The sequence below is a fragment of the Streptomyces sp. NPDC043176 genome (assembly GCF_056436715.1).
Map to the genome: position 1 here is coordinate 29,468 of NZ_JBWKCA010000013.1, position 56,508 is coordinate 85,975.

Genomic DNA, 56,508 nt, shown 5'->3' on the forward strand with positions numbered 1-56,508 from the left:
CCGACGACTCCCACCGGACCGACGACTCCCACCGGACCGACGACTCCCACCGGACCGACGACTCCCACCGGACCGACGACTCCCACCGGACCGACGACTCCCACCGGACCGACGGCTCCCGCGGACGTGACCGCCGGTGCCCGCGACGGGGCCGGCGAGGCGAGCGACCGCGGCACCCTGGAGCCGTCCGCCTCCGGGGCCGTGGCGGCGCCACCCGTGCCTTCGGCGGCCGCGGCGGCACGGATGCCGCGCTGGCTGCCGCGCGCCCTCGTCCTGGCCCTCGCGCTCTACTCCTGCTTCCTGCTCGGCAGCTGGGCCTTCCACCAGCTCGTCGGCCTCCTCGTCAACATCCTGCTCGCGTTCTTCCTCGCCCTGGCCATCGAGCCGGCGGTCGGGCGCATGGCGGCACGAGGGATGCGCCGGGGCCTCGCGACCTTCCTGGTCTTCTTCGCGGTCCTGGTCTTCGGCGTCGGCTTCGTCGTGCTCCTCGGTTCGATGCTCGCCGGCCAGATCGTCGACATGGTCGAGAACTTCCCCAAGTACCTCGACTCGCTGATCAACTGGATCAACCAGAACTTCCACACGGAACTCTCGCGGGTCGAGGTCCAGGACAGCTTGCTGCGTTCCGACTGGCTGCAGAAGTACGTGCAGAACAGCGCGTCCGGAGTCCTCGACGTCTCCGCCACCGTCCTCGGCGGCCTGTTCAGACTCCTGACGATCTTCCTGTTCTCGTTCTACTTCGCCGCCGACGGGCCCCGGCTGCGGCGCGCCCTGTGCTCCGTCCTGCCGCCCGCCCGCCAGACCGAGGTGCTGCGGGCCTGGGAGATCGCGGTCGACAAGACCGGCGGCTACCTCTACTCGCGCGGCCTGATGGCCCTCATCTCCGGCGTCGCGCACTTCGTGCTCTTCGAGATCCTCGGCGTGCCGTACGCCCCCGCCCTCGCCGTGTGGGTCGGTCTGGTCTCGCAGTTCATCCCGACCATCGGCACCTACCTGGCCGGCGCGCTGCCCATGCTGATCGCCTTCACCGTCAACCCCTGGTACGCGCTGTGGGTGCTCGGCTTCGTCGTGGTCTACCAGCAGTTCGAGAACTACGTGCTCCAGCCGAAGCTGACCTCGAAGACCGTCGACATCCACCCGGCGGTGGCCTTCGGCTCGGTCATCGCGGGTACGGCGCTGCTCGGCGCCGTCGGCGCGCTGATCGCCATCCCGGCCGTCGCCACCCTCCAGGCCTTCCTGGGCGCGTACGTGAAGCGGTACGACGTCACCGACGACCCCCGCGTCCACGGCCACCGGAGGTACGGCGAGGCGGTGGTGGCCCGGCTCCAGAAGGCCCTGCACCACAAGAAGGAGTCCTCGCCCGACGAGTCCTGACCGCGCCATGCGCGCGCGTGGACGAGTCCTGACCACGCGCGCGCGTGAGGGGTCAGAGGTAGGAGGGCCGGGTCACCCGGTGCCGGAAGGCGTGCCAGGTCCAGGCCTGGACGGCCACCAGGAGCGGGGTGACGACGAGCAGGGCGGGCACCAGCAGGGCGAGCGTGGCCGGGGCCGCCGTCCGCCCGGCCAGCGGGAGCGCGGTCCCCGCGCCGAGCGGCAGCCCCGCGAGCAGGACGCCGGTGAACGCGAAGGACCGCCACGGGCGCCCGGTGCGTCCGACGAGCCGGCGGGCCCGCTCGTACGGCGGTCCCGTGAGCCGGAGGGTGGCGAAGCCGAGACCGTGCGCGGCGAACAGCGCGGCCACGGCGAGGGCGACGAGGACGGCCGTCGGGCCGGTCGCGGGCGCGTACGGCCGTCCGGTGAGCAGGGCCGCGAGCAGCCACCCCCAGGAGAGCGCCACGGCCCAGCTGCCGCACGTCACGGCGGTGTCGCAGCCCGCGCGCCAGCGGGGGCCCGGGCCCCGGCCGCGCGACCAGAGCCCCGCGTCCCGGACGATCCAGCCGGTCAGGAGTGCCACCAGGACGGTGAACTGGCCGCTGAGGAGCTCCCCTTCGAGGGCGGGGAAGCAGCCGACGAGGACACCGGCCGTGGCGACCAGCCAGACCTCGTTGCCCAGGAAGAACGGGGCGAAGGAGGCGAGGACGAGCCGCCGCTCGCGGTCGTCCTCGCCGAGCCAGGGGGTGAGCATGCCGGTGCCGATGTCCGCGCCGGCGAGCACGAACCAGCCCGAGGCGAAGAAGGCGAGCAGGGCGATGGCCAGGGTCTCCACGGGGACTCCTCGGGTGTTCCTCGACGGGGCGGCGTCAGTAGCGCGGCGCGGGCAGGGCGTCGGCGGGGTCGGGTCCCGTTGTGTTGGAGGGCCGCTCGTCGTGGCCGAGGCCGGACTCGACGGGGCCGCGGCGGGCGTGCCGGGCCAGGAGCCAGGCGTTGAGCAGGGCGAGCAGGACGAAGACCGTGGTGAAGACGGTGAGGGACAGGCGCATGGTGCCGGGGGAGAGGTCGGAGACCGCGTCCTCCGTCCTGAGCAGCCCGTAGACCACCCAGGGCTGCCGCCCGGCCTCCCGGAACACCCAGCCGCCGATCATCGCCAGATACGGCAGCGGTACGGCCGCCATCAGGACGAGGTGCCACAACCGGAACCGGAAGACGACCTTCTTGAAGCAGGCCAGGATCACCCCGGCGAAGCACAGGTACATCATCAGCGCGAAGGCGATCAGCATCACCAGACCGCCTCCCCGGGTCCAGGCCTCCGACGGTACGTAGTCACCCGGCCCGAAGCGGGCCGTCATCTCCGTCTGGATCCGCGCGATCTCGGCCGCCTTCCCGCTGAAGACGGCCGACTTCATGGGCTGGAACGTGGCCAGGACGCCGAACTGGAGCCCGCCGAAGACCGCCGCCGCCATCAGCGCCGGCGCCGAAAGGAACACCCCGATCCGCAGGCTGCGGCCGAACAACTCCCACTCGGGGGTGCGCCGGAACAGGTGGTACGCGCTCACGCCGGCCATGAAGAACCCGGCGGTCAGCAGCGCCCCCGCCAGGACGTGCCCGAAGGCGAGGAGCGCCGACGGGTTGGTCAGGACCGCGACCGGGTCGTCGAGGACCAGCTCGCCGTTCTCGGAGCCGTACCCCACCGGGTGGTTGAGGAAGCCGTTGGAGACCAGGATCCAGTACGCGGAGAGGTAGGCGGTCAGGCAGACGATCCAGATCGCGGCCAGGTGGGCCCAGCGGCCGAGCCGGTTCCAGCCGAAGATCCACAGCCCGAGGAAGGTCGACTCGACGAAGAACGCCACGATCGTCTCCACGGCGAGCGAGGCGCCCAGGACGTTGCCCGCCTCGTGGGTGAGCCCGCTCCAGGCCATGCCGAACTGGAACTCCATCACGAGGCCCGTGACGATGCCGACCGCGTAGTTGATCACGTACAGCTGGCCCCAGAAACGCACCATGCGCGCGTGCAGCGGCTTCCGGCTCAGGGTGGCCCTGGTCTGGAGCACGGCCACGACCGTCACCAGCCCCAGCGTGAGGGCGACGAAGAGGAAGTGGCCGCCCGCCGTGAGGGCGAACTGCAGCCGCGCGAGATCGAGTACGTCCTGATTCACCCGGTCAGCGTGGGCGCACGGTCAGGCGCCCGGCGTCACCCCACGGAGGACACCCTCCGTACCCCGTGGGTTGCGCCGTCCCCGCGCGCGTACCCCCGGAGTCGTCCCCGCCGGGCCCCGTCCCCTAGGGGTCCCGCCGGGTCCCGTCGCGTCCGGCCCGCGTCGGGCGTCAGGCCAGCCAGCCGGGGGTGATCATGCCGGACTCGTAGGCCAGGATCACCAGCTGCGCCCGGTCGCGTACGGCCAGCTTGGTCATGATGCGGCTGACGTGGGTCTTGGCGGTGGCGGGGGAGAGGACGAGCCGGCCGGCGATCTCGTCGTTGGAGAGACCCGCACCGACGAGGCCGAGCACCTCGCGCTCCCGCTCGGTGAGGGCGTTCAGGCGGGGGCTGGGGTCCGGCTGCCGCCCGACGAGCCCCGCGAACTCGGCGATCAGACGGCGCGTCACGGCCGGTGAGATCAGGGCGTCGCCGCGCGCCACCACCCGCACGGCGTGCAGCAGTTCCATCGGCTCGGTGTCCTTGACGAGGAACCCCGACGCGCCGGCGCGCAGCGCCCCGTACACGTGGTCGTCGGCGTCGAAGGTGGTCAGGATGACCACCCGGACCCCCTCCAGGCGTTCGTCGGCGGTGATGCGGCGCGTGGCTTCGAGGCCGTCGAGGACCGGCATGCGGATGTCCATCAGGACCACGTCCGGGCGCAGTTCACGGGCGAGCCCGATCGCCCGCTCCCCGTCCCCCGCCTCACCCACGACCTCGATGTCCTCCTCGTCCGACAGGATCGACCGGAAGCCGGCCCGGACCAGGGTCTGGTCGTCGGCGAGCACGACGCGGATCATCGGGGGTCCCCTTCGGAGGAGGCGGGTGGAGTGCGGGGCGGCTCGGCGGAGCCGGGCCGGGGTCCGGGCGCGCCCGGCGGGGCCAGCGGCAGCCGGGCGTCCACGACGAAGCCGCCGCCGTCGCCGTTCCCGGCGGTGAGCTCTCCGCCGAACGCGCGGGCCCGCTCGGCCATGCCCCGGATGCCGCTGCCCAGCGGCCGGCCCTCCGGCGCGCCCCCGCCGTCGTCGGCGATCCGCAGACGCACCGCGTCCGTGCCCCAGTCGAGGGTGACGCGCACGGTCCCCGCGCCCGCGTGGCGGGTGACGTTCGTCAGCGACTCCTGCACGATCCGGTACGCGGCCAGGTCGACCGGCGGCGGCAGCGGTACGGGGGTGCCCGTGGTGCTCGTACGGACGTCGAGCCCGGCTCCGCGGGCGCGTTCGACCAGGTCGCCGAGGAGCGCGAGACCGGAGGAGGCCGGGGCGGTCGGGGTGGCCTCGTCGGCCCGGCGCAGCATTCCGAGGGTCGCCCGGAGCTCGCGCAGCGCGTCCTTGCTGGTGGCCTTCACGGCCTCCAGGGCCTCGGTGGCGGTGACGAGACCGGCCTCGGGGTCCGGCCCCTTGCCGAGCCGGTGCAGCGCCGCACCGGACTGGACGTTGATCAGCGAGATGCTGTGGCCCAGCACGTCGTGCACCTCCCGGGCGATCCGCAGCCGCTCCTCGGTGGCACTCTGCCGGGCCCGTGCCTCCTGCTCCCGCTCGGCGGCGAGCGCCCGCTGCTCCACCTCGTGCAGATAGGCGATCCGGGTCCGCTGGGCCCGGCCCACGGCGACCAGGCTGATCAGCCAGCCCGCCAGCATGGCGAGCGAGGTGTCGTCGATCTGCCGGTGCCCGGGCTGCTGCCGGATCTCGCCCACCCCCACCGCGAGCAGCGTGACGGCGGCGAGTGCGACGGCGGCGGCGAACCGGCCCTCGGCGGCGGTCGTGTACAGCGCGAGCGCGAAGGCGATCATGAGCGGGCCGTCCTGGGCGGACAGCGGGTAGTAGACGACGCAGGCCAGGAGCGTGACCACGGCCACGGCGACGGGCTGCCGCCGCCGGAAGTGCAGGGCCCCGCACCCGACCAGGATCAGCGCCCAGCCGAACACCGTGCGGAGCGCCGGCTCGCTCGCGTACCGCGCCGAGACCAGTGTCCAGACCGAGACGACGAGCAGCACGACACCCGCCACGAGAGCGTCGGCCGTCCGCGGCGACGTACGGCCGCCGCCGGGGGCGCGGAGGGGGAGGGGCATGCGTCGAAGGATAGGCGGCCGGTGACGGCTCGGCGCCGCGCCGGGACGGACGGGGGGCGGGCCCGGGGGAGGCCGGCGGGGCGTATCGGTTCGAGGGACGGCGGTTCGACGTCGGGGTGGCGGTGGCGGTGGCGGGCGTGGCCCGTGTGGTGGGGGCCAGTGGCGTCGTGGCGCCGAAGCGGGCGACGCCCGGGGACGGCCGGGCGGTCAGGGGACGGGACAGGGATGCCCGGGTGTGACGTGGTCGAGAGCGACGTGGAACTGGCCGACGGAAGCGGCTGTACGTCTACGACGCCGGGGACGGCGGCTCGGGCGACGGGCTCGTCGTCCTCCGGCACCACGGGACGCCGAACATCGGCGCGCCTCCCGAGCCCCTGACGCCCCGCTCCGACCCGGGCTGCGGGAACTGCCGCTGATCGTTCTCTCGCCCGGCTTCACACGGCCGCGCGCCACGCTCACCTCGATCGGCGAGGACCCGGCCGGCCACGGTCACGTCGCGGTCGCCATCGACCACACCTACGAGACCGCAGCCACCGCCTTTCCGGACGGCAGGGTGGCCGCCTTCGCCCTCGGCCGCGGGTTTGCGCGCACCGCCGAGTTCCGGCACAAGGTGAGGACCGGCCGTGCCCGCGACGCCTCTTCCGTGCCGGACCGGCTGCTCGGCGGCAACCCGCCGTGGGCAGGCGCGACCGTGCCGGCTCCGGACACCTGGGCCCGGGGGCGGCCACTGCTGACCGGCTGGAAGCGCCGGCTGGTGGTGGCCGGCGCCGAGCACCCGTCCTTCACCGACGTGGGCCTGCCGGCCGACCGGCTCGGCATGCCGCTCGGTGCGACCACCTCGGGGCTGCGCGCCATGACGATCACCCGCACCTACCTGCGCGCCTTCTTCGACCGGCACCTGCGCGACGGCCGGCGGACGCCGTTCGACCAGCTGAACGCGGACCGTCCCGAGGTGCGATCCTGCCTGCCGCCAGGCCGTCCGACGGGCGGCGGACCGAGGTAGGGCCCGATCCCGGTCCGCGCGATCGCGACCGGGTGACACCCATGCCCCCGGGGGCGCCGACAGGGGGCGAGGGGTGGGCGCGGCGCGCTTGACACTGAAATCGAACATCCATTCTCATGGGAGTCCGGCCCTTGGGAACACTGGGTTGTCGACGAGTTGTCCACAGGTCGGAGGGGACGCCGGGGCCCATTGTCAGTGGCAGGGGTTAGCGTCTTTCACATGAAGCGATCGACTCAAGCAAACCGGGTGGAACCCATGGCAGGAACCGACCGCGAGAAGGCGCTCGAAGCCGCGCTCGCACAGATTGAACGCCAATTCGGCAAGGGCGCCGTGATGCGCATGGGTGACCGTACCCAGGAGCCGATCGAGGTGATCTCCACCGGATCGACCGCGCTCGACATCGCGCTCGGCGTCGGCGGCCTGCCGCGCGGCCGTGTCGTCGAGATCTACGGCCCGGAGTCCTCCGGTAAGACGACCCTGACGCTGCACGCGGTGGCCAACGCGCAGAAGGCCGGCGGCCAGGTCGCCTTCGTGGACGCCGAGCACGCCCTCGACCCCGAGTACGCCAAGAAGCTCGGCGTCGACATCGACAACCTCATCCTGTCCCAGCCGGACAACGGTGAGCAGGCCCTCGAGATCGTCGACATGCTGGTCCGCTCCGGCGCCCTCGACCTGATCGTCATCGACTCCGTCGCCGCGCTCGTCCCGCGTGCGGAGATCGAGGGCGAGATGGGTGACTCGCACGTCGGTCTGCAGGCCCGACTGATGAGCCAGGCCCTCCGGAAGATCACCAGCGCGCTCAACCAGTCCAAGACCACCGCGATCTTCATCAACCAGCTCCGCGAGAAGATCGGCGTCATGTTCGGCTCGCCGGAGACCACGACCGGTGGCCGCGCGCTGAAGTTCTACGCCTCGGTGCGTCTCGACATCCGCCGCATCGAGACCCTCAAGGACGGCACGGACGCGGTCGGCAACCGCACCCGCGTCAAGGTCGTCAAGAACAAGGTCGCGCCGCCCTTCAAGCAGGCCGAGTTCGACATCCTCTACGGCCAGGGCATCAGCCGCGAGGGCGGCCTGATCGACATGGGCGTGGAGCACGGCTTCGTGCGCAAGGCCGGCGCCTGGTACACGTACGAGGGCGACCAGCTGGGCCAGGGCAAGGAGAACGCCCGCAACTTCCTGAAGGACAACCCCGACCTCGCCGACGAGATCGAGAAGAAGATCAAGGAGAAGCTGGGCGTCGGCGTCCGGCCCGACGCCGCGAAGGCCGAGGCGGCGACGGACGCGGCGGGCTCCGCGGACGCGGCCGGCGCGGACGACGCCAAGACCGTCCCGGCACCCGCGGCCAAGACCGCGAAGGCGACCAAGGCCACCGCGGTCAAGAGCTGAACCAGTGACCGGTCGCACCGAATGGCCGGGTGACAGCCCCGACTCGTCGAGGGCCGAGAAGGAGCTGTCACCCCAGGATCCGGCTGAGCGGGCGCGGGCGATCTGCCTGCGCCTGCTCACCGGGACCCCGCGCACGCGAAAGCAGCTCGCCGACGCGCTGCGCAAGCGGGAGATCCCCGACGACGTGGCGGAGGAGATCCTCTCCCGCTTCGAGGACGTCGGGCTCATCGACGACGCCGCCTTCGCGGGAGCCTGGGTGGAGTCCCGCCACCACGGCCGGGGCCTCGCGCGCAGGGCCCTCGCACGGGAACTGCGGACCAAAGGCGTCGAGCCGACCCTCATCCAGGAGGCGGTGAGCCAACTCGACTCCGAGCAGGAGGAGGCCACCGCGCGCGACCTTGTCGCCCGCAAGCTGCGCGCCACCCAAGGCCTCGACCGCGACCGCCGGCTCCGCCGGCTCGCCGGGATGCTCGCTCGCAAGGGGTATCCCGAGGGCATGGCCCTCCGCGTCGTCCGCCAGGCCCTGGAGGCCGAGGGCGAGGACACGGACGGCCTGGACGGGTCCTTCTGACGCGGGGGGACAGAAGGACCCGTCCGGATCGATTCACGGGGAGCCCGACATTCATCCACGGGGAGCCCGACGCGGCGCCAGGCGCCGGGGCCGGGAGGGCCGGGGCAAGCCCCGTCGACCCGGGATCCGGCGGGTCGACGCCAGGCCCGGTCAACCCGGGGTCGGGGGCCGGGGCAGGCCCCGTCGACCCGGCACCCGGCGGGGTCGGCCCCAAGCCCGGTCAGCCGGGGCCGGGGCAGGACGGCCAGGGTCGTTCGGCCGGGAGCCGGACGTGGTCCGGCCGGGTCTCGCCGGTCCGATGGCAGACACGACCGGGGCGGGGCGGGCTGTGGTCACGTCTGACCGGGGTGGGTCGGGCTGTGGTCACGTCCGGGCGGGGCGGTCTGCCGGGCGGGTCTGCTGTGGTCAGGTGCGGGTTGCCGGGAGGAGGACGGGGAGGCCGGCGGCTTTCCAGGCTTGGAAGCCGCCGATGAGGTCGGTCGCCCGGTGGAGGCCGAGGCGGCGTAGGGATTCGGCCGCGAGGGAAGAGGCGTAGCCCTCGTTGCAGAAGACGACCACCCGGAGGTCGTGGCTGTCCGCCTCCGCGGCACGGTGGCTGCCCAGGGGGTCCAGCCGCCATTCCAGTTCGTTGCGCTCGACGATCAGCGCGCCCGGGATCAGGCCGTCGCGTTCCCTCAGGGCCGCGTAGCGGGTGTCGACCAGGAGCGCGTCACCCGCCTCGTACGCCTGGTAGGCGGCCCGGGGCTCGATCCGGTCGAGGCCCGACCTGACCTGCTCCAGGAGTTCGTCGATGCCCACGCGGCCGTCGGCCGCTCGTTCCTCGGCCGCTCGTCCGCCGCCCGCGTGTCCCGTTCCCGCAGGTCGCCCGTCGGCTGCTCGTCTCTCGACCGCCTGCCCCGTCCCCGCTCGTTCCTTGCTCACGTCTTCCGTCCTCGCTCGTCCCTCGACCGCCTGCCCCGTCCCCGCTCGTTCCTTGCTCACGTCTTCCGTCCCCGCTCGTTCCTCGCCCACCTGTCCCGTCTCCGCTCGTCGCTCGTTCACGGCTCGGCGGCCGATCGCTGTCCGGTCGCTCACTGCCAGTCCTCCGGACGTTCGACCTGCTCGAGGCGGAGCACCGGGCCCGTCCTGCTGAAGCGACGGATCAGCGGGAGAGGCGGGTAGTACGCGTGCACCGACACGGCGTGGGTGTCGGGAGACTCGTTGAGGACCTCGTGCACGTGGTGGCGGCCGAAGGCCCGGCCGCTGCCCTCCGTGAGCCGGCGGGAGCGGTCGAGGCCGTCGGCCAGTTCCAGGGTCTTCCAGCCACGCGCGGGCAGGCGGACCGCGAGCGCGTTCTCGGTCAGCGTGCCCCGCGCGGTGGCGAAGGCGCCGATCGACTCCGCGTGGTCGTGCCAGCCGGTGCCCGTGCCGGGCGGCCAGCCGATGAGCCAGGCCTCACTGCCTCCGGGACCGTCGAGGCGTACCCAGGTGCGGCCCTCGGGGTCGAGCGGCAGCGAGTCGACGAGTTCCCGGTCGTCGGCCGTACGGCGGACGAAGTCGAGCAGATCGGCCGCCGTCGGCCCGGCGGACGCACTGGAAGTCGTGCCGAGGGGAGGTGCGGAGGCCGTGCCGGCGGGAGGTGCAGAAGGCGTACCGACAGGAGGTGCGGAGGCCGTGCCGATGGAAGGTGCGGAGGGCGTACCGACGGAAGGTGCCGGGGGAGTGCCGAGGGGAGGTGCGGAGGCGGGGCCGGGAGGGGTGAGCGGCGCGGCGGGAGGGGGCGTGGAGGTGTCTGGGGACACGGGTGACCGTCCTGGGGTTCGCGAGGGGCGCGCGACGGCTCACGGCGGCGCGGACGTCCGGACGGGCGTCAGCGGCGGGGCGCGCGCGGGGAAGGGGGCGAGATCAGCAGGAAGGGCGACACACGCAGCCCGCGTAGCGGACGAGGTCCATGTGGACCCGTCGCCACAGGCGCGCATAGGTGTCGGTCACGATCGGAGTACACCATGCGCGCCCGCGGGAATCAACGGACGTCCGCCGTGCGGTCACCGGTGGCGGACACCTCGGCGGCGGGGGCCTCGGTGGGCACCTGGGCGGTGGGGGAGCCGCCGCGGGTCGCGTCGGCCGCCGCGTACAGCTCCTCCGGGAGGACCCCGGAGAAGGACGCGGCGAGGTGGCCGTCGGGCCGTACGAGCAGGACGGCGTGGGCGGGGGCGCCCGGGTAGGCCTCCGTCACCAGGACCTCGGCCTTCGCCGGCAGGGCGGCGACGGCCTCTTCGAGCCGGGGCATGACGCCCGCGCTGCGCCAGTGGCGGCGGTCCCACACCCCGGTGCCGGGCGCGACGAGGACGACCAGGAGCCGGCCCTGACCGAGCCGGTCGCGGAGCCGTACGGTCGTGCCGTCCGGGGCGGTCACGCGGACGTCCTCGACGGGGGCGCCCGGCGGCGTGCCGACCGGCGTCAGGCCGTCGGAGTGCGGAGGCGCGAGGGGGGAGTGCGGGTACGCGGGGGGCGCGCCGAGCGGGCCGCGCCCCACGTGACCCTCGGTCAGCAGGGCGTCGTGGCCCCGGGTCGAGCCGGGGAGGTACGTCCGCATGCCTCCGCCGCCGCGCAGCGCGGGCAGCGACTGGTCCGCCGCGCGCAGCCGGGAGGCGACGGCCGTCCGCCGTTCGCTCTGGTAGCTGTCGAGCAGCCGGTCCGAGGCGCCGTGGTGCCAGGTGAGGGCGAGCTTCCAGGCGAGGTTGTCGACGTCGCGGAACCCCTCGTCGAGGCCCTGCGTGCCGACCGCTCCGAGCAGGTGCGCCGCGTCCCCGGCGAGCAGCACCCGGTCGACCCGCCAGCGGCGGGCGAGGCGGTGGTGCAGGGTGTGGACGCCGGTGTCGATGAGCTCGTACGGCGGCGTCACCCCGTCGCACCAGCCGGCGAGGGTCTCGCGGATCCGGGCGATCAGCGCGTCCGGGGTGACCAGGTCGCCGCGGGGCGGGAGCAGCCAGTCGATCCGCCACACGCCGTCGGGCAGCGGGCGGGCGGTGATCTCGTCGGGGGCGCCCCGCCACGGCGGCCGGCGGTGCATCAGGCCTTCGCCCGGCCAGGGGAGTTCGGTGCGCAGGGCGGCCACCGCGTGGCGCTCCACCGCCGTACGGCCCGGGAAGCGGATGCCGAGCAGCTTGCGCACGGTCGACCGGGCACCGTCGCAGCCGACGAGGTGGCTGCCGCGCCACCAGGTGCCGTCGGGGCCCCGGGTGTGGGCGGTGACGCCGTCGCGGTCCTGCTCGACGGTGTCGAGCCGGGCCTCGGTGACGAGGCGGATCAGCTTCTCGCGGCCGATGGCGTCGCGCAGCCCGCGCGCGAGGGCGTGCTGGGGGATGTGCAGCGGGGCGGCCGGGGCGGCGGGCGCCGCCGGGTCCTCGGCCCACTCCTCCGTGCCGCTGAGCCCCAGGTCGAGAGGGAGGTGGCGCAACAGCCGGCCGCGGCGCATGCTGCGCCAGCCGACCCAGCGGACGCCCTCGTCACGGAGGGTGGTGCAGCCGAGGCGCTCGACCATCGCGGCCATGTCGGCGCGCAGCAGGACGCTGCGGGCGGGGCGCGGCTCGTCCTTGCCGGGGCCCTCGTCGAGGACGATGCTCGGCACGCCCTGGGCGGCGAGCGCGAGGGAGAGCGCGAGGCCGACCGGCCCCGCGCCCACGATGATCACCGGGTCCACGGCGCGGCTCCTGTAGGCCGGACGGTCATGGGGGCAGCACAGCTGAGTGTGGCACGAGCCCGGTGGTTGATCACAGACCGTATGCAACCCACTGAGGGTGCTTGCGTCAAGCGACGGGGTGGGCGCGGTGCGGTCGACATCGAGTCGGTACCGCTCCGGCCCACCCCTGTGGTCCCGCAGGCCTCTTCGGCGTCAGGCGTCGATGACGGCCTTCGACTTCTCCTCGGGGGCTCCGGCCTGGGCCGGAAGGGGCACCGCCGAGGTCTTCCGCCCCTGCCGCAGGCGCTGCTCCAGGCGGCTCGCGAAGCTGGTGAGGGCGAAGTTGATGACGATGTAGATCAGGGCGATGACCGTGAGGGTGGCGATCGTGTTGGCGCCGTAGTTGGCCGTGATCTGCCGGTTCTGGCTGAGGAGCTCGGCGAAGCCGAGCAGGGCGCCGCCGAGTGCGGTGTCCTTGACGATGACGACGAGCTGGCTGACCAGGGCGGGCAGCATGACGGTCACGGCCTGCGGGAGCAGGACGTACAGCATGGTCTGGCCCTTGCGCATGCCGAGCGCGACGGCCGCGTCGCCCTGGCCCCGGGGCAGCGAGAGCACGCCGGCCCGGACGACCTCGGCGATCACCGAGGCGTTGTAGAGCACCAGGCCGGTGACCACCGCGTACAGCGGCCGGAAGTCGGAGCTGACGGTCGTGAACTCCCGGTAGGCCTGGTTGGCGAACATCATCAGGAGCAGCACGGGAATGGCACGGAAGAACTCCACGAGCGCCCCGACGGGCACCCGCACCCAGCGGTGGTCGGAGAGCCGGCCGATGCCGAGGGCGGCGCCGAGGGGCAGCGCGATCAGGATGGAGAGGCCGGCGGCCTTGAGGGTCTCGGTGAGACCGGGCAGCAGGTACGTCGTCCAGATCTCGGAGTCGGTGACGAACGGACTCCACTTCGCGGCGGCCAGCTGGTTCTTGTCGGCGAGGGCGGCGAGCACCCACCAGGAGACCAGGCCGAGGACCGCCAGGAAGACGATCGTGTAGAGGAGGTTGCGCCGTTTCGCGCGCGGGCCGGGGGTGTCGTACAGGACGGAGCTCATCGCTTCACCGCCAGTCGCTTGGCCGCCCAGCCCAGGATCAGGCCGGTGGGGAGGGTGAGGACGATGAAGCCGAAGGCGAAGATCGCGAAGACCGCGAACAGCGCGTCGGCCTCGTTCTCGATCATCTCCTTCATCAGGAACGCCGCGTCGGCGGCGCCGATCGCGGCCGCCACGGTGGTGTTCTTGGTGAGGGCGATCAGGACGTTGGCGAGCGGGGTCACCGCCGCGCGGAAGGCCTGCGGGAGGACCACCAGGGTGAGCACCTGGGTGAAGCTGAGGCCGAGCGCGCGGGCGGCCTCGGCCTGGCCGGCCGGGACGGTGTTGATGCCCGAGCGGAGCGCCTCGCAGACGAACGTGCCGGTGTACGCGACGAGTCCGAGGACGGCGAGCCGGAAGCCGATGCCCTCGGAGCGCTCTCCGCCGAGTGTGATGAGCAGTGTCTGGTTGAGGCCGAGAAGGCAGGCGACGAGGACGACCGTCAGCGGAGTGTTCCGGACGATGTTCACGTACGCGGTGCCGAAGGCGCGCATCAGCGGCACCGGGCTGACCCGCATGGAGACCAGGGCCGTGCCCCAGATCAGCGAGCCGATCGCCGAGTAGAGGGCGAGCTGCGCCGTCACCCAGAAGGCGCCGAGCAGGTCGTACTGCCCGGAATCAAGAAAGTCGAACACGATGCCCGCGCTCTCCCCTGGTGGTCGGTCGGTGTGACGGCCGGTGCGTGGGCAGCGGCCGGTGTCGGTGTGACGGCCGCCGAGCGGCGGCCGTCACGACCGGAGCGGGTCAGGTCAGTTCTCGACCTTCGGCGCGGCCTCGTACTTGTAGCCGGAGGGGCCGAAGTGCTGCTTGACGAGCTTCTCCCAGGTGCCGTCGGAGACCATCTTCTCCAGCGCCTTGTTGATCTTGCCGCGCAGCTCGTCGTCGCCCTTCTTGACGCCGATGCCGTACTTCTCGTCGCTCATCCGGAGGCCGGCGAGCTTGAACTTGCCCGCGTGCTCCTTCTGCGAGGCGTAGCCCGCGAGGATGGAGTCGTCGGTGGTCAGGGCGTCGACGGCCTTGTTCTCCAGGCCGGTGAGGCACTCGGAGTAGCCGCCGAGCTGCTGAAGGTCGGCCTTCGGGGCGAGCTTGTCCTTGACGTTCTGCGCGGAGGTCGAGCCGGTGACCGAGCAGAGCTTCTTGTTGTTGAGGTCCTCGACCTTGGTGATCGAGCTGTCGTCGGCGCGCACGAGCAGGTCCTGGTGGGCCAGGAAGTACGGACCGGCGAAGTCGACCTCCTTCTTGCGCTTGTCGTTGATCGAGTAGCTGGCGACGACGAACTTGACGTCACCGTTCTTGATCAGGTTCTCGCGCTCGGCGCTCGGCGCCTGCTTGAAGTTGATCTTGTCCTCGGCGTAGCCGAGCTCCTTGGCGACGTAACGGGCGACGTCGACGTCGAAGCCGGCGTACGTGCCGTCCGGGGTCTTCAGGCCCAGGCCGGGCTGGTCGAACTTGATGCCGACGGTGATCTTGTCACCGTTGCTGCCGGAGTCGGAGCCGCCTCCACAGGCGGTGGCGGTCAGCGCGAGGACGACGGCGGCCGCGGCGGCGGCGGAGGTGCTGCGAAGCTTCATGGAGGAAAGTCCCTTGAGTAGGCGTGAGTTGGGAAGCGTAGATCCGAACTCGCTCAGTGGTGAAGGATCTTGGAGAGGAAGTCCTTGGCGCGGTCGCTGCGCGGGTTGCTGAAGAACTCCTCGGGCGCCGCCTGCTCGACGATGCGGCCGTCGGCCATGAAGACGACCCGGTTGGCGGCGGACCGGGCGAAGCCCATCTCGTGGGTGACGACCACCATCGTCATGCCGTCCCGGGCCAGCTGCTGCATGACCTCCAGGACCTCGTTGATCATCTCGGGGTCGAGGGCCGAGGTCGGCTCATCGAAGAGCATGACCTTCGGGTCCATGGCGAGCGCGCGGGCGATCGCCACCCGCTGCTGCTGGCCGCCCGACAGCTGCGCGGGGTACTTGTCCGCCTGGGTGCCGACCCCGACCCGGTCGAGCAGGGCGCGGGCCTTGGCCTCCGCGGCCTTCTTCTCCGTCCTGCGGACCTTGATCTGGCCCAGCATCACGTTCTCGAGCACCGTCTTGTGCGCGAAGAGGTTGAACGACTGGAAGACCATGCCGACGTCGGAACGCAGCCGGGCGAGCTCCTTGCCCTCCTCCGGAAGGGCCTTGCCGTCGATGGTGATGGTGCCGGAGTCGATGCTCTCCAGCCGGTTGATCGTGCGGCACAGCGTCGACTTGCCGGACCCGGAGGGCCCGATGACGACCACGACCTCGCCGCGCGTGATCGTCAGATCGATGTCCTGGAGGACATGCAGTGCGCCGAAGTGCTTGTTCACGTCGGACAGTACGACCAGGTCGTCCGCCGCACGCGGGGTGTCCTGGGGACCCTTGGACACTGACTCTCCGCTCATCGGCCTCTTGCTCCGTCCTCCTCGGTTGGGGAGGACACTAGAGACCTGATGTGACGACCGTCATCACATCTGAGCGGAAATTGAGGATAACGATCCGGCCGCGACCGGGCACGGTGTGTGAACGCCCCGCCCCCGGCCGTACCGGCTGCATAACGGAAACGGCGGCGTCACCGGGGGACACTTGACTGTGACACCCCTGTTCGGTGTTCATGCCCTGGTACCACCTGGTACACAGAGAGCCGCCATCAACAGATCACCACGGAGGAGGTACGCATGCGACTGCTGCTCGTCGAGGACGACGACCACGTCGCCGCCGCCCTCTCCGCGATCCTCGCGAAGCACGGCTTCGCGGTCACGCACGCCCGCAACGGCGAGGAGGCCCTGCAGGCCGTCCTGCCCACCGCGCAGGGCGAGCGCCCGTCGTACGGGGTGATCCTGCTCGACCTCGGCCTGCCCGACCAGGACGGCTACCAGGTCTGCGGCCGCATCCGGAAGCTCACCACCACCCCCGTGATCATGGTCACGGCGCGCGGCGACGTGCGCTCCCGGATCCACGGGCTCAACCTGGGCGCCGACGACTACGTCGTCAAGCCCTACGACCCCGGTGAGCTCCTCGCCCGGATCCACGCCGTCAGCCGGCGCAACGCCGGTCCCGACGAGAGCACCGGCCCGTCCGCCGCCGCCGACGGAACGCAGCTGCGCCTCGGCTCCGTCACGATCGAACTGCCCACCCGCCGGGTCAGCGTCGACGGCGAGGCCGTCCCCCTCACCCGCAAGGAGTTCGACCTGCTCGCCCTCCTCGCCCAGCGCCCCGGAGTCGTCTTCCGCCGCGAACAGATCATCAGCGAGGTCTGGCGCACCAGTTGGGAGGGGACCGGCCGCACCCTGGAGGTGCACGTCGCCTCCCTGCGCTCCAAGCTGCGGATGCCGGCGCTCATCGAGACCGTGCGGGGCGTCGGATACCGCCTCGTCGCCCCCGCCGCGTAACACCGAACCGTGCGTACCCGACTCCTCCCGCTCCTCATCGTCCTGATGGCCGGCGTGCTCCTCGCCCTCGGCTTCCCGCTCGCCGCCAGCCTCGCCGCCTCCGAGCAGCAGCGGGTCGTCGTCGACCGGCTCGACGACGCCGCCCGCTTCGCCGCCCTCGCCCAGTTCGTCAACGAGAGCAGCCCCGGCACCGACGAGCGGCGCACCACCCTCAGCGGCGAACTCGCCAGCTACCACGACGTGTACGGCATCCGGGCCGGGATCTTCTACCGCGACAACCGCGCCATGGCGGCCGCCCCCGAGGACTGGACCGCCCCCTCCGAAGGGGAGGGCCGGCGCGCCTTCAACGAGGCGCTCCTCGGCCGCCGCAGCCACGACCCGCCCCAGGTGTGGCCCTGGCAGCGCCACGCGCGGCTCACCATCGCCTCCCCGGTCGTCCGGGACGGCGACGTCGTCGCCGTCGTCGTCACCGACTCGCCCACCGGAGACCTCCGTCTGCGCGTCCTGCGCGGCTGGCTGGTGATCTTCGCCGGCGAGGCCGCCGCGATGCTCCTCGCGGTCGGCGCCGCCTTCCGGCTCACCGGCTGGGTCCTGCGGCCGGTGCGCGTGCTCGACTCCGTCACCCACGACATCGCCACCGGGCGGATGAACTCCCGGGTCGCCGCGGCCGGCGGGCCGCCCGAACTGCAGCGCCTCGCGCGCTCGTTCAACGAGATGGCCGACAACGTCGAGGAAGCCCTCGAACAGCAGCGGGCCTTCGTCGCCGACGCCTCCCACCAGCTGCGCAACCCGCTGGCCGCACTGCTCCTGCGCATCGAGCTGCTCGCCCTGGAACTCCCCGAGGGCAACGCGGAGATCGCGTCCGTACGGACCGAGGGCAAGCGCCTCGCCCAGGTCCTCGACGACCTCCTCGACCTGGCGCTCGCCGAGCACGCCGCCGCCGAGCTGCGCCTCACCGACGTCGGCGCGCTCGCCGGCGAGCGCGTCGCGTCCTGGCGGCCGGTCGCCGAGGACAAGGGCGTCCTGCTCTCCGGGGAGTGCGCGGCCGTCACCGCGTGGGCCGACCCCGTGGCCCTCTCCAGCGCCCTCGACGCGGTGATCGACAACGCGCTGAAGTTCACGCCCGCCGGGGAGGAGGTCGCGGTCACCGTCGCGGTCTCCCCGGCCGGGGAGAGCGTCGACGTCGTCGTCGCCGACCAGGGGCCCGGTCTCACCGAGGACGAGCTCGCCCGCGTCGGCGACCGCTTCTGGCGCTCCGGCCGGCACCAGAACATCAAGGGCTCCGGGCTCGGCCTGTCCATCACGCGCGTCCTGCTCACGGCGGGCGGCGCCGGCATCGCCTTCGCCCCGAACGAACCCCACGGCCTGCGCGTGACGGTCACCGTCCCCCGCCACGCCCCCGCGGACCGCGACCGGGGCCCCGGGACGGGCCGGGGCTTCACAAAGACGTAGACGTACGGGGCGGAATCTCCAGCCCCCAGGGTTCCAGGGAGGCGCGGACGTACGGGCGGGACCTCCAGGCCGGGCGTACGGGGCGGGACCTCCGGCCCTCAGGGCTTCCCGGAGGCGCCGGCGTACGGGTCGGGACATCGAGTCATCAGGGCCTCATGGCCTCAGGGCTTCACCGAGCGGTAGTAGCGGCGGGCACCCTCGTGGAGGGGGAGGGGCTCGGTGTAGACGGCGGTGCGGAGGTCCACGAGCTGGGCGGGGTGGACCTGGGCGCCGATCCGGTCGCGGCTCCGGATCACCGTGCGGGTGAATCCCTCGACGAGGTCCACATCGGCCTTGTCGGTGGTGACCAGGAGGTTCGCCACGGCCAGCGTGTCGATCGGCCGGCCGTCCTGCGCCTGCGCGTACGCGTCGGCCGGGATCACCGCCGACCGGTAGTGGCGGGTCGACGGGCCGACGTCGTGCAGCCGGTCGATCACCTGCGGGTCCAGCGGGATCAGCCGGACGAGGAAGCGGTCGGCGAGCGCCTGCACGGCCTCGGTGGGCAGGCCTCCCGACCAGAAGAAGGCGTCGAGCCGGCCCTGCTCCAGGAGGTCGGGCATGGTGTCGATGCCCGCCGCGACCGGCTCGATGTCCCGGAGGGGCGTGATCCCCGCCGCCGCGAGCACCCGGTCGGCGATCAGCCGTACCCCGGAGCCGTCCTGGCCGACGCCGACCCGGCGGTTCTTCAGGTCCTGCACCTTGTGGACGGGGGAGTCCCTGGGGACCACGAGCTGGACGTAGTCGTCGTAGAGCCGTGCGCAGGCGCGCAGCCGTTCGAAGCCGGGCCGGCGCTCCCGTTGGTACTGGGCCACGGCGTCGGCCGTGGCGATCGTGAAGTCGGCCTCGCCCGATGCCAGCCGGGCCAGGTTCTGCTGCGACCCCTCGCTGTCCGTGAGCCGTATCGACACCTCGGGCAGGTCCTGGGCCAGAGCCCCCTTGAGGAGCTCCCCGTACTGCTGGTAGACGCCGGTGGGGACACCCGTGCTGAACGTGACCGAGCCGCTCGGGGCGGGGGGCCCGAAGGGGACCAGCCACCACACCAGCACCCCGCACACCGCGAGCAGCGCGGCCGAGACCGCCAGGAGACGGCGGCGGGCGGCACGGGAGAGCGAGGCGAACATGCCGCGATCCTGCCAGCTCACCACCGGCCCTGACCAGGCTCGACCCCGTCAGGAGTGCCGCGCGGCCCCGGCGAGGGGGCCGCGCGGGTGCGGGCACGACTGCGCGGTGTGCCCGGCGGCCGGGCCGGGGCCGGCGCGCACGGCCGGCCCCGGGGCGCGCCGACGCCCGCGCGCGGGAGTGCGCGGTGCTTGGCGCGCCTGGTGGGGCGGGCGTCAGTAGGCGAAGGCCGACTTGCCCGTCATGGTGGTGGCGACCTGGGTGATGCCGCTGCCGGGCGGGAGGGCCGTGGTGGTGCCGGTGGGGTTGGCGGTCGATCCGTCGCCGAGCTGGGCGGCGCCGTTGGCGCCCCAGCCGATGACGGATCCGTCGTCCAGGGCGGCCACGGTGAAGTCGGCGCCGCCCGCGATGCTCTGGACGCCCTTGACGGCGTCCAGGACGACGGGGGTGGTGCGGTTGGCGGCCGTGCCGTCGCCGAGCTGGCGATCGGTGTTCTTGCCCCAGCCGGCCAGGCTGCCGTCGTCGAGGACGGCGAAGCCGGACGCCGAGGTGGCGAAGATCCTGGCCACCGCGTCGAGGTAGGCGACGTCGACGGGCTTGTTGCTGTCGGTGGTGGAGTCGTTGCCCAGCTGGCCCTCGGCACCCTTGCCCCACGCCTTGACGGCGCCGTCGGCGGTGAGCGCGAGGACGTGGTCGCAGCCCACGGCGATCGACTCGACGTCGGCGAGGTCGGGGACCTTCTGCGGGGTCTCGCGGGTGGTGTTGTTCCCGGTGCCGAGCCGCCCGTTGTCGCCCTTGCCCCAGGTCCAGACGGTGCCGTCCTGCCGCAGGGCCACGCTGAAGTCGCAGCCCGCGCCGACGTCCTTCACCTTGTCCAGGCTCTGCACGGGGATCGGGATCTTGTACGGGCTGGTGGTGTCCTGGCCGGTGCCCAGCTGCTTGGAGGCGTTGCTGCCCCAGGCGAGGATGCGGCCGCCCTTGACGGCGAGGGCGTGGTTGAGGCCGGCGGAGACCTCGCTGACGCCGGAGAGGGCCGCGACCGTCCCCGGGAAGGACTGGGCGGTGGTGGTGCCGTTGCCGAGCTGCCCTGTGGCGTTGTTGCCCCAGCTCTTCACGGTGCCGTCCTTGAGGAGGGCGATGGCGAAGGGGTTGGCTGCCGCGGCCGCGCCGCCTCCGCCGGCGGAGAGCTCCCGAACGTCGTCGCGGGTGACGCCGGTGACGGCGGCGGGGGTCTGCTGGGCGACGACGCTGCCGTTGCCGAGCTGCCCCTGGGCGTTCTCGCCCCAGGCACGGACCCAGGGGTCGGTGCCGGCGTGGGTGGCGTGGGCGGGGAGGGCGGGGGCCGCGAGGGCGGTGGCCGCGGTGAGGGCGGCGAGCAGGGTGCTGCGCAGGGTGGGGGACATCGGGGGAACCTTTCGGGGTTCAGTAGGCATAGCTGGTCTTCCACGCGGTGGCGCTCGCGAGGCGGGTCGTGCCGCTGCCCGGGGGCAGCGCGACGACCGGAGCGGGGGAGGGGGTGGTGGTGCCGTCGCCGAGCTGGCCGACGTCGTTCGCGCCCCAGGCGAGGACGGTCTGGTCGTCGAGCACGGCGAGGGAGTGGGCGTAGCCGGCGAGCAGGGACGAGACGCCGCTCAGTGCGGGCACGGGGACGGGCGTGGTGCGTTTGACCTGGGTGCCGTCGCCGAGCTGGCCGGCCCAGTTCGCGCCCCAGGCGCGGACGCCGCCGTCCGCCAGGATCGCGAAGTTGTGGTACGGGCCCGCGAAGACCTCGGTGACGTCGGCCAGGTTCCCGACGTCGACGGGGGTGGAGCTGGGTGCGGTGTCGTCGTTGCCGAGTTCGCCGTTGCCGTTCCGGCCCCAGGACTTCACCGTGTGGTCGGCGGTGAGGGCGAGTACGTGGCGGCAGCCCGCCCGGACGGCCACGACATCCGTCAGGCCGGGCACCCGTCGGGGGGTGCCGCGGTCCGTGGTGGTGCCGTCGCCGAGCTGCCCTTCGTCGTTCCGGCCCCAGCTCCACACGGTGCCGTCCTCGCGCAGGGCCACGGCGAACTGGCAGCCCGCCGAGACGGCCTCGACCCTGGTCAGGCCCTGGACGGCGACGGGCCGGGTGGCGGGCGCGGCCACGTCGGGGAGGCCGTCGCCGAGCTGGCCGAAGGCGTCGCTGCCCCAGCTCAGGACCCGTCCGCCGCGGACGGCCGCGGCGAAGTCGATTCCCGCCGCGACGTCGGAGACGCCGGAGAGGCCCGCGACGGCGGCCGGGAACGACCGGTTGACCTTGGTGCCGTCGCCGAGCTGCCCGTTCACGTTGCCGCCCCAGGACTGGACGGTGCCGTCGCGCAGGAGGGCGAGGGCGAAGACCTGGTCGGCGGTCCAGCCGCCGCTCGTCACCTCGCGCACGTCGCTCCGGGCGAGGCCGGTCACCGCCGCGGGGGTCGGCTGGTCGAGCGTGGAGCCGTTTCCGAGCTGCCCCGCGTTGTTCTGGCCCCAGGCCCGTACCCAGGGGTCACGGGGTGCGGCGTGGGCCGGTGTGGTGGCGAGCGCCGCGAGGCCGAGTGCGGCGAGTGCCCGTACGAACGCGTACGTCATCGGAGCGCACCCCGGTTCAGTACGCGTACGTCGTGTTGCCGCCCAAGGACACGGCCACGTCCTTGATCGCCGAGCCCTCGTTGAGGATCTTCACCGACTCGTAGCGGGAGACCGTCGTGCCGTTGCCGAGCTGGCCCTCGCCGTTGTGGCCCCAGGTGAAGACGTCGTCGGCGGTGACGGCGACGCCGTGCCGGGCGCCCGCGGCGAGGTGCTGGACGCCTTCGAGGCGCGGGATCTCGACGGGGGCGGTGCGGTTGGTGCGGGAGACGTTGGAGTCGAAGGCCTCGTCGGACTCCAGGAGCTGGCCGTACTGGTTGTTGCCCCAGCCCCAGACGTGGCTGTCGCTGGTCTTCACGTAGTTGTGGAAGGCGCCCGCCTCGATGTCGGAGACGCCCTCCACCCAGTCGACGTCGACGGGGAGGGTGGAGGACTGGGTGGAGGAGTTGCCGAGCTGGCCGTAGAGGTTGTAGCCCCAGGACTTGACCGTGTCGTCGGCGGTCAGCGCGAGGGCGTGATGGCAGCCGGCGTCGACCTCGACGATGTTCTCCAGGCCGACGACCTGCCGGGGTACGGAGCTGGTGGCGCGGTTGCCGGTGCCGAGCTGGCCGTGGATGCCGCGGCCCCAGGCGTACACCTTGCCGTTCTCCAGGAGGGCGAGGCTGAAGTCGCAGCCGGCCGAGATCTGCTTGACCTTGGGCATGCCCTGGACGCGGTCGGGGACGGTGCGGCTGTCGCCGGTGCGGTTGTTGCCGAGCTGGCCGTAGGCGTTGTCGCCCCAGGAGTAGACCTGGCCGGCGGTGTCGAGGGCGAGGGCGTGCTTCCCGCCGGCCGCGATGTCCTTGATGTTGGTCAGGCGCGGGACGGTGGTGGGCACGGTCTGGTTGGTGTTGCCGCCGTTGCCGAGCTGGCCCGAGGAGTTGTGACCCCAGGACTTGACCGTCTTGTCGGTGCGGGCGAGGGCGAACGAGTCGGCCGATGAGGTGCCGCCGGCCGAGAGCTGGTCGACGTCGCCGCGGAAGAGGCTGGTCACCGAGGACGGGCTGAGGCTGTCGGACAGGGTGCCGTTGCCGAGCTGGCCGGTGCGGCCGGCGCCCCAGCTCAGCACGGTCGGGTTGCCCTCGTTGGCGTTCGCGGCCGGGGCGAGGGCCGGTACGGCGGCGAGCGCGGCGGCCGCGGTGACGACGGCTGCGGTCGCCCAGGGCCTCCGGGGGAAGGGCGTACGCAGGGGACTGCGGCGTGTACGGGACATGGCTCTGCTCTCCTTCGACGGGGACATACGGGAGCGCTGCGCCCGGTCGGCCGGTGGCTCCGCGGGGGAGGGCGGAGGCGCACACGGGTCGGGCGCGGGTCATGCGGACAGGCCGTGCCGGGCCCTTGGGCATGGGGCGCCCATGGCCGGGTGCGGCGACCGGGACGGGCCGCCGGGCACATGAGCAGACTGGCCGAGAACGATCACCGCGGCGAGCCGGACCCGCTGAAACACCCGTCTGACGGACGCCCGTTCGGAGCTGTGCTCCCGGGGGCGCGTTCGCCCTCCGGACGCGCTCCGCGGGGGCCGTCGCGGTCGGATCCGGCGGGCCGCCGAACGGCGGCGGCCGGGGGAGTGAGGGCCCCGTCCGCGCACGGCCGCCCGCCCTCTCGGCCGTCGCCGCGATTCCCTACGAACGGGTGGACCGGCCGGCTCCCGGGACAGCTCGCCGACACCCCTGACCAGGCCCTTCGGGGCGGCCCCGAGTGCGCTCCGCCGAAGTGGTGAGCGGGCCCGCGGGCACGCGCCGCGCCGTGTGTCGTGCCGGGGCGCCGGGGCCCCGGCGGCTAGCGTCGGGATGCGCTCGGTGATCTTGAGGACAGTCCCCTGTCCGCCCCTGGCACCCCCGACCGAGCCGACCAACCCACCCCTGTCCCAAGGGAGTTCCCATGCCCGCGCTGAAGGCATCGGCACGTCGTGTGCTGACCGCCGCCGTCCTCGCCGCCACCCTCGCCCTGCCCCTGGCCTCCGTCGCGCACGCCGAGGAGTGCAAGCCGGAGGACCAGGCCTGTCTGGACAAGGAGGCCAACGCCAAGGAGGCCAAGGAGATCGAGGAACAGCAGAAGAAGACCCAGGAGTCGGCCGGCCAGGCCGACAAGGACATCAAGGCGGCCGAGGAGAAGCTCAAGGAGTGCCCGCCCGACTCGTCCTCCTGCATGGGCAAGCTGACCGGAGGCAAGGGCGCCGCCGAGGAGCAGGGCCTCAAGGACATGACCGAGACGATCTCCTCGAACGAGACCGCGCCCAGCGACAACGCGGCCCAGGCCGTGACCTCGACCTGCGAGTCCTTCCCCGGCTCGCTGCCCCAGGGCTCCACCGACCCGGGACAGTCCCCCTTCCCGGTCGACCAGCTCTGCGGCCTCCTGGGCGGCTGAGCCGCGCCCGGCACACGTCCCGCCCCGATTCCCCCGTATCCGTCCCCCCGCATCCGTCCCCACCCACTCCCCTCCGTCCCGAAGGGATCCCCGTCATGCCCGCGTGCCGTCATCGCACCGCACTGCTGCCCGCCCTCTCCGTCCTCCTCGGCCTCGCCGCGGTGTCCCTCGCCCCGCCCGCCGGCGCGGCCGCCCCTCTCGCCGCGCCCGTCGGCGCCTCCGCCGAGGAGGGGCCGGGCGAGACGCCCGTCCCCCGCGCCCTCACCGCCGACGGACGCCCGGCCGAAATCGAGGACGTGCTGAAGCGCTGCCGCACCAAGCGCTCCGCCTGCACCTTCACCATCGACCCCAAGCTGGGCCGCGAGTACGTCACCGCCGTGAAGTCGCTCGGCAACGCGGTGATCAACTGCACCCAGAGCGACATGGCCGTCGACCGGACCGTCACCCTGAGGACCGGCACCACCGACAACATCGGCGGCGAGATCTCCGGGAAGATCGCCGCGGAGGGCACGGTCAGCGCCTCCGGCGAGGTCAGCACCACCCTCGCCAACGACATCACCAGCGAGAACAAGACGCCCAACCTCAAGGACGGGCCGACCTCGACGAACGGGACCAAGACCTCGGTCTCCGGCGGCGCCAAGGCATCCGGCTCCATGAGCGCCAAGCTCGCCTTCGAGGCCGCCTTCAAGGCCACGTACTCCAAGTCCTGGACCACGGAGACCACCGAGACCACCGTCTACAAGTCCACCGTCAAGGCACACGACATGCTCGTCTTCGGAGCGAGCGCCGCCATGCGGCGCGTGGCCGGCAGCCTCGTCGCCGACACCGGGCAGCGGATCATCGGCATCGTCGTGGACAGCCCCTCGATGGTCACCAGCAGCAGCTTCATCGCCCAGACGTACGCCGCACCCGCCGGCGTCTGCGGGGGTACGCGGCCCGCCGGGAACACCGCCCCCACACCGGCTCCCGGCCCCGGCCCGGCCCCCGCTCCCGGCCCCGGCCCGGCCCCCGCCGTGGAGGTCCCCGCCGCGCGGGCGGTGCCGCCCGGCGCCCAGCCGAAGCGCGCCGTCGTCCTGCCCGCCGACGCGTCCTGACCCGGGAGGAGAACCAGCATGAACCGCACCACGCTCCCGGCCCTCGTCGTCCTCGGCGCCGCCGGACTGCTCCCGCCCCTCGTCCCCCTCTCGTACGCGGCACAGGCCGCCGCCGAGCAGGCCGTCCCGGTCCTCAACGGCGACTTCGCCGACCCGGTCATGAAGGGCGACGGCCCCACCACCGTCGGCATCGACTTCTGGACCGGCCTCAACCAGCGCTACTCTCCCGCCGCTTCGGGCCGCACCGACGCCTCCCACGGCGTCGCCCTCCAGAAGGACGGCAACACCCTCAGCCAGCGGCTGCGCGGGGTACGCGCCGGGGCGCGGGTGACCGTCACCTACGAGGACAGCCCCGCCGTCTCCAAGGAGTGCACCGGCGAACAGGTCGTCGACGGCCAGCCGTACGCGGTCACCGGCTCCGGCGGACCCGTCCAGGAGGTCACCACGGCCGGCGACCCCGACCGCACCAAGGGCAAGCCCGGCCCGGGGCGTTGGACCGGCCGCAGCTACGTCTTCACCGCCGGCGAGAACGAGCCGCTGCTCACCTTCACCTCCCGGGTCACCGACTCCCGTACCCATGTGACCTGTTCGCCGATGATCGCCCGTGTCCGGGCGGTCGAGGTGCCGCCCGCCGTCGACACGACCGTCGACAAGACGCGCCTCGGCACCTCGGAGGCGTACAAGGGCAACGACCGCGAGAGCACCCTCCACAACGCGGCAGCGGCCTGCAACGGCGAGAACGCCTGCGTCTTCCGGCCGGATCCGCGGACGTCCTTCCGCTACTACGACGAGGCGCGGGTGGTCGGCGAGGCCTTCGTCAACTGCACCCGCAACACCCTGGAGCACAGCCGGCTCCTCTCGTACGCCGAACGCAGCCACGACAGCATCGCCCAGACGTACGCCGAGGCGGGCCTGGCGCTCAACGAGGTGGCCAGGCTGCCCACCAGCGGGGTGCGGGAAGAGGACGAGAAGCGGGCCAGGGAGCGGCCGATGGCCGCGCAGTTCGCCCTCGCCTACGAGAAGGGCTGGCAGCGACCCTGGCAGTGGTTCAGCAGCGACCAGCGGACCGTCGTGGAGAGGATCCAGCCCGGCGAGGTGAGCTGGGTCGAGCTCCAGCCGAGCCGCGAGCGGGTCGAGGGCTGGTTCGTCAGCAAGAAGGACGACTACCGGCTGCACGCCGTCATCGACGGCCCCTCCCGGGCCGTGCCCGACCGGCTGCTCCAGCGGACCGGCCCCATGTCCGCGGCGGAGAAGCAGCGTTGCGCCGCCGACCGGCCCATGACCACCACCCCGGTCGGCGCGTCCGCGCCCGCGAGCTCCAGCGACAAGGGGCTGATGAAGACCCCCGCACCGACGGCGGCCGGCGTCCGCGCCTCGACCCGGAGCCTGCCGCTGGGCTGAACCGCCCCGTGCCCGTCGGGTCGGCGGGGCGCCCCCTCCGCCGACCGCCCCCGGGGGGTGCCTTGTCGATCACGGCGGACTCGCTCGACGAGGCCTCCCCTTGTGCTGCGCCGCCTCACCCCGCCACGGCGGTGAGGCGGCGCAGCACCTCGTCCCGGCCCAGGGCGCGGGCCACGGCGAACAGGTCCGGGCTGCGGGTGGCGCCCGTCAGGGCGACCCGGACCACGTTGGCCACCTGTCTCGGCGGTCCCGCCCAGCGGTCCGGGTCCCGGCGCCAGGTGGCGGTGTCCGGGGCGAAGCCGTGCCGCACGGCCACCTCCGCGAGCGTGGCGTGCCACTCCTCGGGGGTGGTGGCCCCCACGCCCTTCTGGGCGAAACCGGCGGCGATCCCGCGCACCAGATCCGGGGCGAGCCCGCCGTAGCGGTCGTCCCCCGCGGCCGGCGCCGTGCCGAAGAGCTCGGCGAAGAAGAAGCCGTAGCGGTCGCGGAAGCACGACCAGCGCTCCAGGTCCTTCCGGGCGGGCGCGCCGTCCGGCCGGCCCACCGCGATGGCCGCCAGGGCCGGCCGCTCGTGCCGGGCGAGGACGGACGCCAGCTCCGGGTCGTACTCCTCGGCCCAGGCGAGGAGCTGGGCGTACAGTTCCTCCGGCGTCAGCGAGGCGATGAACTCCCGGCTCAGGGAATGCAGTCTGGGCAGGTCGAGCAGGGGGCCCGACGGGCGCATCCCGTCGAGCCGTACGGTGGCGGCGAGCGCCTCGGCCGTGGGGACGTCCATCAGCCGCGCGTTGGCCAGACCGCGCAGATAGTGCTGGACGGCGGCCGGCGGATAGCCGGCGGACAGGTAGTAGTCCACCGACGCCTCCGGGTCCTTGCGCTTGCTCAGCTTGCGGCGCGAGGCGCCCTCGGCCTTCATCAGCGGCGCGAGGTGCGCGTACGCGGGCGGCTCGAAGCCGAGCGCGGTGTGCAGCTGGAGGTGGACCGGGGTCGAGGACAGCCACTCCTCGCCGCGCACGACGAGCGTCACCCGCATCAGGTGGTCGTCCACGACGTGTGCGAAGTGGTAGGTGGGCAGCGGCAGTTCCTCCTGCGACGACTTGAGGAGCACGATGTCGTTGCCGTTGTCCCTCATGGTGACGGAGGTGCGGATGCGGTCGGCGAACCGCACCCGGCCGGGGAACTCGTACGGGCAGCGGAACCGCACCACGTACGGCTCGCCGGACGTGATCCGGCGCGCCGCCTCCTCCGGCGCGAGCGTCCGGCAGGGCGCCCAGCGGCCGTAGTAGCCCAGCGGGGACCGGCCCGCCCGCTGCTCCTCCCCGCTCCGCGCCAGCAGCTCCCTGCCGCAGAAACAGGGATAGGCGCGGTCCGTTCGCAGGAGCTCGCGCACATGGCTGAGATAGACGTCCCGGCGCTCCGACTGGAGGTACGGGCCCCACGGGCCGTCCCCGGCGGCGCCGCCCTCGTCGGGCGCGAGACCGAAGGCCCCGAGGAGCCGCGAGAACTCCTCCGCGGCGCCCGCCACCCGGCGCGAGCGGTCGGTGTCCTCGACGCGCAGCACGTGCACACCGCCCGACTGGTGGGCGAGCGCCCTGGACACCGCCGCCGTGTACAGGCCGCCGATGTGCAGGTGTCCGGTGGGGCTCGGGGCGAACCGCGTCACCTCCGCGCCGTCCGGCAGGGCGCGCGGGCCGAACCGGCGCTCCCAGTCGGCCGGTTCCGGCAGATCGGGCGGGAACATCGCGTTGATGACGGACAGGTCGAGCACGGTGGACTCCCTCCTGGCGTTCCTGGAGGGATCCACCGTAGGCCGGTGACCGGCCGAATCCAGCGGCACGGGGACCGGAGGCTGCGGAACCCCGAACCCACTTCGGCGGTCAGGGCCGTCGCGGCCGCGCCCGGTCGGTAGCGTCCCCAGGACGTCCCCGCGGAGCGCACGGAGACGCACGACGAGGGGGTGGGTGATGGGCGGTACGCGCGCGGTGGCCCTGCTGGCACTCGGCTCCTTCGCCGTCGGGACCGACGCCTACGCGATGGCGGGGCTGCTCCCGGCCATCGGCGCCGACCTGCACGTCTCCGTGTCGCTCGCCGGGCAGTCCGTCACCGCCTTCACCCTCTGCTACGCGCTGGCCGCGCCGCTGCTCTCCGCCGTGCTCGCCCGCTGGGGCACCCGTACGGTCATCGTGACCGCGCTGGTCGTCTTCGCCGCCGCCAACGCCTGGACCGCGCTGGCCGGTTCCTACGCCGAACTCCTCGGCGGCCGCGCACTCGCCGGCGCCGGAGCGGGCCTCTTCACCCCGGCCGCCGCCACCGCCGCCGTCGCGCTCGTCCCGCCCGAACGGCGCGGGCGCGCCCTCGGCACGGTCCTCGGCGGGATGAGCGCGGGCACCGTCCTCGGGGTGCCGCTCGGACTGCTCGTCGCGGCCGGCTCCGGCTGGCGGGCGGCCCTGTGGCTGATCACCGGAGTCGGCCTGCTCGCGCTGCTCGGCGTCGCGACGGCGCTCCCGGCGGTCCGGGGAGCCGCCGCGCCCGCGCTGCGGGCCCGGCTCGGCGCCCTCGCCCGGCCCGGAGTCGCCGTGGTGGTCGCCGTCACCTTCACCCAGACCGTGGCGAGCCTCGGGCTCTACACGTACCTGGAAGCGGTCCTGCACCGGGGCGCCGGGGTGACGAGCGCCGTCCCGTACCTCTGGGTCTGGGGGATCGGCGGGGTCTGCGGCAGCCTCCTCGCCGGCGCCCTCGTCGACCGGACCGGGAGACCCGCGCTCCTCTCCGTCACCCTGCTCGGCACCCTCGGCGCGGCCCTGGCCGTGCTGCCGTGGGCCGGGGCCGCCCCCGGTCTCGTCCTGCTGCCGCTGCTCCTGTGGGGCGCCGTCGGCTGGGCGTTCGTCGTGCCGCAGCAGCACCGGCTGCTCGCCCAGGACACCCCCGGGAGCGCCGCCGGCGCCGCGGCCGTCGGCCTCAACAGCTCCGCGACCTACCTCGGCGGCGCGGTCGGCTCCGCGCTCGGCGGCCTCGCCCTCGCCCACGGGCTCGACGCCCGCCTGCTCCCGCTCCCCGCCGCCGGGGTCGCGCTCGCGGGAGTCCTCCTCCACCTCGCCGTGGCCCGGCGCGACCCCGGGCCCGGACCGCACCCCACGAACGACGTCACGCACGGGGACGGGACCGCGGACGCGACCGCGGCGACGTCCCCGGAAAGGAGAACGCCGTGAAGTTCGGCGTCAATCTGCCCAACTACGGGCCCGAGGCCACCCCCGACGCCCTCGCCGACTGGGCGCTGCGGGTCGAGTCGATGGGCTACCACTACGCCATGGTCTCCGACCACGTGGCGCTCACCCCGGACGTCCAGCACCTCTTCCCCGCCCCGTTCTACGACCCCTTCGCGACCCTCGCCTGGCTCGCCGGGGTCACCAGGACCGTCGGGCTCGGCACCACGGTGACGATCCTCCCGTACCGCCACCCCGTGCACACCGCCCGCGTCGCCGCCAACATCGACCGGTTCAGCAACGGGCGGCTCGTCTTCGGCGCGGCGGCCGGCTGGGCCGCCCGGGAGTTCGCCGTCCTCGACGTGCCGTACCGCAAGCGCGGCGCGATCAGCGACGAGTACCTCGCCGCCGTCAAGGCCTGCTGGGCCGACGAGGTCGCCTCCTTCGACGGTGCCCACGTCTCCTTCCGCGAGGTGCACACCGGGCCGCTGCCCGTGCAGCGCCCCGGGCCGCCCGTCTGGGTCGGCGGGCACAGCCACGGCGCGCTGCGCAGGGCCGTGCGGCTCGGCGACGCCTGGCACCCCACCTCGGTCTCCGGGGACTGGCTGCTCGGCGTCGGACTGCCCGCGCTCCGCCAGGTCGCCGAGGAACAGGAGCGTCCCGTCCCCGCCCTGTGCCCCCGGATCAAACTCCGGGTCACCCCCCGGCCGCTCGGCCCCGGCCGGCTCCTCGGCGAAGGAACCCGGGCGCAGATCGCCGACGACCTCGGACTGCTCCAGGACATCGGCGCCCAGGCCGTCGTCCTCGACCCCACCTACCCGGGCGACCGCCGCGAGGCGGGCCGCACCGCGCGGGACCTCGACGTCCTGGAGACACTGGTCAAGGAGGTCATCGACGTGGACGCCGGCTGCGTACGATGACCGCACGGCGGGAGCGGGAGGGGGTGCGGGACGTGACCGATCCGGACCTGCGCAAGCTGCGCGTGCTGCGGGAGCTCAGCGAGCGCGGCACCGTCAGCGCCGCCGCGCAGGCGCTCCACCTCACCCCGCAGGCCGTGTCGCAGCAGATCAGCTCCCTCGGGCGGGAGTTGGGCGTCGCGCTGACCGAACCGTCCGGACGCCGACTGCGGCTCACGGGCGCGGCACGGATCGTGCTCCGGCACGCCGACGCCGTCTTCACCCAGGTCGAGCAGATGCGCGCGGAGCTCGCCGCCCACCAGGGCGGCGAGCGCGGCGAGGTGGGCGTGGCCGGCTTCTCCACCACCCTGTCGGCGCTCATCCTTCCCGCCGTGGCCCGGCTGCGGGAGACCCGGCCGCTGCTGCGGACCTCGCTCGCCGAGGTCGACCCGCCGGAGAGCTTCTCCCTGCTGCACCGCGGCGAGACCGATGTCGTCATCTCCGCGGACACCACGAGCAATCCGGGCCCCGCGGGCGACGACGGCCGCCTCGACGGCCGGTTCCACCGGGTCGCGCTCTGCGCCGACCCCTTCGACATCGCCCTGCCGCAGGGCCACCGGCTCCTCGACAGTCCGACCCTGCGGCTCGCCGACCTCGCCGAAGAGACCTGGATCTTCGCCACCACCGGCATGTGCCACGACATCGGCGTCGCCGCCTGTACGGCGGCCGGCTTCACCCCGCAGGCCTCCCACGCCATCGGCGACTGGGACGCCACGCTCGCGGCGGTGCGGCTCGGCCTCGGGGTCGCCCTCGTCCCGCGCCTGGCCAAGCCGGCGCCGCGGCCCGAGGTGACGATCCGCGCGTTCAGCGAACAGGCCCCGTCCCGCACGGTCTTCGCGGCCGTTCGGGAGGGCAGCCAGACCTCCCCGGAGATCGCCGCCGTCCTGGACGCCCTCCGCACCGTGGCCCGGGCGGCCGTCGCCGCCTGAGCAGGCGGAACGCGATTCTCCACGGCTCGTGGACGGTACCGTCCACGAGCCGTTGCTGGACCCGCCGGGACCCCGGTGCGAGGCTCGTTGCCGTACCGCGGACCGCCGGGCGCGCGTCCCCACCCCTCCTCCCTCACTCCTCTTCTCGTAGAGCGGGAAACACCCATGTCCAAAGCCACGTACACGCGGCTGGCCGCGCTGAGCCTGATCTGGGGCTCCGTCTTCCTCTGGATCAAGATCGCCGGGCACGGCTTCTCGCCCGTGCAGATGGTCCTGATCCGGCTCGCGCTCGGCGCCGTCGTCATCCTCGCCATCGGATACGCCAAGGGGCTCCGGCTGCCCAGGGAGGCCGCCACCTGGGGCCACCTGACCGTCGCCGCGCTGCTCGGCAACGCGGTGCCGTGGACCCTGTACGCCGAGGGCGAGATCGCCGGCTCCAGCAGCGTCGCCGCCGTGGTCAACGGCAGCGCGCCGATCTGGACCCTGGCGGCCGCCCTGCTGCTCGGCCAGGAGAAGAAGGTCTCCGGCCTCAAGGCGGGCGGGGTCCTGCTCGGCCTCGGCGGCACCGCGCTCATCGCGTCGCCGTGGAACTCGGCCTCCGCCGGCAGCGGTTGGAGCATCCTCTGCTTCGTGCTCGGCTCGATCAGCTTCGGCGCCAGCTTCGCCTACATGGGCAAGTTCCTCGTGGGCAGGGGCATTCCGCCCCTGATGCTGGCGGGCGGCCAGCTCAGCGCGGCCACCGTGCTGCTCCTGGCCGCCTTCCCGTTCCTCGGCCTCCAGACCGTCACCTGGCGCACCGACTCGGTGGTCGCGGTCCTCGTCCTCGGCGTGGTCTGCACCGGCTTCGCCGCGCTGCTCAACTTCGAGCTGATCATCAAGGACGGGCCCACCGTGGCCTCCACCGTCACCTATCTGATGACCGCCGTCGCCGTGGTCCTCGGTGCCGCCGTGCTGAGCGAGCCGCTCGGCTGGACGGTGTGGGCCGGGGCGGTGGCGGTGCTCGCCGCCACCGGCCTGCTCCGCCGCAAGCCGAAGCCCGCACCGGCCCCGCCGGCGCCCGAGGCGGCCCCCGTACCGACGGCGGCGGCCGAATAAGGCCTTTCCGGCCACGACCTGCCGGAGACCCCGAGAGGCCCACCGGCGAAATTCGGCAACGCAAGGCGATACCCGGCCGTTTTCGGCGGCCGGGTGGACGTCATTCCCCTTTTCGGGCCCGGCACCCGATCCCCGAGAATGCCGGGCCGCCGACCGCAACACGGTGTTCATTATTAGGGCCGGTGGCGGATGGTAGCGTCGGAATCGGAAACACCCGGCCTTAATGGGGGAGTCGTCAGTGGCTTTTGTGGTCGAACTCGTTTTCCGTGGAAATGAGACGGACCGGTCGAGTTGCGGAGAGGCGCACCGGACCTACTGGAAAAGGATGGCCGCGCGCGGCATCCTGCTCGGTGGCGGCCCCTGGCGGGACGGCACCGGCGAACTCCTCGTCTGTGAGGCCGCCGACCGCCGCACCCTCTTACGGGTGCTGTACGCCGACCCGTACGCACAGGCCCGGGTGATCGGGGAACTGCGGGTCCGGGAATGGAACGCGGTCATGGGGCACGTGGTGCTGGCCGGGCTCGAGCGCTCCACCGGCGGAGCCGGGACCCACGAGCGAATACGCGGGGGCGTTCCGGCGCCCGTCGCACCGACCGTCCCGGCACGCGCCCGCGAGGAGCTGACCGCCCACGAGCGCCGCATCGCCACGATGATGCTCGACGGCCTGACCAACAAGCAGATCGCCGAGTCCTTCACGGTGTCCACCCGGGCCGTGGAGCTGCACATCACTCGGATCTACCGCAAGCTCGACATCCGCCGGCGCGCCCAACTGGCCGCCGCCATCGACCGGTTCGAGGCCGCCCTGGCCTGCTGAACCGTCGCCCGGCCCCGGGGCGGCCGGTCGTCGCCCCGCCCCGGGGCGGGGCGATCCTCGCCCCGCCCCGGTAGTCGACGCGCCCCGAGGCGGACCGGTCGTCGCCCCGCACCTGGGTCGACCGATCGTCGCCCGCCCCGGAGCGGCCTCCACCCCCCCGCGGCCGGACCCCGGCGCCCCATGGGGCCCGGACGTCCCTCCGTCGGCCCCGGCCGACCTTCGCACCCGCCACCTCCACGATGGGATCCACCATGCCGCTGGTCGAGCTGACCGTTCCCGAGGGCACCCTCTCCGAAGCCGCCGCCGGAGTCCTGCAACAGCGGGTCGCCGACTCCGTGCTGACGGCCATGGAGCTGCCCCGCACCGAGTTCTTCGCCGCCGCCACCTGGGTCTACGTCCGCGAAGCGGACAAGGGCCTCGCCACCACCGGCGCCGGCTCGCCGCCGGGCGTCCTGGTCGTCGTCACGCCGCTGGAGGGCTTCCTCACCGCCGAGCGCAACGAGGCCCTCTCCGCAGAGGTCACCCGGCACGTCCGGGACGCCACCGGGCCCGACACCGTGGTCTGGCTCGTCGTCCACGAGGTCCCGGAGGGGAACTGGGCCGTGAACGGCGGGCTGACCCGCCGCGCGAAGATCGACGAGCTCGTCGCCGAGGCGGCCCGCACCCACTGAATTCCCCCTTTCGCATCCCGCTTCGCACGGAGACGGCGCCGCACCGCGACAACGGTGCGGCGCCTTCCGTATTTCCGCATTCCCCGACCGGCGGGCGGGTGCGGAATCCCGTATCGATGTGCGGATCGTTCCGGCCCTACGGTCGTGTCATCGACAACGACGGATGGGAGGGACTCGTTCATGGCTCTGCATTCGGCGCCACGAATCGGCGTGGTGGTTCCCTCGGGAAACGCCGCGGCCGAACCCGAGATCGGCAGCCTCGTACACCCCGAATTCAATGTGCACACCTCGCGATTTCCGGTGCTTCCCGGAAAGGACCTGCGCGGACGCCTCGAGGAGTACAACGACCTGCTTCCCGAAGTGCTGGGGAATTTCGGCGGACTGCGCCTCGACGCGGCCGTCGTCGCCTGCACCGGATCGCACTACCTCCTCACGCCCGACGGCGACCTGGCCCTGTGCGCGCGGCTCTCCGAGCGGGTGGGAGCGCCCGTACGGTCCGCCGCGCTCGCCATCCTGGACACCGCACGGGCCGTCGGCGCCGAGCGGCTGGTCCTGATCTCCCCGTACGAGCCCTGGCTCACCGAGCTGTCCCAGGCCTACTGGGAGTCGGCCGGCCTCGAGGTCGACCGGGTCGTCAAGATCCGGGCGGGCGCCCGCTTCTCCCCGTACGACGTCACCACCGGCGAACTCGTCGCACAGGTGCGGCAGGCCGAACTGCCCGAGGACGCCGTGCTGCTGTTCACCGGCACCGGCATGTTCACCTTCGACGCCCTGGCCGAGCTCGGCCGGGACGGCGGGCACACCCTCCTCAGCTCCAACCTGGCGAGCGCCTGGTGGGCCCGCGACACCCTCGGGCTCCCGGCGGGCGGCCCGGACGCCCACCCGCTGCTGCGCCGGCTCGCCGAGCGGACCGGAGCCGGTTCCGGAGCCCGCTCCGCCGTCGTGGCGTCCTCGTGAACGGCAGGCCCGTCCCGGCGGAAGCGGCCGGACCGCCCCCGACCGGCCGACCCGCGGCCCTCCCGCCGGTCGCCGTCGTCGGCGCCGGCCCCGTCGGGCTCGCCGCCGCGCTCGTGCTGGCCCGGTCCGGGGTGCCGGTGACCCTGTTCGAGGCGCGGGAGGAGCTCGCCGGCGAGTCGCGGGCCTCCACCTTCCACCCGGCCACCCTCGACCTGCTCGACGAACTCGGCGTCGCGGCGGCCCTGCGCCGCCAGGGCCGTACCGTCGACCGCGTCCAGTGGCGCGACCTGGACGGCGGTGTCCACGCGGAGCTCCGCTACGCCGTCCTCGCCGGGCACACCGCGCACCCGTACCGGCTCCACGTCGAACAGGCCCGGCTCACCCCGCTGCTGCTCGCCGAACTGACCGCGACCGGCCTCGCCGACGTGCGGTTCGGGACCACGGTCACCGGAGCCGAGGAGACCGGCGCGGGGGTGCGGCTGTGGGCCGAGGACGCGGCCGGGCGGGTCACCCGCAGCCACCACCCGTACGTCCTGGCGGCGGACGGCAGCCGCAGCCGGCTGCGCGAACTCGCCGGACTGCCGGGGACGGCCGAGGAGTACCCGGACTACGCGCTCCGCGTGGTCACCGAGACCCCGCTCGACGAACTGGTCCCGGGCCTGGCCCCGTTGGCGTACGTCCGCGACCCGCGGGCCTCGTACAGCGCCCTCGGGATGCCCGACCACTGGCGGCTGATCTTCCGGATCCCGCGCGGCACCGACCGGGCCGGGGTGCTCGCCCCGGACGCCGTACGGGCCAGGGTCGCACAGGCCCTTCCGGGTGCCGCCGGGCGGGCCGTGCGCGTCGCCGACGCGCACACCTACCGGCTCGCGCGCTTCCTGCTGCCCCGCTACCGGGCCGGCCGGGTGCTGTTCGCCGGGGACGCGGCCCATCTGACGTCCACCGCGGGCGGCATGAACATGAACTGCGGCCTGCACGACGCCGTGGAGACCGGCCGGGCCCTCGCCGCCGTCCTGCACGGCGACACCGCGGGCGAGGCCCTCCTCGACGAGGCCCTGGAGCGACGGCGCTCCGTCGTCGAGTCGGCGGTCATCCCGCGCAGCGAGTCCCGCACGGCGGGACTCGACGACCCCGGCGGACTCCCCGCCCGGCTCACCGCCCTGCGGCGCACCGCCACCGACCCCCGAGCGGCCCGCGACTACCTGCTCAAGGCATCACTTCTCGACGTCGCACCACGACCCCTGAAAGGTGACGCACATGCGGATCTGGTTTCACAAGCACACCGTTGAGGGACGCCTCCCACTGCTCGACCAGTGGTACCGGGAGCACCTCGACGCGATCGCCGCACCCGGCACCACCGTCGACATCAAGACCCTCCCGGCCGACACCTACCCGGACCGCACGCCCTTCGGCCTGGTCGGCCACCACTCCGCCCAGGTCCTCTTCAGCCGGCACTTCTCCGAGTCCGCCCTCGTCGCGGAGCGCGAGGGCTACGACGCCTGGGTGATCGCCGCCGGACAGGACCCCGGCCTGCGCGACGCCCGCCACCTCGCCTCCATCCCGACCCTCGGCTACGGAGAGACGGCGTTCTTCCTCTCCGCGCTCACCGGACAGCGCTTCGGCGTCCTCGGCTTCATGCCGCCCCTGGAGGAGCCCATCCGGGCCAACATCCGCCACTACCGCCTGGAGTCCTCGCTCAGCTCGTACGAGGTCGTCCCCGGCGGCTGGGACTCCGTACACCGCTCCCTCGAAGGGGACTTCGACGAGTTCGTCGAGGTGTACTCGGCCGCCGCCGAACGGGCCGCCCGGGCCGGCGCCGAGGTCATCATCCCCGCCGAGGGCATCCCCAACGAGATCCTCTGGCACCTCGGCATCCACGAGCTGCACGGCCTCCCGGTGATCGACCCCGCCGGCCTCGCCGTCAAGCTCGCCGAGACCCTCGTCCAGCTCGGCGAGCTGAAGCTCTTCCAGCGCAGCGGACACGGCTACTGGTTCAGCCGCCCCGAGGAACCCGTCGCCAAGCACCTGGAGCAGGTGTTCCTCGGCGAGGCCCTCTAGGAGATGCCGTGTACCCGCCCCCGCTTCCGCACCCGCACGCCGCCACGCCCTCGAAGGAGTCACGCTCATGACGTACGACGCCTACGGCCGCAACACCGCGGCCACCGACCCCGCCGCCCCCTACTACCGGCCCCGCCGACTGCGCCGCACCCCCGCCCTGCGCCGCTTCGCCGCCGAGACGCGGGTGGGCCCCGCCAACCTCGTGCAGCCCCTCTTCCTCCGCGAGGGCCTCACCGAGCCCCGGGAGATCCCCTCGATGCCCGGCGTCTTCCAGCACACCCGCGACACCCTCCGGAAGGCCGCCGCCGAGGCGGTCGCCAACGGGGTCGGCGGGCTCATCCTCTTCGGCATCCCCGAGCACAAGGACCCCACCGGCACCGGCGCCGTCGACCCCGACGGCATCCTCCAGGTCGCCCTGCGCGACGTCACCGCCGAGGTCGGCGACTCCACCGTGGTCATCGGCGACATCAACCTCGACGAGTACACCGACCACGGCCACACCGGCGTCCTGGACGCCCACGGCGACGTCGACAACGACGCCAGCATCGAGCTGTACGCGCGGGCCGCCGTCGTCCAGGCCGACGCCGGCGCCCAGATCGTCGCCCCCAGCGGCATGATGGACGGCCAGGTGCGCCGCATCCGCGAGGCCCTCGACCAGGCCGGACACCAGTCCGTCGCCATCCTCGGCTACTCCGCCAAGTACGCCTCGCACTTCTACGGCCCCTTCCGGGACGCCGTCGAGTCCACCCTGCGCGGCGACCGCAAGGGCTACCAGCAGTTCCCCGGCAACATCCGCGAATCCCTCCTGGAGGTCTCGCTGGACGTCGCCGAGGGCGCCGACCTGGTGATGGTCAAGCCCGCGCTCGCCTACCTCGACATCGTCCGGCTCATCGCCGACCACGTGCAGGTGCCCGTCTCCGCCTACCAGGTCTCCGGCGAGTACTCCATGGTCGAGGCGGCCGCCGCCAAGGGCTGGATCGACCGCGACCAGGTCGTCCGCGAGAGCCTCGCCTCCATCCACCGCGCGGGCGCCACCCAGATCATCACCTACTGGGCCTCCGAGTTCGCCCAGAGCCTGGACCGGTGACCCGGTGACCTCGTCCGCCACCATGCTGGTCCTCGGCATCAGCCATGCCAGCGCCCCGCTCGACCTCCTGGAGAGACTCGCCGGCACCGACCGTCCCGCCGAGGACCTCGTCTCCGACGCGACCTCCGTCGACGGCATCGACGCCGCCGTCGTCGTCTCCACCTGCAACCGCCTGGAGATCTACGCCGAGACCCGCGGCGGCCCCTCCGGCCCCGGCGAACTCGACGACCTCGGAGAGCTGTTCGCCCAGCACACCGGCGTCGACCGGGAGGAGATCGCCCCGCACCTCTACAGCCACCACGCCGACGGAGCCGTACGCCACCTCTTCGCCGTGGCCTCCGGACTGGAGTCGGTCGTGGTCGGCGAGGACCAGATCCTCGGCCAGGTGAAACTGGGCCTCGAACGGTCCCAGCGGCTCGACCGCACCGGCCGCGTCCTCGCCAAGGCCGTCCAGACCGCCCTGCGCGTCGGCAAACGGGCCCGCAACGAGACCGGACTCAACGAGGCCGGCCGCTCGCTCGCCACCGCCGGACTCGGCTTCTTCGAGCGCGAGGTCGGCCCACTGCACGGCAAGACCGCCCTCGTCATCGGCGCCGGCGCCTTCGCCGGGGTCGTCGTCGCCGCGCTGCGCCGCTCCGGCCTCGACCGGGTGCACGTCGCCAACCGCACCCCGGACAAGGCCCAGCGCCTCGCCGACACCACCGGAGGAACGGGATACGGCCTGGAGGACGTACCCCGGCTGCTGACCGAGGTCGACGTGGTCGTCGGCGCGACCGCCGCCACCGGCCACCTCGTCACCGCCCCGCAGATCGAGGAGGCGCTCGCCGCCCGGGACGGCCGCGAGCTGTTCCTGCTCGACCTGTCGCTGCCGCACAACATCGCACCCGGCGCCGCCGAACTGCCCGGCGTCACCTTCGTCGACCTGCGCCGTATCGCCGAGGAGGGCCAGGAGGACGAGATCTCGGCGGCCAGCGTCCAGGCCGCGCACGAACTGATCGACGCGGAGGTCGAGCAGTTCCGCACCGGCCTGCGCCTCGCCGGCGCCAAGCCCGTCCTCACCGCCCTCCGCACCGCCGCCACCGAGGCCGCGGAGGCCGAACTCGACCGGCTCGCACGCCGCCTCGACGGGCTCGACGGCGCCGCACGGCAGGAGATCGGCCGCAGCGTGCGGCGGATCGTCGACAAGGCCCTGCACCAACCGACCGTCCTGGTACGGGAACTGGCGGCCGACCCGGACGGCGCGCGGCACATCGCGGCCTTCACCCGCCTCTTCGCCGCCGCCGAATCCCACGGCGACGACGGCGACCGGACGAACGACCCGAACGAGAAGAAGATCGAGGCCATCGCATGAGTGACATCTCGGCCCTCTGGGAAGCCGAATCCATCGCCGTCATCGGCGCCAGCGAGCGCCCCGGCGCCCTGGGCCGCAAGCCGCTCGACTACCTCCTCCGGTACGGCTACAAGGGCCGCATCCTGCCGGTCAACCCGCGCTCCCCGGAGATCCTCGGCGTCCCCGCGTACCCCAGCGTCAAGGACGCCCCCGGACCCGTCGACCTCGCACTGATCATGGTCTCCGCCGAGCGGGTCCCCGGCGCCGTCGAGGACTGCGTGGCCGCCGGCGTCAAGCTCGCCGTCATCGCCTCCTCGGGCTTCGCCGAGACCGGCGAGGACGGCGCCCGCCTCCAGGCCGAGGTCGTCGCCAGGGCCCGCGACGGCGGCCTGCGGATCATCGGCCCCAACTGCATCGGCGCCGTCGGCTACGAGAACCGGGTCCTGGCCACCTTCAGCCCCCTCTTCGGCGCCGAGTCCGTGCCCTTCGAGCCCGGCACCCTCGCCTTCGTCTCCCAGAGCGGCGCCCTCGGCTTCGGGGCCGCCAGCCTCGCCCTGGAACGGGGCCTGCGCCCCGGCTGGGTCGTCAGCACCGGAAACGACGCCGACGTCACCGCCCTGGAAGTCCTGCGCGAACTGGCCGCCGTCCCCGAGGTCACCGGCCTCCTCGGCTACCTGGAGGACACCCCGGACATCGACACCCTCCGCGAACTCGCCGGCTCCGGAAAGCCCGTCGCCCTCCTCAAGTCGGGCCGCACGGAGGCCGGCGGCCGCGCCGCCGCCTCGCACACCGGCGCCCTCGCCACCGACGACCGCGTCCTGGACGCGGCCCTGCGCGGCCTCGGCATCGTCCGCGTCGACGACATCGACGAACTCCTCGACGTCGCACGGGTCTTCGAGTCCGAGCGGCGCCCGGCCGGCAACCGCGTCGCCGTCGTCACCACCTCCGGCGGCTCCGGCATCCTCGCCGCCGACGCCGTCGAGGCCCACGGCCTGGAACTCAGCGCCCTGGAGCCCCGCAGCAAGGAGGCGCTCGCGGAGATCGTCCCCGCCTTCGGGGCGATCGACAACCCCGTCGACATCACGGCCACGGTCCTCAGCGACCCCTCGCTCTTCGACCGCTCCCTGGACGTCCTCATCGCCGACGACACCGTCGACATCATCGTCGCCGCGTTCTGCGTGATGGCCGGGCCCGACGTCGAGAAGGCCGTCAACGCCCTCTCCCGGGCCGCCGAGAAGGGCGGCAAACCGATCCTCGTCGCCCGCACCGGCGCCGACTTCCTCGCCCCGGACGCCCCGCGCGACCTGCGCGAGGCCGGACTGCCCGAATACCCCACACCGGCCCGCGCCCTGCGCGCCGCCGCCGCGCTCTGGGAGGTCAGCCGGCCCCGTACGCTGCCGGACGCCCCGCGCCCCGGCACCGTCCCGGGCCCGGGCGCCGGGGCCACCGAGCCGGAACTGAAGCGACTCCTCGCCGAGGCCGGGATCGCCGTGCCCCGGGGGCGGATCGCCGAGGGCGCCGAGGACGCGGCCCGCGCCGTGGCCGAGGTCGGCGGCACGGCGGTGCTGAAGGCCGTGGTCCCGGGCCTGCTCCACAAGACCGAGGCCGGCGGAGTCGAGATCGGCGTCACCGCCGGCTCCGCGCCCGCGGCGTACGCCCGGCTCGCCGCCCTCGGCGGCCAGGTGCTCGTGGAGGAACTGGTAGCGGACGGCGTCGAGTTGATCGTCGGCGTCCACACCACCGACCTGGGCCCCGTGCTCACCGCCGGACTCGGCGGCATCTTCACCGAGGTCCTCGACGACGTCGGCCACCGCCTCCTGCCGCTGGCGCCCGGCGAGGGCGCCGAACTCCTCGCCGGACTGCGCGGCGCGCGGATTCTCGCCGGCGCGCGCGGCCGGGCCGCCGTCGACGTCGAAGCCGCCGCCGAACTCCTCCACAGGGTCGCCGAACTCGTCCAGGACTGGCCGGCCGGCTTCGCCCTGGACCTCAACCCGGTCCGCGTCCTGCCGAAGGGCGCGGTCGTCCTGGACGCGGCACTCGGCTTCGACACCGCAGCGTCCGACACCGCAGCGTCCGGCGGCCCTGCGTCCGACGACGGCCCTGCGTCCGGCGCCCCCGCGTCCGGCACCCCTGAGGAGGCCGGCCGATGAGCGGCGCCCAGACCCACAGCAAGGCCCTCTTCGAGCGCGCCCGGAAGGTCACCCCCGGCGGTGTCAACTCCCCGGTCCGCGCCTTCGGCGCCGTCGGCGGAACCCCGCGTTTCATCGCCTCGGCCGAGGGCCCGTACCTCACCGACAGCGACGGCAACGAGTACGTCGACCTCATCTGCTCCTGGGGTCCGATGATCCTCGGCCACCGCCACCCGGCCGTCGTCGAGGCCGTCACCCGGGCCGTGGAGCGCGGCACCTCCTTCGGTGCCCCCTCCACCGGAGAGGTCGAACTCGCCGAGGAGATCGTCGGCCGGGTGGACCCCGTCGAGCAGGTGCGGCTCGTCAGCTCCGGCACCGAGGCCACGATGTCGGCGATCCGCCTGGCGCGCGGCTTCACCGGGCGCGGCAAGATCGTGAAGTTCGCCGGCTGCTACCACGGCCACGTCGACGCGCTCCTCGCCTCCGCCGGCTCCGGCCTCGCCACCTTCGCGCTGCCCGACACCCCCGGCGTCACCGGCGCCCAGGCGAGCGACACGATCGTCCTGCCGTACAACGACCTGGCCGCCGTCGAGAAGGTCTTCGCCGAGATCGGCGACGAGATCGCCGCCGTCATCACCGAGGCCGCCCCCGGCAACATGGGCGCCGTCCCGCCGCTGCCCGGCTTCAACGCCGGCCTCAAGGAGATCACCGCCCGCCACGGGGCGCTCTTCGTCTCCGACGAGGTCATGACCGGCTTCCGGGCCAGCCGTTCCGGCTGGTACGGCCGGGACGGCGTCGCCCCCGACCTGCTGACCTTCGGCAAGGTCATGGGCGGCGGCTTCCCGGCGGCGGCCTTCGGCGGCCGCGCGGACGTCATGTCCCACCTCGCGCCGGCCGGACCCGTCTACCAGGCGGGCACCCTCTCCGGGAACCCGGTCGCCACCGCCGCCGGCCTCGCCACCCTCCGGCACACCACCCCCGAGGTGTACGAGCGACTCGACCGGGTCTCCGCCACCATCGGCCGCGAGGTCTCCGCCGCCCTCGCCAAGGAGGGCGTGGCACACCGGGTCCAGTACTCCGGGACCATGTTCTCGGTCTTCTTCACCGAGGACGAGGTCGTCGACTTCGACGCCGTCCGCGCCACCGAGTCGTACCGCTACACGCCCTTCTTCCACGAACTGCTCCGCCGCGGCGTCTACCTGCCGCCGTCACCGTTCGAGGCCTGGTTCGTCTCGGCCTCGCACGACGACCGCGCGGTGAGCCGGGTCGTCGAGGCCCTCCCCGCGGCGGCGGCCGCGGCCGCCGCAGCGAAGCCCTGACAGCAGGTCCTGCCGTCGCGAAGCCCTGGCGCCGGGGTCTCGCCGTCGCGAAGCCCTGACACCGGGGCCCGGAAAGCGGAAGCCCCCGTGGTCGTGGACCACGGGGGCTTCCGCCGCCCGATCGCGTACGCGGCGCCCCCTGCTCCACGGGGCGCCGCTCGCTCACGCGGCCAGGTTCACGAGGACCTCGACGTTCCCGCGAATCGCCTTGGAGTACGGGCAGCGCCCGTGCGCGGCATCGGCCAGGCGCCGCGCCTCGGCGGCACCGAGCCCCGGCAGTTCGACCGTGAGGACCACCGAGAGGCGGAAGCCGTCCTCCTCCTTGTGCAGCGACACCTCGGCGGTGACGGTGTCGTCCGCGAGCGCGGTCCTCGACTCGCGCGCGGAGACCCGGAGCGCGCTGTGGAAGCAGGCGGCGTACCCGGCGGCGAACAGCTGCTCGGGGTTGGTGGCGGTGCCGGAGCCCCCCACCGCCTTGGGGCTCGACAGCGGAAGGTCGAGGAGCCCGTCGGAGGAGCGCACGGCGCCGTTGCGCCCGTCTCCGGTGGAGGCGACCTCGGCGGTGTAGACGACGGCCATGTGTCCTGCCTTTCCGAATCGGAGAAGGGGGAATTCCCCCAGCCTTCCGCCAGTCTCGAACGCCGCGGAATTCGGGGCGCTACGGAATTCCGCAGTCCTCTCCCAAACCCGCCGAATTACCGTGGAGGAACACCACGGACCGGTAAACACAAGGGAGTTGGCCATGGCGGGACCGCTGACCGGAGTACGGGTACTGGAATTCGCGGGCTCGGCGCCCACGGCGTACGCCGGCACCGTCCTCGCCGACCTCGGCGCCGACGTCGTACGCGTCGACCGGGCGCCCGCCACCGCACCGGAGCCCGGCGCCGCCCGGCCCCCCGAGAACCCCCTCTCCCGGGGCCGCCGTTCGGTGGCCCTCGACCTCAAGAGCCCGGACGGGGTGGAGCGGGCGCTCTCCCTCGCCGAGCACGCCGACATCCTGGTCGAGGGGTTCCGCCCCGGCGTCGCCGACCGCCTCGGCATCGGCCCGGAGGCGGCCCTCGCCCGCAACCCGCGGCTCGTGTACGGACGGGTCAGCGGCTGGGGCCAGGAAGGGGAGTGGGCCGGCCGGGCCGCCCACGACCTCGCGGTCCTGGCCCTGACCGGAGCCCTGGACACCGACCCGGACACCGGGGCCCCGGTGCCGCCGCCGACCGCGTACCTCTCCAGCTTCGCCGGCGGTGCCAACGTCCACGTGCAGGGGCTGCTCGCCGCGCTCCACGCGCGTGAGCGCTCCGGCCGCGGCCAGGTCGTCGACACCGCCCTCGCGGACGGCGCCGCCCTGATCGCCACCCTCGTCCACCAGTGGCGCGCGGTGCCCGGCAACCACACCGTCACCGACGCCCCCCACTACGGGCTCTACCGCGCCGCCGACGGCCGCCACCTCGCCGTCGCCGCCATCGAACCCCGGCTCTACGCGAACCTCCTGGACCACCTGGGCCTCACGGACGCCGAGGGTCTCCCCGACCGCGCCGACCCGGCCGACTGGCCCGCCCTGCGCGCCCTCATCGCCGACCGCTTCCGGACCCGGGACCGCGAGCACTGGGTGAAGCTCTTCGACGCCGTCGACGCCGGCGTCGCCCCGGTCCTCACCGCGGCCGAAGCCGCCGAACACCACCAACTGGCCTCCCGCGGCGCCTTCGTGCAGATCGGAGACACCCTCCAGCCCGCCCCCGCCTCCCGCTTCGCGGCCACCCCCGCGGCCGCCCCCGGCCGCGCCCCGCTCCCCGGCGAGCACACCGAGGAGGTCCTCGCCGAGTGGCGGAAGTGAACGGCGCCCCGGCCTCGGCCGCGGGCGGCTGACGACGGGGACGGCCGGGCGGACAGCGGCGCCGGGCGCCGGGCGCCGGGTGCCGGGCGGCGGAGACGAGCGGCCGGGCGCCGGCGGTGACCGGTCGGGTGGAAGGCGGCGGCGGTGACCGGTCGGGTGGAGGGCGGCGGCGGCAGGCCGGGTGGCGGCGACGGGCGCCCGGTGGCCGTGTCGGGGAGCCGCCGGGCGCTCACGACTCCAGGTAGCGCAGCACGGCCAGGATCCGGCGGCTGTGGCCGTCGGTCCGGCGCAGTTCCAGCTTGTCGAAGACGGAGTTGAGGTACTTCTCCACCGCGCTCAGCGAGAGGTGCAGCCGCCGCCCGATGGCCGCGTTCGTGTACCCCTGGGCCAGCACCTCCAGGACCTCCCGCTCGCGCGGGGTGAGCCGGGCCAGCGGATCGGCACGGTCGCCGCGGACGACCAGCCGCCGTACGACCTCCGGGTCGAGCGCCGTGCCGCCCGCGTGGACCCGGTCGAGCGCGTCGAGGAACTCCTCCACCTGGGCCACCCGGTCCTTGAGCAGATAGCCGACCCGGTCCGCGCCGGTGGCCAGGAGGCGGGCCGCGTAGCTCGGTTCGACGTACTGAGAGAGCACCAGCACCCCGGTCCCGGGCAGCCGCTCGCGGATCTCCACGGCCGCCCGCAGCCCCTCGTCGGTGTGGGTCGGCGGCATCCGGATGTCGGCCACGACGACGTCCGGCCGCCGCGCCTCGACCTCCGCGACCAGGGACCCGGCGTCACCGAGCGCCGCGAGGACCTCGTGGCCCTCCTCGACGAGCAGCCGGACCAGGCCCTCCCGCAGCAGGGTCGAGTCCTCGGCGATGATCACGCGCACGGCAGCTCCGCGACAAGAGTGGTGGGTCCCCCGAGGGGGCTGTCGATCCGCAGGACGCCGTCGAGCGCGGCGACCCGGCTCCGCAGGCCGGTGAGCCCGCCGCCGCCCGGGTCCGCGCCGCCCGTGCCGTCGTCCTCGACCCGCACGGTGAGGAGCGGCCCCTCACGGGACACCCGTACGGCGACGGCCGAGGCCGAGGAGTGCTTGGCGGCGTTGGTGACGGCCTCGGACACCACGAAGTAGGCGGCCGTCTCCACCGGCCGGGGCAGGGGAGCGTCCCCCACCTCGAAGCGGACCCGCAGGGGGACGGCGCAGCGCTGCGCCACCCCGTCCAGGGCCTCCTCGAGCCCCAGCGCGTCGAGCGCCGACGGGTACGCCCGCCAGGCGACCTCCCTGAGCTCGGTGAGGACCTCCCGGGCCTCCCGGTGCGCCTGCTCGAGCAGCACGTCCGCCCGCCCGGGGTCCCGGTCCCGGCTCCGGCGGGCCCGGCCGAGCAGCATCGCCAGGGCCACCAGCCGCTGCTGGACGCCGTCGTGGAGGTCGCGCTCGATCCGCCTGCGCTCGGCGTCCACGGCCTGGACCACCGCGGCCCGGCTGACCGCGAGCTCGTCGATCCGCCGCCGCAGCAGCTCCCCTTCGGAGGGCCCGAAGCACTCCCGGGCGAGCCGGGCGTCGAGGGCGGCCAGCGCGTACAGGCCCTGCACGTCGAGGAAGAGCAGGACGCCGCCCAGCAGCAGCTGGGTGAGCAGCTCCTCCCAGCCCAGCGTCCCCCGCACCACCCCCCGGGCCAGCAGCCCGGCCAGGACGACGCCGAAGCCCAGCAGCCCGAGGACGATCCCGCAGACCAGGCCCGTCCAGCCGCGGACGGCCAGGTAGCGCAGCACCCGCCGCCCGGACGTCTCGTACGCGTCGGGGAAACGGTCGCCGAAGAAGACGCGGCGCCGACTCCGCTCCAGCGCCGTCAGCCGCCGGGCCCCGGCCACCAGGACCTCCAGCGCGTGCGGTCGGGTCCGGGGCCACAGCAGGAAGGCGCCGAGGGCGGTTCCGACGACCAGGAAGTACAGGACGCCGAGCAGGGCGCTCAGACACCCCAGGGCGACACCGACGGCCCTCGTCGCCCTCAAGGAGGCACCCCCGCCCGCCCGTTCGCCGTCCCGCACGGTTCCCGACCCTAACGCCTGCGCCGTTCCGCGCGGTACGGGCTCCGCGGCTGCCCTCACGGCGTACGGCGGTGCTGCGCGCGCCCCCGCCCCCGGAGGCGTACCGCCAGGAACGCGCACAGCGCCACCACGACCAGCACCAGAACGGCCTTCGACAGCACGCCCACGTACCCCTCGACCACGTCCCACCCGTCTCCGAGCCAGTAGCCGGCGAGCACGAGCACGCTGTTCCAGACCAGGCTGCCGAGCGTCGTGAGCATGAGGAAGACGGGCATCGGCATCCGCTCGACGCCGGCCGGCACCGAGATCAGACTGCGGAAGATCGGCACCATCCGCCCCAGGAACACCGCCTTCGTGCCGTGCCGGGCGAACCACCGCTCGGTGCGCTCCAGATCGGAGACCTTCACCAGCGGCAGCCGCGCCCACAGCGCGTGCATCCGCCGCCGCCCGAACAGCGCGCCGATCCAGTACAGCGCCGCGGCGCCCGCCACCGAACCGAGCGTCGTCCAGAACAGCGCCGCCGCGAGGCTGATCACGCCCCGTCCCGCCGCGAAGCCCGTCAGCGGCAGGATCACCTCGCTGGGCAGCGGCGGAAACAGGTTCTCCAGCGCGATGGCGAGCCCGGCACCCGGCCCGCCCATCGTGTCGACGAGCCCCGCCGCCCACCCCGCGACACCGCCGGCGGGCTCCTGCGCGAGGGCGAGCTCGTACGGGCCCGAGCTCGTCACGTCGCCGAGAGGCATGCCCGTACCGGCGATGCCCGTACCCGTGACGTCCGCGACCGCCGTCCCCGTACTCGCGATGTCCGTACTCGTCATGCCCGTACTCGTCATGCCCGTGATCGTCACGATGCGGTCTCCAGATCGGCGAGAGCGACTTCCCGGGACCCTTCGCCCCGGCCCTCCCAACCTAGAAATCCCAGCTCAGCGCCGGTACGCGGCTTCCCCTCCACCTCCCTGCGGAAAACCGCGGGGACCCCCCACCCGCCCCGGAGCCCGCCGGAAGGCCCGGCGAAACGCCCCTCCGGACCGCCTACTCTTGGGGGAATGACCAGCAGCAGCGACCGGAGTCCCGCAGTGAGCGTTGAAGGATCCAAGACCTACGAGATTCGCACCTACGGGTGCCAGATGAACGTCCACGACTCCGAGCGGCTCTCCGGTCTGCTGGAAGAGGCGGGTTACGTCCGGGCCCCGAAGGGTGCCGACGGCGACGCCGACGTCGTCGTCTTCAACACCTGCGCGGTCCGCGAGAACGCCGACAACAAGCTGTACGGCAACCTCGGCCGGCTCGCCCCCATGAAGACCACGCGGCCCGGCATGCAGATCGCCGTCGGCGGCTGCCTGGCCCAGAAGGACCGCGACACCATCGTCAAGAGGGCCCCCTGGGTCGACGTGGTCTTCGGCACGCACAACATCGGCAAGCTGCCGGTCCTCCTGGAGCGCGCCCGCGTCCAGGAGGAGGCGCAGATCGAGATCGCCGAGTCCCTGGAGGCCTTCCCCTCCACGCTGCCCACCCGCCGCGAGTCCGCGTACGCCGCCTGGGTCTCGATCTCCGTCGGCTGCAACAACACCTGTACGTTCTGCATCGTCCCGGCCCTGCGCGGCAAGGAGGAGGACCGCCGCCCCGGCGACATCCTCGCCGAGATCGAGGCCCTGGTCGCCGAGGGCGTCTCCGAGATCACCCTGCTCGGCCAGAACGTCAACGCGTACGGCTCCGACCTGGGCGACCGCGAGGCCTTCTCCAAGCTGCTGCGGGCCTGCGGCACGATCGAGGGCCTGGAGCGCGTCCGCTTCACCTCGCCGCACCCGCGCGACTTCACCGACGACGTCATCGCCGCCATGGCCGAGACCCCGAACGTCATGCCGCAGCTGCACATGCCGCTCCAGTCCGGCTCGGACACCATCCTGCGGGCGATGCGCCGCTCGTACCGGCAGGAGCGTTTCCTCGGGATCATCGAGAAGGTCCGCGCCGCCATCCCGCACGCCGCCATCTCCACCGACATCATCGTCGGCTTCCCCGGCGAGACCGAGGAGGACTTCGAGCAGACGATGCACACCGTCCGCGAGGCCCGCTTCGCGAACGCGTTCACCTTCCAGTACTCCAAGCGTCCCGGCACCCCGGCCGCCGAGATGGGCGACCAGATCCCCAAGGAGGTCGTGCAGGAGCGCTACATGCGTCTCGTCGCGCTCCAGGAGGAGATCTCCTGGGAGGAGAACAAGAAGCAGGTCGGCCGCACCCTCGACGTGATGGTCGCCGAGGGCGAGGGCCGCAAGGACGGCGCCACCGACCGCCTCTCCGGCCGCGCCCCCGACAACCGCCTCGTCCACTTCACCAAGCCCGACGAGGACGTCCGCCCCGGCGACGTCGTCACCGTCGAGATCACCTACGCCGCCCCCCACCACCTCCTCGCCGAGGGCCGCGTCACCTCCGTCCGCCGCACCCGCGCGGGCGACGCGTGGGAGAAGCGCACCTCCGCCCCCAAGTCCCCCGGCGTCCTCCTCGGCCTCCCCCAGATCGGCCCCCCCGCCCCCCTCCCCGCCTCCGAGACCCCCGCCTGCGGCGCCCACTGACCCCCGGAGGGGCGCGGGGGAGCGCCGGCCACGGCGGAACCCGGGCGCAACGGGCCTGGCGGAGCCCCACAGCACCGCCATCCCAGTAGGCTGCCGATCATGCTTGTCGCCGCAGCCGTCTGCCCCAGCCCCCCACTCCTCGTCCCCGACGTCGCGACCGGCGCCGCCGGGGAGCTGGCCGCCGCGCGAGCGGCCTGCGCGGACGCCGTAGGCCTGCTGGCCGCGGCCCGCCCCGACCGGCTGTACGTGGTCGGGCCGGCGCCCGAGGGCGGCCACGGCGTCTACCCGGCCGGTTCGGTCGGCTCCTTCGCGGGATTCGGCGTGGATCTCGACGTACGGCTCGGTGAGGGTGGGCCCACCGAGCGGGGCGGGCCCGTCGGCGACCCCCGCCCCCTGCCCGCCTCCCTCTCGGTGGCCGCCTGGCTGCTCGACCGGGCCGGCTGGGCCGACGCGCCGATCGAGGGGCTCGGGGTGGACGAGGCGGCGACGCCGGACGTGTGCGCGGGTCTCGGCAGGGGGCTCGCCGACTCGGCGGAGCGGGTCGTCCTGCTGGTGATGGGCGACGGCAGCGCCTGCCGTACGGTCAAGGCCCCGGGGTATCTGGACGAGCGGGCGGAGGGCTTCGACGCGGCGGCGGCCCGCGCCCTGGGCGCGGCCGACGTGGCCGCCCTGCTCGCCCTGGACACGGAGCTCGCGTACGAGCTGAAGGTGGCGGGCCGCGCCCCCTGGCAGGTCCTCGCGGGGGCGGCCGAGGGCGCGGGGCTGGACGGCCGGCTGCTCTTCGAGGACGCCCCGTACGGCGTGGGGTACTTCGTCGCGGCCTGGTCCTGACGCGCACGGCGACCACATGACGGCGGACGGCCGCGGAGCGAGCTGCTCCGCGGCCGTCCGCCGTGCGATGCGAAGGGACGTGTCGGGTCCGGGGTGAGTGAGCCGGCCGTCAGGCGGCCGGCGGCGGGGCGGTCCCGCCCCCGGGCGCGGGCGGGGTCGTGCCGGGCGTGCCGCCACTGGGCGGGGTCGTGCCGGGCGTGCCGTCACCATGGGGGCCGCCACCGTGGGTGCCGTCGTCCTTGTGGCCGATCCGGTCCAGGGCCTCCTTGGCCTTGCCCGTACCGGACTGGATCTTGTCGCTGTACTTGCCCTTGGTCTTCTCGTCGACCAGCCGCGCCGCCTTGTCCAGACCGTGGTCGATCTTGTCCCCGTGCTGGTGCGCGAGGTCCGCGACCTTGTCCTTGGCCGGGCTGAGCTTGGCCTTCAGCGAATCCAGGAGACCCATGGGGCACCTTCCCTCCGCGGACCCCCGAGGGGTCCGTGTTCCGTGTCCGGCCCCCAGGACCCCGGGGGCCTACCGACGGGCGCCTTCGCCCGTCTCGTTGTCCGCGGCGGCCTCCACGGACTGCTGCTTCGGGATCTCCACGACCTCGGCGGCGACGGCTTCCGCGGTCTCCGGCCCGTCCGCGTCGACCCCGTCGGTGCTCGCGGCCTCGCCTTCCGCCGGCGCCGTCAGGGCCTCGGCGGCCTCGGACGCCCCGGCCGCGGAGTCCGTTTCCGCGGTCTCGCCCGCCGCCGGAGCGACGGTCACGCCCTCCTCCGACGGCGCCTCGACCGCATCCTGCTTCTTCCGGCGAAACCTTGCCAAAAGGCTCATATTCACTCCATAGCGTACTCGGGTGGGCGCGGCTCCGTGATGGTCGACGGCCGGAACCTCGCAACAGGCAACGCGGCCCGGACGGAGCCCGTCACGTAGCTCGTTCGGGGACGGGGCGTGAGGTTTGCGAGACTGTGGCGGTGAGAAGCGCAGCTCCCGCCCCGCGGGTCATCGCCGTCGTCGGTCCGACAGCGGCCGGAAAGTCCGATCTGGGTGTATTCCTGGCCCAGCAGCTCGGCGGCGAGGTCGTCAACGCCGACTCGATGCAGCTGTACCGGGGGATGGACATCGGGACCGCCAAACTGACGCTCGAGGAGCGCGGCGGCGTCCCGCACCACCTCCTCGACATCTGGGACGTCACCGAGGCCGCCAGCGTCGCCGAGTACCAGCGGCTCGCCCGCGCCGAGATCGACGGGCTGCTCGCCGCCGGCCGCACCCCGGTCCTCGTCGGCGGCTCCGGACTGTACGTGCGGGGGGCCGTCGACGCCCTGGAGTTCCCCGGCACGGACCCCGCCGTACGCGCCCGTCTGGAGGCCGAACTCGACGAGAACGGGTCCGGCGTCCTGCACGCCCGGCTCGCCGCCGCCGACCCCGACGCGGCGCGCGCGATCCTGCCCGGCAACGGCCGCCGGATCGTCCGGGCCCTCGAGGTGATCGAGATCACCGGCAAGCCCTTCACGGCCAACCTGCCGGGCCCCGACTCCGTCTACGACACGGTCCAGATCGGCGTCGACGTGGCCCGCCCCGAACTGGACGAGCGGATCGCCACACGGGTGGACCGGATGTGGGAGGCCGGCCTCGTCGACGAGGTGCGCGCCCTGGAGGCGCGGGGCCTGCGCGAGGGCCGCACCGCCGCCCGCGCCCTCGGCTACCAGCAGGTACTCGCCGCGCTCGCGGGGGAGTGCACCGAGGACGAGGCCCGGGCGGAGACGGTCCGCGCGACGAAGCGCTTCGCCCGCCGGCAGGACTCGTGGTTCCGCCGCGACCCGCGGGTCCACTGGCTCAGCGGAGCCGCGGATCACCGCGGGGAACTCCCGCGGGAGGCGCTGTCGTTGGTCGAACGAGCGGTTACAGCCTGATCACGTGATGGCATCGGGACGCCCTGCCCGTCATTCCGGCGGTCAGGAGCGTGCCATCATCGAGCATCGATCGACCAAGTGGAGTCCGAGTGGGGAGGGCGCGTGGCGATGGAGGCCGGCCCTCGCGACAGAGAACAGCACGACGCGGCCCTGGACGCCCCGATGGCGGACGTCACGGGTGACGCGCCGGGCCACCCGACGGACGACACCGCGATCGGCGCGCCGGGTCTGACCCCCGACGGTCCCGACGACGCCGTGGGCAGCTCCGTCGAGGTCGACGCCGTCGAGGTCGAGGTCGAGCTCCGCCCCCAGCGCCGGCTGCGGATCTGGCAGCTCGCCCCCATCGTCGCCCTGGCCACCCTCGGCTCGCTCATGTTCGCCTTCCCGCTCGCCTTCGGCTCGGGCGACGGCGGCGCCGTCGTCGCCATGCTCGGACTGCTCATCAGCTCCTGCGCGGCGGGCTGGGGCATGATGGCCGCCCGCAAGGTCGGCTACACCTGGCCGGGCCTCCCGCAGCGCGGCTCGGGCGAGCGCCCCGACTGGCGCGTCCTCGCCCTGTACGTGACGACCATCGCGGCCCTCGTCGCCCTCGCCGTCTGGCGCGTGGCCCGCCTCCGCTGACGCCCGGCGGACCCCCGGCCCTCCGGCCGCGGGCCCGCCCTGTGGACACCCGACCACCCGGCGGACCCCCGGCCCTCCGGCCGCGGGCCCGTCCGGTGGACGCCCGGGCCGCCCGTCGGCCCCGCCCCGTACAGTTGATCGCGTGACCAGCACGCAGACCCCGCAGCTCCCCGCCCTCCGGTTCCTCAAGGGCCACGGCACCGAGAACGACTTCGTGATCGTCCCCGACGCGGAGAACGCCGTCGACCTGCCGCCGGCCGCCGTCGCGCGGCTCTGCGACCGGCGGGCCGGCATCGGCGCGGACGGAGTGCTGCGCGTCGTGCGCAGCGCCGCCCACCCCGAGGCGCGCCACCTGGCCGAGGAGGCCGAGTGGTTCATGGACTACCGCAACGCCGACGGCTCGGTCGCCGAGATGTGCGGCAACGGCGTGCGGGTCTTCGCCCGCTACCTGGAGCACGCCGGCCTCGTCACCGCTGGCGAGGTGGCCGTCGCCACCCGCGGCGGGACCAAGCGCGTCCACCTCGACAAGGACGGCTCCGTCACCGTCTCCATGGGTCGCGCGACCCTGCCGGACGACGGGGTCACCGTCACCGTGGACGGCCGCAGCTGGCCCGCGCGGAACGTGAACATGGGCAACCCGCACGCGGTCGCCTTCGTCGAGGACCTCGACCACGCCGGGAACCTGTACGACGAGCCGCCCTACGAGCCGGCCGCCGTCTACCCGGACGGCGTGAACATCGAGTTCGTGGTCGACCGCGGCCCCCGCCACGTCGCCATGCGCGTCCACGAGCGCGGCGCCTCCGAGACCCGCTCCTGCGGCACCGGCGCCTGCGCCGTCGCCGTCGCCACCGCGCGCCGGGACGGCGCCGACCCCGCGGAGACCGGCACCCCCGTGACGTACACCGTCGACGTCCTCGGCGGGACCCTGGTCATCACCGAGCACCCCGACGGCAGCGTCGACATGACCGGCCCCGCCGTCATCGTCGCCGAGGGCACCCTCGACCCGGCGTGGTGGGCCGCGCCCGCCGGAATCGAAACTGTCAACGACTGATGTGTCGCTCGAATGGGTGATCCGATTCACGCTGAGCGAGAGCGTGACTGCGCCGCGTGGTGGGGTCGGTAGCATCAAGCACCGGCCCCCAGGGCACGCCTGGCCCGCCCACCGCCGGTCCACGTCGCCGGAGGTGCCCCATGAGCGCAGAGGCCACCAACCCCGTGAGCGCGGCGGACGCCGCCGTCACCGACCCGACCGTCCGCAGACGCGGACGGGCCAGGATCGACCTGCGCAGGATCGGCCGAGCCGCCCTGCTCGGCGCCACCGCGGGACCGGCGCCCCGTGACCGGCTGCCCGACGCCATCAGCCATGTGGCGGAGGCGCACCGCGCCCACCATTCCGACGCCGACCTCTCCGTACTGCGCCGGGCGTACGTCCTCGCGGAGTCCTCGCACCGCGGCCAGTTCCGCAAGAGCGGCGAGCCGTACATCACCCACCCGCTCGCGGTGACGCTGATCCTCGCCGAACTCGGCGCGGAGACCACCACCCTGACCGCCTCCCTCCTCCACGACACCGTCGAGGACACCGACGTGACGCTGGACCAGGTGCGCCGGGAGTTCGGCGACGAGGTCGCGTACCTCGTCGACGGCGTCACCAAGGTGGAGAAGATCGACTACGGCGCCGCCGCCGAACCCGAGACCTTCCGGAAGATGCTGGTGGCCACGGGCAACGACGTCCGCGTCATGTCGATCAAGCTCGCGGACCGGCTCCACAACATGCGGACCCTCGGGGTGATGCGCCCCGAGAAACAGGCCAGGATCGCCAAGGTCACCCGGGACGTCCTCATCCCGCTGGCCGAACGGCTCGGGGTGCAGGCCCTCAAGACGGAGCTGGAGGACCTGGTCTTCGCCATCCTCCACCCGGAGGAGTACGAGACCACCCGCGCGCTCGTCGCCGGCAGCCCGCGGGCCGGTGACGCCCTGGACGCGGTCGCCGAGCAGGTCTCCGCCGTTCTGCGCGAGGCGGGCGTCGGGGCCGAAGTCCTCGTCCGGCCGCGCCACTTCGTCTCCGTGCACCGGATCCGTCTCAAGCGCGGTGAGCTGCGGGGCTGCGACTTCGGGCGGCTGCTCGTCCTCGTCGCCGAGGACGCCGACTGCTACGCGGTCCTCGGCGAGCTCCACACCTGCTTCACCCCGGTGATCTCGGAGTTCAAGGACTTCATCGCGGCCCCGAAGTTCAACCTGTACCAGTCGCTGCACACCGCGATCGCCGCTCCCGACGGCGCCGTGGCCGAGGTCCTGATCCGGACCCACCGGATGCACAAGGTCGCGGAGGCCGGGGTCGTCGCCCTCGGCAACCCGCACGTCGGCCAGGACACGACCGAGCAGCCGGACGCGGCCGGCCGGCAGGGCGCCACCGCCCCTCGGACCGGCGCGTCCGGCGACCCGTCGGCGGACGCCCCCACCGGGCCGGACGGCACCGCGTCCAGGGCCGACGACGGCGAACGCGTCGACCCCACCCGCCCCGGCTGGCTCTCCAGGCTCCTCGACTGGCAGCAGGCCGCGCCCGACCCGGACACCTTCTGGTCCTCGCTGCGCGCGGACCTCGCCGAGGACGACGAGATCACCGTCTTCCGTGCCGACGGCGGCACCCTGAAGCTCCCCGCCGGGGCCAGCTGCGTCGACGCCGCCTACGCGCAGCACGGCGAGGCCGCGCACAACTGCCTGGGCGCCCGCGTCAACGGCCGGCTCGCCCCGCTCGGCACCGTGCTCGGCGACGGGGACACCGTCCAGCCCCTGCTCGCCCAGGACGCCGTCTCCGGACCGTCCCCCGAATGGCTCGACCACGCCCGTACGCCCGCCGCGCGGATCGCGATCACCGGCTGGCTCCGGGCCCACCCCGAGACCGCCGCGCCCCCGGCCGACACCGGCCCCCGGCCACAGGCCGGCGTCACCGCCGACCGCCGCACCGGCGCCGAGCTCCACGCCGACCTGGAGGGCGAGCCGGCGGCCGTCCGCCCGGCCGGCTGCTGCACTCCCGTACCGCCCGACGAGATCACCGGCTTCCGGGTCCGCGGCGGATCCGTCACCGCCCACCGCGCGCGCTGCACGGCCGTCGACGCCATGCGCAGGCTGGGCCGCGAGCCCGTCGCCGTCCGCTGGGGCGACACCGCCCAGGGCAGGGTCACCCTCGTCGCCGAGTCGTTCGGCCGGCCCGGACTGCTCGCCGACCTCACCGAGGCCATCGCCACCGCCGGCGCCGCCGTCGTCTCCGCGACCGTCGAGCCGCCCA

Annotated in this window: 52 protein-coding genes (1 of these 52 running past the window's edge); 29 read left to right on the forward strand and 23 right to left on the reverse strand. The window is 73.7% G+C overall.

What is annotated here, in order from left to right; translation table 11 throughout:
• Nucleotides 1–243 precede the first annotated feature (243 nt).
• Nucleotides 244–1,374, forward strand: a complete 1,131-nt coding sequence (locus tag AC067A_RS21890; RefSeq protein WP_479244307.1) for an AI-2E family transporter — start codon at nt 244–246, stop codon at nt 1,372–1,374.
• A gap of 52 nt (nt 1,375–1,426) precedes the next feature.
• Here AC067A_RS21890 and AC067A_RS21895 read toward each other — a convergent pair whose 3' ends face one another.
• The 4 genes from AC067A_RS21895 to AC067A_RS21910 form a co-directional block, all read right to left on the reverse strand.
• Nucleotides 1,427–2,206 carry a cytochrome d ubiquinol oxidase subunit II gene (locus AC067A_RS21895; protein ID WP_479244160.1) on the reverse strand — a complete coding sequence of 260 codons (780 nt, stop codon included), beginning with the start codon at nt 2,204–2,206 and terminating at the stop codon, nt 1,427–1,429.
• A 34-nt stretch (nt 2,207–2,240) separates the two neighbouring features.
• Nucleotides 2,241–3,533 (reverse strand): cytochrome ubiquinol oxidase subunit I, encoded by a 1,293-nt coding sequence (locus tag AC067A_RS21900; RefSeq protein ID WP_479244161.1) that lies wholly within the window; start codon nt 3,531–3,533, stop codon nt 2,241–2,243.
• A gap of 169 nt (nt 3,534–3,702) precedes the next feature.
• Nucleotides 3,703–4,371, reverse strand: a complete 669-nt coding sequence (locus tag AC067A_RS21905) for a response regulator (RefSeq protein WP_479244162.1) — start codon at nt 4,369–4,371, stop codon at nt 3,703–3,705.
• A complete protein-coding gene (locus tag AC067A_RS21910; RefSeq protein ID WP_479244163.1) occupies nt 4,368–5,642 on the reverse strand; it encodes a sensor histidine kinase in 1,275 nt (424 codons plus the stop codon). The genes AC067A_RS21905 and AC067A_RS21910 overlap by 4 nt, the downstream gene beginning before the upstream one ends.
• A 553-nt stretch (nt 5,643–6,195) precedes the next feature.
• On the opposite strand from AC067A_RS21910, the gene AC067A_RS21915 reads away from it, so the two are divergent.
• From AC067A_RS21915 to recX, 3 genes are all read left to right on the forward strand, one after another.
• The gene (locus AC067A_RS21915) at nt 6,196–6,645 is read left to right on the forward strand and encodes a hypothetical protein (protein ID WP_479244164.1); all 450 of its coding nucleotides are present in this window, start codon (nt 6,196–6,198) and stop codon (nt 6,643–6,645) included.
• 255 nt (nt 6,646–6,900) lie between these two features.
• The gene (gene recA / locus AC067A_RS21920; RefSeq protein ID WP_479244165.1) at nt 6,901–8,034 is read left to right on the forward strand and encodes a recombinase RecA; all 1,134 of its coding nucleotides are present in this window, start codon (nt 6,901–6,903) and stop codon (nt 8,032–8,034) included.
• A gap of 4 nt (nt 8,035–8,038) precedes the next feature.
• Nucleotides 8,039–8,605, forward strand: coding sequence for a recombination regulator RecX (recX, locus tag AC067A_RS21925; RefSeq protein ID WP_479244166.1), 567 nt, complete (start codon nt 8,039–8,041; stop codon nt 8,603–8,605).
• Between the two features lie 405 nt (nt 8,606–9,010).
• On the opposite strand, the gene AC067A_RS21930 is transcribed toward recX, so the two are convergent.
• The 8 genes from AC067A_RS21930 to AC067A_RS21965 all read right to left on the reverse strand — a co-directional run bounded on the left by AC067A_RS21930 (nt 9,011) and on the right by AC067A_RS21965 (nt 15,816).
• Complete coding sequence (locus AC067A_RS21930; protein ID WP_479244308.1) at nt 9,011–9,403, reverse strand: rhodanese-like domain-containing protein; 393 nt, start codon at nt 9,401–9,403, stop codon at nt 9,011–9,013.
• Nucleotides 9,404–9,675: 272 nt separating this feature from the next.
• The gene (locus AC067A_RS21935) at nt 9,676–10,266 is read right to left on the reverse strand and encodes a cupin domain-containing protein (protein ID WP_479244309.1); all 591 of its coding nucleotides are present in this window, start codon (nt 10,264–10,266) and stop codon (nt 9,676–9,678) included.
• Nucleotides 10,267–10,489: 223 nt separating this feature from the next.
• Complete coding sequence (locus tag AC067A_RS21940; protein ID WP_309506048.1) at nt 10,490–10,537, reverse strand: hypothetical protein; 48 nt, start codon at nt 10,535–10,537, stop codon at nt 10,490–10,492.
• A 70-nt stretch (nt 10,538–10,607) separates the two neighbouring features.
• A complete protein-coding gene (locus tag AC067A_RS21945) occupies nt 10,608–12,287 on the reverse strand; it encodes an FAD-dependent monooxygenase (RefSeq protein ID WP_479244167.1) in 1,680 nt (559 codons plus the stop codon).
• A 192-nt stretch (nt 12,288–12,479) separates the two neighbouring features.
• Entirely contained in the window at nt 12,480–13,370 is an 891-nt protein-coding gene (locus AC067A_RS21950) for an amino acid ABC transporter permease (protein WP_479244168.1), read from the reverse strand.
• Nucleotides 13,367–14,041, reverse strand: coding sequence for an amino acid ABC transporter permease (locus AC067A_RS21955; protein WP_479244169.1), 675 nt, complete (start codon nt 14,039–14,041; stop codon nt 13,367–13,369). The genes AC067A_RS21950 and AC067A_RS21955 overlap by 4 nt, the downstream gene beginning before the upstream one ends.
• A 114-nt stretch (nt 14,042–14,155) precedes the next feature.
• Entirely contained in the window at nt 14,156–14,977 is an 822-nt protein-coding gene (locus AC067A_RS21960; RefSeq protein ID WP_479244170.1) for a glutamate ABC transporter substrate-binding protein, read from the reverse strand.
• 53 nt (nt 14,978–15,030) lie between these two features.
• Entirely contained in the window at nt 15,031–15,816 is a 786-nt protein-coding gene (locus tag AC067A_RS21965) for an amino acid ABC transporter ATP-binding protein (protein ID WP_479244171.1), read from the reverse strand.
• 273 nt (nt 15,817–16,089) lie between these two features.
• Here AC067A_RS21965 and AC067A_RS21970 point away from each other — a divergent pair, with 273 nt between their 5' ends.
• The gene (locus AC067A_RS21970) at nt 16,090–16,803 is read left to right on the forward strand and encodes a response regulator transcription factor (RefSeq protein WP_479244172.1); all 714 of its coding nucleotides are present in this window, start codon (nt 16,090–16,092) and stop codon (nt 16,801–16,803) included.
• A gap of 9 nt (nt 16,804–16,812) precedes the next feature.
• Nucleotides 16,813–18,255 (forward strand): sensor histidine kinase, encoded by a 1,443-nt coding sequence (locus AC067A_RS21975; RefSeq protein WP_479244173.1) that lies wholly within the window; start codon nt 16,813–16,815, stop codon nt 18,253–18,255.
• Nucleotides 18,256–18,416: 161 nt separating this feature from the next.
• Here the strand turns inward: AC067A_RS21975 and AC067A_RS21980 are convergent, their stop codons facing one another.
• From AC067A_RS21980 to AC067A_RS21995, 4 genes are all read right to left on the reverse strand, one after another.
• A complete protein-coding gene (locus tag AC067A_RS21980; protein ID WP_479244174.1) occupies nt 18,417–19,415 on the reverse strand; it encodes a TAXI family TRAP transporter solute-binding subunit in 999 nt (332 codons plus the stop codon).
• Between the two features lie 213 nt (nt 19,416–19,628).
• Entirely contained in the window at nt 19,629–20,816 is a 1,188-nt protein-coding gene (locus tag AC067A_RS21985) for an RCC1 domain-containing protein (RefSeq protein WP_479244175.1), read from the reverse strand.
• A 19-nt stretch (nt 20,817–20,835) separates the two neighbouring features.
• On the reverse strand, nt 20,836–21,999 hold the full coding sequence (locus AC067A_RS21990) for an RCC1 domain-containing protein (RefSeq protein WP_479244176.1): 1,164 nt from the start codon (nt 21,997–21,999) through the stop codon (nt 20,836–20,838).
• Nucleotides 22,000–22,015: 16 nt separating this feature from the next.
• Nucleotides 22,016–23,248, reverse strand: coding sequence for an RCC1-like domain-containing protein (locus AC067A_RS21995; protein WP_479244177.1), 1,233 nt, complete (start codon nt 23,246–23,248; stop codon nt 22,016–22,018).
• Nucleotides 23,249–23,916: 668 nt separating this feature from the next.
• Here AC067A_RS21995 and AC067A_RS22000 point away from each other — a divergent pair.
• The 3 genes from AC067A_RS22000 to AC067A_RS22010 all read left to right on the forward strand — a co-directional run bounded on the left by AC067A_RS22000 (nt 23,917) and on the right by AC067A_RS22010 (nt 26,897).
• A complete protein-coding gene (locus AC067A_RS22000) occupies nt 23,917–24,402 on the forward strand; it encodes a hypothetical protein (RefSeq protein ID WP_479244178.1) in 486 nt (161 codons plus the stop codon).
• A 95-nt stretch (nt 24,403–24,497) separates the two neighbouring features.
• Nucleotides 24,498–25,496 (forward strand): hypothetical protein, encoded by a 999-nt coding sequence (locus AC067A_RS22005; RefSeq protein ID WP_479244179.1) that lies wholly within the window; start codon nt 24,498–24,500, stop codon nt 25,494–25,496.
• A gap of 18 nt (nt 25,497–25,514) precedes the next feature.
• Nucleotides 25,515–26,897 (forward strand): hypothetical protein, encoded by a 1,383-nt coding sequence (locus AC067A_RS22010; RefSeq protein WP_479244180.1) that lies wholly within the window; start codon nt 25,515–25,517, stop codon nt 26,895–26,897.
• A 115-nt stretch (nt 26,898–27,012) separates the two neighbouring features.
• On the opposite strand, the gene AC067A_RS22015 is transcribed toward AC067A_RS22010, so the two are convergent.
• Nucleotides 27,013–28,662 (reverse strand): glutamate--tRNA ligase, encoded by a 1,650-nt coding sequence (locus tag AC067A_RS22015; protein ID WP_479244181.1) that lies wholly within the window; start codon nt 28,660–28,662, stop codon nt 27,013–27,015.
• Between the two features lie 196 nt (nt 28,663–28,858).
• Here AC067A_RS22015 and AC067A_RS22020 point away from each other — a divergent pair, with 196 nt between their 5' ends.
• The 13 genes from AC067A_RS22020 to hemL all read left to right on the forward strand — a co-directional run bounded on the left by AC067A_RS22020 (nt 28,859) and on the right by hemL (nt 43,442).
• Nucleotides 28,859–30,103, forward strand: coding sequence for an MFS transporter (locus AC067A_RS22020; protein WP_479244182.1), 1,245 nt, complete (start codon nt 28,859–28,861; stop codon nt 30,101–30,103).
• Nucleotides 30,100–31,017, forward strand: coding sequence for a TIGR03619 family F420-dependent LLM class oxidoreductase (locus AC067A_RS22025; RefSeq protein ID WP_479244183.1), 918 nt, complete (start codon nt 30,100–30,102; stop codon nt 31,015–31,017). The genes AC067A_RS22020 and AC067A_RS22025 overlap by 4 nt, the downstream gene beginning before the upstream one ends.
• Complete coding sequence (locus AC067A_RS22030) at nt 31,014–31,982, forward strand: LysR family transcriptional regulator (protein ID WP_479244184.1); 969 nt, start codon at nt 31,014–31,016, stop codon at nt 31,980–31,982. Before AC067A_RS22025 ends, AC067A_RS22030 begins: the two co-directional genes overlap by 4 nt.
• Nucleotides 31,983–32,147: 165 nt before the next feature.
• Entirely contained in the window at nt 32,148–33,077 is a 930-nt protein-coding gene (locus AC067A_RS22035) for a DMT family transporter (RefSeq protein ID WP_479244185.1), read from the forward strand.
• Between the two features lie 223 nt (nt 33,078–33,300).
• A complete protein-coding gene (locus tag AC067A_RS22040; protein ID WP_479244186.1) occupies nt 33,301–33,891 on the forward strand; it encodes a LuxR C-terminal-related transcriptional regulator in 591 nt (196 codons plus the stop codon).
• Between the two features lie 251 nt (nt 33,892–34,142).
• Nucleotides 34,143–34,562 carry a tautomerase family protein gene (locus AC067A_RS22045; RefSeq protein ID WP_479244187.1) on the forward strand — a complete coding sequence of 140 codons (420 nt, stop codon included), beginning with the start codon at nt 34,143–34,145 and terminating at the stop codon, nt 34,560–34,562.
• A gap of 180 nt (nt 34,563–34,742) precedes the next feature.
• On the forward strand, nt 34,743–35,519 hold the full coding sequence (locus tag AC067A_RS22050) for a maleate cis-trans isomerase family protein (protein ID WP_479244188.1): 777 nt from the start codon (nt 34,743–34,745) through the stop codon (nt 35,517–35,519).
• Entirely contained in the window at nt 35,516–36,808 is a 1,293-nt protein-coding gene (locus AC067A_RS22055; protein WP_479244189.1) for an FAD-dependent oxidoreductase, read from the forward strand. The genes AC067A_RS22050 and AC067A_RS22055 overlap by 4 nt, the downstream gene beginning before the upstream one ends.
• Entirely contained in the window at nt 36,777–37,577 is an 801-nt protein-coding gene (locus AC067A_RS22060) for an aspartate/glutamate racemase family protein (protein ID WP_017237779.1), read from the forward strand. Before AC067A_RS22055 ends, AC067A_RS22060 begins: the two co-directional genes overlap by 32 nt.
• A gap of 67 nt (nt 37,578–37,644) precedes the next feature.
• Nucleotides 37,645–38,664, forward strand: coding sequence for a porphobilinogen synthase (gene hemB / locus AC067A_RS22065; RefSeq protein WP_479244190.1), 1,020 nt, complete (start codon nt 37,645–37,647; stop codon nt 38,662–38,664).
• A gap of 4 nt (nt 38,665–38,668) precedes the next feature.
• Nucleotides 38,669–40,015 (forward strand): glutamyl-tRNA reductase, encoded by a 1,347-nt coding sequence (gene hemA, locus AC067A_RS22070; RefSeq protein WP_479244191.1) that lies wholly within the window; start codon nt 38,669–38,671, stop codon nt 40,013–40,015.
• Entirely contained in the window at nt 40,012–42,144 is a 2,133-nt protein-coding gene (locus AC067A_RS22075) for an acetate--CoA ligase family protein (protein WP_479244192.1), read from the forward strand. Before hemA ends, AC067A_RS22075 begins: the two co-directional genes overlap by 4 nt.
• Nucleotides 42,141–43,442, forward strand: coding sequence for a glutamate-1-semialdehyde 2,1-aminomutase (hemL, locus tag AC067A_RS22080; protein WP_479244193.1), 1,302 nt, complete (start codon nt 42,141–42,143; stop codon nt 43,440–43,442). Before AC067A_RS22075 ends, hemL begins: the two co-directional genes overlap by 4 nt.
• 162 nt (nt 43,443–43,604) lie before the next feature.
• On the opposite strand, the gene AC067A_RS22085 is transcribed toward hemL, so the two are convergent.
• Complete coding sequence (locus AC067A_RS22085; RefSeq protein WP_479244194.1) at nt 43,605–44,021, reverse strand: organic hydroperoxide resistance protein; 417 nt, start codon at nt 44,019–44,021, stop codon at nt 43,605–43,607.
• Between the two features lie 163 nt (nt 44,022–44,184).
• Between AC067A_RS22085 and AC067A_RS22090 the strand changes: the two genes are divergently transcribed.
• Nucleotides 44,185–45,270 (forward strand): CaiB/BaiF CoA transferase family protein, encoded by a 1,086-nt coding sequence (locus tag AC067A_RS22090; protein ID WP_479244195.1) that lies wholly within the window; start codon nt 44,185–44,187, stop codon nt 45,268–45,270.
• 229 nt (nt 45,271–45,499) lie between these two features.
• Here AC067A_RS22090 and AC067A_RS22095 read toward each other — a convergent pair whose 3' ends face one another.
• From AC067A_RS22095 to AC067A_RS22105, 3 genes are all read right to left on the reverse strand, one after another.
• Nucleotides 45,500–46,144, reverse strand: coding sequence for a response regulator transcription factor (locus AC067A_RS22095; protein WP_479244196.1), 645 nt, complete (start codon nt 46,142–46,144; stop codon nt 45,500–45,502).
• Entirely contained in the window at nt 46,135–47,268 is a 1,134-nt protein-coding gene (locus AC067A_RS22100; RefSeq protein ID WP_479244197.1) for a sensor histidine kinase, read from the reverse strand. The genes AC067A_RS22095 and AC067A_RS22100 overlap by 10 nt, the downstream gene beginning before the upstream one ends.
• Before the next feature lie 92 nt (nt 47,269–47,360).
• The gene (locus tag AC067A_RS22105) at nt 47,361–48,047 is read right to left on the reverse strand and encodes a DedA family protein (RefSeq protein WP_479244310.1); all 687 of its coding nucleotides are present in this window, start codon (nt 48,045–48,047) and stop codon (nt 47,361–47,363) included.
• Nucleotides 48,048–48,350: 303 nt separating this feature from the next.
• Here AC067A_RS22105 and miaB point away from each other — a divergent pair, with 303 nt between their 5' ends.
• Both miaB and AC067A_RS22115 read left to right on the forward strand, forming a co-directional pair.
• Nucleotides 48,351–49,874, forward strand: a complete 1,524-nt coding sequence (gene miaB, locus AC067A_RS22110) for a tRNA (N6-isopentenyl adenosine(37)-C2)-methylthiotransferase MiaB (protein ID WP_479244198.1) — start codon at nt 48,351–48,353, stop codon at nt 49,872–49,874.
• Between the two features lie 99 nt (nt 49,875–49,973).
• Nucleotides 49,974–50,705, forward strand: coding sequence for a class III extradiol dioxygenase subunit B-like domain-containing protein (locus AC067A_RS22115; RefSeq protein WP_479244199.1), 732 nt, complete (start codon nt 49,974–49,976; stop codon nt 50,703–50,705).
• Nucleotides 50,706–50,814: 109 nt separating this feature from the next.
• Here the strand turns inward: AC067A_RS22115 and AC067A_RS22120 are convergent, their stop codons facing one another.
• Complete coding sequence (locus AC067A_RS22120; RefSeq protein ID WP_479244200.1) at nt 50,815–51,150, reverse strand: antitoxin; 336 nt, start codon at nt 51,148–51,150, stop codon at nt 50,815–50,817.
• A gap of 69 nt (nt 51,151–51,219) precedes the next feature.
• On the reverse strand, nt 51,220–51,522 hold the full coding sequence (locus AC067A_RS22125; protein WP_479244201.1) for a hypothetical protein: 303 nt from the start codon (nt 51,520–51,522) through the stop codon (nt 51,220–51,222).
• Between the two features lie 140 nt (nt 51,523–51,662).
• Between AC067A_RS22125 and miaA the strand changes: the two genes are divergently transcribed.
• The 4 genes from miaA to AC067A_RS22145 all read left to right on the forward strand — a co-directional run.
• Nucleotides 51,663–52,601 carry a tRNA (adenosine(37)-N6)-dimethylallyltransferase MiaA gene (gene miaA / locus AC067A_RS22130; RefSeq protein ID WP_479244202.1) on the forward strand — a complete coding sequence of 313 codons (939 nt, stop codon included), beginning with the start codon at nt 51,663–51,665 and terminating at the stop codon, nt 52,599–52,601.
• A gap of 108 nt (nt 52,602–52,709) precedes the next feature.
• Nucleotides 52,710–53,222: a hypothetical protein gene (locus AC067A_RS22135; RefSeq protein WP_479244311.1), complete on the forward strand. Its 513-nt coding sequence runs from the start codon at nt 52,710–52,712 to the stop codon at nt 53,220–53,222.
• A gap of 142 nt (nt 53,223–53,364) precedes the next feature.
• A complete protein-coding gene (gene dapF, locus AC067A_RS22140) occupies nt 53,365–54,273 on the forward strand; it encodes a diaminopimelate epimerase (protein WP_479244203.1) in 909 nt (302 codons plus the stop codon).
• Between the two features lie 140 nt (nt 54,274–54,413).
• On the forward strand, nt 54,414–56,508 hold the 5' portion of the coding sequence (locus tag AC067A_RS22145; RefSeq protein WP_479244204.1) for a RelA/SpoT family protein. 146 nt of this gene lie beyond the right edge of the window; the window shows 2,095 of its 2,241 coding nt (coding positions 1–2,095); it begins with the start codon at nt 54,414–54,416; the stop codon falls past the right edge of the window.

Excerpts from the sequence above, each read along its gene's own strand:
- AC067A_RS21890 (WP_479244307.1), top strand. The coding sequence starts at position 244 with ATGCCGCGCTGGCTGCCGCGCGCCCTCGTCCTGGCCCTCGCGCTCTAC.
- AC067A_RS21905 (WP_479244162.1), bottom strand. The coding sequence starts at position 4,371 with ATGATCCGCGTCGTGCTCGCCGACGACCAGACCCTGGTCCGGGCCGGC.
- AC067A_RS21910 (WP_479244163.1), bottom strand. The coding sequence starts at position 5,642 with ATGCCCCTCCCCCTCCGCGCCCCCGGCGGCGGCCGTACGTCGCCGCGG.
- recA (WP_479244165.1), top strand. The coding sequence starts at position 6,901 with ATGGCAGGAACCGACCGCGAGAAGGCGCTCGAAGCCGCGCTCGCACAG.
- AC067A_RS21950 (WP_479244168.1), bottom strand. The coding sequence starts at position 13,370 with ATGAGCTCCGTCCTGTACGACACCCCCGGCCCGCGCGCGAAACGGCGC.
- AC067A_RS21960 (WP_479244170.1), bottom strand. The coding sequence starts at position 14,977 with ATGAAGCTTCGCAGCACCTCCGCCGCCGCCGCGGCCGCCGTCGTCCTC.
- AC067A_RS21965 (WP_479244171.1), bottom strand. The coding sequence starts at position 15,816 with ATGAGCGGAGAGTCAGTGTCCAAGGGTCCCCAGGACACCCCGCGTGCG.
- AC067A_RS21970 (WP_479244172.1), top strand. The coding sequence starts at position 16,090 with ATGCGACTGCTGCTCGTCGAGGACGACGACCACGTCGCCGCCGCCCTC.
- AC067A_RS21980 (WP_479244174.1), bottom strand. The coding sequence starts at position 19,415 with ATGTTCGCCTCGCTCTCCCGTGCCGCCCGCCGCCGTCTCCTGGCGGTC.
- AC067A_RS21985 (WP_479244175.1), bottom strand. The coding sequence starts at position 20,816 with ATGTCCCCCACCCTGCGCAGCACCCTGCTCGCCGCCCTCACCGCGGCC.
- AC067A_RS21990 (WP_479244176.1), bottom strand. The coding sequence starts at position 21,999 with ATGACGTACGCGTTCGTACGGGCACTCGCCGCACTCGGCCTCGCGGCG.
- AC067A_RS21995 (WP_479244177.1), bottom strand. The coding sequence starts at position 23,248 with ATGTCCCGTACACGCCGCAGTCCCCTGCGTACGCCCTTCCCCCGGAGG.
- AC067A_RS22000 (WP_479244178.1), top strand. The coding sequence starts at position 23,917 with ATGCCCGCGCTGAAGGCATCGGCACGTCGTGTGCTGACCGCCGCCGTC.
- AC067A_RS22005 (WP_479244179.1), top strand. The coding sequence starts at position 24,498 with ATGCCCGCGTGCCGTCATCGCACCGCACTGCTGCCCGCCCTCTCCGTC.
- AC067A_RS22010 (WP_479244180.1), top strand. The coding sequence starts at position 25,515 with ATGAACCGCACCACGCTCCCGGCCCTCGTCGTCCTCGGCGCCGCCGGA.
- AC067A_RS22020 (WP_479244182.1), top strand. The coding sequence starts at position 28,859 with ATGGGCGGTACGCGCGCGGTGGCCCTGCTGGCACTCGGCTCCTTCGCC.
- AC067A_RS22030 (WP_479244184.1), top strand. The coding sequence starts at position 31,014 with ATGACCGCACGGCGGGAGCGGGAGGGGGTGCGGGACGTGACCGATCCG.
- AC067A_RS22035 (WP_479244185.1), top strand. The coding sequence starts at position 32,148 with ATGTCCAAAGCCACGTACACGCGGCTGGCCGCGCTGAGCCTGATCTGG.
- AC067A_RS22040 (WP_479244186.1), top strand. The coding sequence starts at position 33,301 with ATGGGGGAGTCGTCAGTGGCTTTTGTGGTCGAACTCGTTTTCCGTGGA.
- AC067A_RS22045 (WP_479244187.1), top strand. The coding sequence starts at position 34,143 with ATGCCGCTGGTCGAGCTGACCGTTCCCGAGGGCACCCTCTCCGAAGCC.
- AC067A_RS22050 (WP_479244188.1), top strand. The coding sequence starts at position 34,743 with ATGGCTCTGCATTCGGCGCCACGAATCGGCGTGGTGGTTCCCTCGGGA.
- AC067A_RS22060 (WP_017237779.1), top strand. The coding sequence starts at position 36,777 with ATGCGGATCTGGTTTCACAAGCACACCGTTGAGGGACGCCTCCCACTG.
- hemB (WP_479244190.1), top strand. The coding sequence starts at position 37,645 with ATGACGTACGACGCCTACGGCCGCAACACCGCGGCCACCGACCCCGCC.
- AC067A_RS22075 (WP_479244192.1), top strand. The coding sequence starts at position 40,012 with ATGAGTGACATCTCGGCCCTCTGGGAAGCCGAATCCATCGCCGTCATC.
- hemL (WP_479244193.1), top strand. The coding sequence starts at position 42,141 with ATGAGCGGCGCCCAGACCCACAGCAAGGCCCTCTTCGAGCGCGCCCGG.
- AC067A_RS22085 (WP_479244194.1), bottom strand. The coding sequence starts at position 44,021 with ATGGCCGTCGTCTACACCGCCGAGGTCGCCTCCACCGGAGACGGGCGC.
- AC067A_RS22090 (WP_479244195.1), top strand. The coding sequence starts at position 44,185 with ATGGCGGGACCGCTGACCGGAGTACGGGTACTGGAATTCGCGGGCTCG.
- AC067A_RS22105 (WP_479244310.1), bottom strand. The coding sequence starts at position 48,047 with ATGCCTCTCGGCGACGTGACGAGCTCGGGCCCGTACGAGCTCGCCCTC.
- miaB (WP_479244198.1), top strand. The coding sequence starts at position 48,351 with ATGACCAGCAGCAGCGACCGGAGTCCCGCAGTGAGCGTTGAAGGATCC.
- AC067A_RS22115 (WP_479244199.1), top strand. The coding sequence starts at position 49,974 with ATGCTTGTCGCCGCAGCCGTCTGCCCCAGCCCCCCACTCCTCGTCCCC.
- AC067A_RS22120 (WP_479244200.1), bottom strand. The coding sequence starts at position 51,150 with ATGGGTCTCCTGGATTCGCTGAAGGCCAAGCTCAGCCCGGCCAAGGAC.
- AC067A_RS22125 (WP_479244201.1), bottom strand. The coding sequence starts at position 51,522 with ATGAGCCTTTTGGCAAGGTTTCGCCGGAAGAAGCAGGATGCGGTCGAG.
- AC067A_RS22135 (WP_479244311.1), top strand. The coding sequence starts at position 52,710 with ATGGAGGCCGGCCCTCGCGACAGAGAACAGCACGACGCGGCCCTGGAC.